Source organism: Lentimicrobiaceae bacterium (assembly GCA_028697555.1).
Taxonomy (GTDB): Bacteria; Bacteroidota; Bacteroidia; order Bacteroidales; family UBA4417; genus UBA4417.
Map to the genome: position 1 here is coordinate 1 of JAQVEX010000007.1, position 57,671 is coordinate 57,671.

At 37.4% G+C, this 57,671-nt stretch carries 43 protein-coding genes and 1 riboswitch (1 of these 44 running past the window's edge); of the genes, 15 read left to right on the forward strand and 28 right to left on the reverse strand.

Annotated elements, in window-relative coordinates; all coding sequences use genetic code 11:
• From PHP31_01795 to rsfS, 9 genes are all read right to left on the reverse strand, one after another.
• Positions 1-4,939 (reverse strand): carboxypeptidase regulatory-like domain-containing protein (locus PHP31_01795; GenBank protein MDD3738013.1); only part of this gene is annotated, 4,939 nt, incomplete at its 3' end.
• Between the two features lie 853 nt (positions 4,940-5,792).
• A complete protein-coding gene (locus PHP31_01800; GenBank protein ID MDD3738014.1) occupies positions 5,793-7,376 on the reverse strand; it encodes a C69 family dipeptidase in 1,584 nt (527 codons plus the stop codon).
• 24 nt (positions 7,377-7,400) lie between these two features.
• The gene (locus PHP31_01805; protein ID MDD3738015.1) at positions 7,401-7,784 is read right to left on the reverse strand and encodes a DUF3127 domain-containing protein; all 384 of its coding nucleotides are present in this window, start codon (positions 7,782-7,784) and stop codon (positions 7,401-7,403) included.
• A 14-nt stretch (positions 7,785-7,798) separates the two neighbouring features.
• The gene (locus PHP31_01810; protein MDD3738016.1) at positions 7,799-8,482 is read right to left on the reverse strand and encodes a phosphatidylserine decarboxylase family protein; all 684 of its coding nucleotides are present in this window, start codon (positions 8,480-8,482) and stop codon (positions 7,799-7,801) included.
• A 477-nt stretch (positions 8,483-8,959) separates the two neighbouring features.
• Positions 8,960-9,787, reverse strand: coding sequence for a CDP-archaeol synthase (locus tag PHP31_01815; GenBank protein MDD3738017.1), 828 nt, complete (start codon positions 9,785-9,787; stop codon positions 8,960-8,962).
• On the reverse strand, positions 9,780-9,989 hold the full coding sequence (locus PHP31_01820) for a DUF2007 domain-containing protein (GenBank protein MDD3738018.1): 210 nt from the start codon (positions 9,987-9,989) through the stop codon (positions 9,780-9,782). Before PHP31_01820 ends, PHP31_01815 begins: the two co-directional genes overlap by 8 nt.
• 11 nt (positions 9,990-10,000) lie before the next feature.
• Positions 10,001-10,636, reverse strand: a complete 636-nt coding sequence (locus PHP31_01825) for an LUD domain-containing protein (protein ID MDD3738019.1) — start codon at positions 10,634-10,636, stop codon at positions 10,001-10,003.
• Positions 10,637-10,654: 18 nt separating this feature from the next.
• Positions 10,655-12,727, reverse strand: coding sequence for an ATP-dependent zinc metalloprotease FtsH (ftsH, locus tag PHP31_01830; GenBank protein ID MDD3738020.1), 2,073 nt, complete (start codon positions 12,725-12,727; stop codon positions 10,655-10,657).
• Between the two features lie 25 nt (positions 12,728-12,752).
• Positions 12,753-13,106: a ribosome silencing factor gene (gene rsfS, locus PHP31_01835; protein MDD3738021.1), complete on the reverse strand. Its 354-nt coding sequence runs from the start codon at positions 13,104-13,106 to the stop codon at positions 12,753-12,755.
• Positions 13,107-13,280: 174 nt separating this feature from the next.
• Here rsfS and PHP31_01840 point away from each other — a divergent pair, with 174 nt between their 5' ends.
• Positions 13,281-14,027: a biotin--[acetyl-CoA-carboxylase] ligase gene (locus PHP31_01840; protein ID MDD3738022.1), complete on the forward strand. Its 747-nt coding sequence runs from the start codon at positions 13,281-13,283 to the stop codon at positions 14,025-14,027.
• Positions 14,028-14,676: 649 nt separating this feature from the next.
• Here the strand turns inward: PHP31_01840 and PHP31_01845 are convergent.
• The 3 genes from PHP31_01845 to PHP31_01855 form a co-directional block, all read right to left on the reverse strand.
• The gene (locus PHP31_01845) at positions 14,677-16,200 is read right to left on the reverse strand and encodes a peptide MFS transporter (GenBank protein ID MDD3738023.1); all 1,524 of its coding nucleotides are present in this window, start codon (positions 16,198-16,200) and stop codon (positions 14,677-14,679) included.
• Positions 16,201-16,282: 82 nt separating this feature from the next.
• Positions 16,283-18,391, reverse strand: coding sequence for a helix-hairpin-helix domain-containing protein (locus PHP31_01850; GenBank protein MDD3738024.1), 2,109 nt, complete (start codon positions 18,389-18,391; stop codon positions 16,283-16,285).
• Between the two features lie 43 nt (positions 18,392-18,434).
• On the reverse strand, positions 18,435-19,253 hold the full coding sequence (locus PHP31_01855) for a hypothetical protein (GenBank protein ID MDD3738025.1): 819 nt from the start codon (positions 19,251-19,253) through the stop codon (positions 18,435-18,437).
• A gap of 429 nt (positions 19,254-19,682) precedes the next feature.
• Between PHP31_01855 and PHP31_01860 the strand changes: the two genes are divergently transcribed.
• Genes PHP31_01860 through PHP31_01870 form a run of 3 tightly spaced genes read left to right on the forward strand, consistent with a single transcriptional unit; the run spans position 19,683 to position 22,302 of the window.
• Positions 19,683-20,840, forward strand: a complete 1,158-nt coding sequence (locus tag PHP31_01860) for a serine hydrolase (GenBank protein MDD3738026.1) — start codon at positions 19,683-19,685, stop codon at positions 20,838-20,840.
• Positions 20,837-21,379 carry a hypothetical protein gene (locus tag PHP31_01865; protein ID MDD3738027.1) on the forward strand — a complete coding sequence of 181 codons (543 nt, stop codon included), beginning with the start codon at positions 20,837-20,839 and terminating at the stop codon, positions 21,377-21,379. The genes PHP31_01860 and PHP31_01865 overlap by 4 nt, the downstream gene beginning before the upstream one ends.
• Positions 21,376-22,302: a DMT family transporter gene (locus PHP31_01870; GenBank protein MDD3738028.1), complete on the forward strand. Its 927-nt coding sequence runs from the start codon at positions 21,376-21,378 to the stop codon at positions 22,300-22,302. Before PHP31_01865 ends, PHP31_01870 begins: the two co-directional genes overlap by 4 nt.
• A 30-nt stretch (positions 22,303-22,332) precedes the next feature.
• Here the strand turns inward: PHP31_01870 and PHP31_01875 are convergent, their stop codons facing one another.
• From PHP31_01875 to PHP31_01895, 5 genes are all read right to left on the reverse strand, one after another.
• Positions 22,333-26,592, reverse strand: coding sequence for a BadF/BadG/BcrA/BcrD ATPase family protein (locus tag PHP31_01875; protein MDD3738029.1), 4,260 nt, complete (start codon positions 26,590-26,592; stop codon positions 22,333-22,335).
• A gap of 113 nt (positions 26,593-26,705) precedes the next feature.
• Positions 26,706-27,794 (reverse strand): hypothetical protein, encoded by a 1,089-nt coding sequence (locus tag PHP31_01880; GenBank protein ID MDD3738030.1) that lies wholly within the window; start codon positions 27,792-27,794, stop codon positions 26,706-26,708.
• A 17-nt stretch (positions 27,795-27,811) separates the two neighbouring features.
• Positions 27,812-29,791: a TonB-dependent receptor plug domain-containing protein gene (locus PHP31_01885; protein ID MDD3738031.1), complete on the reverse strand. Its 1,980-nt coding sequence runs from the start codon at positions 29,789-29,791 to the stop codon at positions 27,812-27,814.
• Between the two features lie 6 nt (positions 29,792-29,797).
• Positions 29,798-31,519, reverse strand: coding sequence for a DUF4465 domain-containing protein (locus PHP31_01890; GenBank protein ID MDD3738032.1), 1,722 nt, complete (start codon positions 31,517-31,519; stop codon positions 29,798-29,800).
• A 124-nt stretch (positions 31,520-31,643) separates the two neighbouring features.
• A riboswitch (cobalamin riboswitch) is annotated at positions 31,644-31,831 on the reverse strand.
• Positions 31,832-31,936: 105 nt separating this feature from the next.
• Complete coding sequence (locus PHP31_01895) at positions 31,937-33,013, reverse strand: TerC/Alx family metal homeostasis membrane protein (GenBank protein ID MDD3738033.1); 1,077 nt, start codon at positions 33,011-33,013, stop codon at positions 31,937-31,939.
• A 447-nt stretch (positions 33,014-33,460) separates the two neighbouring features.
• Here PHP31_01895 and PHP31_01900 point away from each other — a divergent pair, with 447 nt between their 5' ends.
• Positions 33,461-33,916 carry an Hsp20/alpha crystallin family protein gene (locus PHP31_01900; GenBank protein ID MDD3738034.1) on the forward strand — a complete coding sequence of 152 codons (456 nt, stop codon included), beginning with the start codon at positions 33,461-33,463 and terminating at the stop codon, positions 33,914-33,916.
• 141 nt (positions 33,917-34,057) lie between these two features.
• Here PHP31_01900 and PHP31_01905 read toward each other — a convergent pair whose 3' ends face one another.
• Positions 34,058-34,627 carry a hypothetical protein gene (locus tag PHP31_01905; protein MDD3738035.1) on the reverse strand — a complete coding sequence of 190 codons (570 nt, stop codon included), beginning with the start codon at positions 34,625-34,627 and terminating at the stop codon, positions 34,058-34,060.
• Between the two features lie 230 nt (positions 34,628-34,857).
• A complete protein-coding gene (locus PHP31_01910) occupies positions 34,858-36,678 on the reverse strand; it encodes an alpha-L-fucosidase (protein ID MDD3738036.1) in 1,821 nt (606 codons plus the stop codon).
• A 115-nt stretch (positions 36,679-36,793) separates the two neighbouring features.
• On the opposite strand from PHP31_01910, the gene PHP31_01915 reads away from it, so the two are divergent.
• Positions 36,794-37,819, forward strand: coding sequence for an SDR family NAD(P)-dependent oxidoreductase (locus tag PHP31_01915; GenBank protein MDD3738037.1), 1,026 nt, complete (start codon positions 36,794-36,796; stop codon positions 37,817-37,819).
• 135 nt (positions 37,820-37,954) lie between these two features.
• The gene (locus PHP31_01920) at positions 37,955-38,131 is read left to right on the forward strand and encodes a hypothetical protein (GenBank protein ID MDD3738038.1); all 177 of its coding nucleotides are present in this window, start codon (positions 37,955-37,957) and stop codon (positions 38,129-38,131) included.
• Between the two features lie 2 nt (positions 38,132-38,133).
• On the opposite strand, the gene PHP31_01925 is transcribed toward PHP31_01920, so the two are convergent.
• Genes PHP31_01925 through PHP31_01935 form a run of 3 tightly spaced genes read right to left on the reverse strand, consistent with a single transcriptional unit; the run spans position 38,134 to position 41,493 of the window.
• Positions 38,134-38,766 (reverse strand): ribonuclease H family protein, encoded by a 633-nt coding sequence (locus tag PHP31_01925; protein MDD3738039.1) that lies wholly within the window; start codon positions 38,764-38,766, stop codon positions 38,134-38,136.
• A gap of 15 nt (positions 38,767-38,781) precedes the next feature.
• Positions 38,782-40,251, reverse strand: a complete 1,470-nt coding sequence (gene cysS, locus PHP31_01930) for a cysteine--tRNA ligase (protein ID MDD3738040.1) — start codon at positions 40,249-40,251, stop codon at positions 38,782-38,784.
• Between the two features lie 27 nt (positions 40,252-40,278).
• Positions 40,279-41,493 carry a 6-phosphofructokinase gene (locus PHP31_01935; GenBank protein ID MDD3738041.1) on the reverse strand — a complete coding sequence of 405 codons (1,215 nt, stop codon included), beginning with the start codon at positions 41,491-41,493 and terminating at the stop codon, positions 40,279-40,281.
• A 252-nt stretch (positions 41,494-41,745) separates the two neighbouring features.
• Here PHP31_01935 and PHP31_01940 point away from each other — a divergent pair, with 252 nt between their 5' ends.
• A complete protein-coding gene (locus tag PHP31_01940) occupies positions 41,746-42,675 on the forward strand; it encodes a TIGR01212 family radical SAM protein (protein ID MDD3738042.1) in 930 nt (309 codons plus the stop codon).
• Positions 42,676-42,691: 16 nt separating this feature from the next.
• Complete coding sequence (locus tag PHP31_01945; protein MDD3738043.1) at positions 42,692-42,835, forward strand: hypothetical protein; 144 nt, start codon at positions 42,692-42,694, stop codon at positions 42,833-42,835.
• A 56-nt stretch (positions 42,836-42,891) separates the two neighbouring features.
• On the opposite strand, the gene PHP31_01950 is transcribed toward PHP31_01945, so the two are convergent.
• Both PHP31_01950 and PHP31_01955 read right to left on the reverse strand, forming a co-directional pair.
• Entirely contained in the window at positions 42,892-43,584 is a 693-nt protein-coding gene (locus PHP31_01950; protein MDD3738044.1) for a response regulator transcription factor, read from the reverse strand.
• Positions 43,547-44,845 carry a HAMP domain-containing sensor histidine kinase gene (locus PHP31_01955; protein ID MDD3738045.1) on the reverse strand — a complete coding sequence of 433 codons (1,299 nt, stop codon included), beginning with the start codon at positions 44,843-44,845 and terminating at the stop codon, positions 43,547-43,549. Before PHP31_01955 ends, PHP31_01950 begins: the two co-directional genes overlap by 38 nt.
• A 397-nt stretch (positions 44,846-45,242) precedes the next feature.
• Here PHP31_01955 and PHP31_01960 point away from each other — a divergent pair, with 397 nt between their 5' ends.
• Complete coding sequence (locus tag PHP31_01960) at positions 45,243-45,671, forward strand: DUF1573 domain-containing protein (protein MDD3738046.1); 429 nt, start codon at positions 45,243-45,245, stop codon at positions 45,669-45,671.
• 243 nt (positions 45,672-45,914) lie between these two features.
• Here PHP31_01960 and PHP31_01965 read toward each other — a convergent pair whose 3' ends face one another.
• The 4 genes from PHP31_01965 to PHP31_01980 all read right to left on the reverse strand — a co-directional run bounded on the left by PHP31_01965 (position 45,915) and on the right by PHP31_01980 (position 49,552).
• Entirely contained in the window at positions 45,915-46,364 is a 450-nt protein-coding gene (locus PHP31_01965; protein ID MDD3738047.1) for a 6-carboxytetrahydropterin synthase, read from the reverse strand.
• A 17-nt stretch (positions 46,365-46,381) separates the two neighbouring features.
• Positions 46,382-47,467, reverse strand: coding sequence for an endonuclease (locus tag PHP31_01970; protein MDD3738048.1), 1,086 nt, complete (start codon positions 47,465-47,467; stop codon positions 46,382-46,384).
• 14 nt (positions 47,468-47,481) lie between these two features.
• Positions 47,482-48,039 carry a hypothetical protein gene (locus tag PHP31_01975; protein ID MDD3738049.1) on the reverse strand — a complete coding sequence of 186 codons (558 nt, stop codon included), beginning with the start codon at positions 48,037-48,039 and terminating at the stop codon, positions 47,482-47,484.
• Between the two features lie 133 nt (positions 48,040-48,172).
• Complete coding sequence (locus tag PHP31_01980; GenBank protein MDD3738050.1) at positions 48,173-49,552, reverse strand: tryptophanase; 1,380 nt, start codon at positions 49,550-49,552, stop codon at positions 48,173-48,175.
• Positions 49,553-49,761: 209 nt separating this feature from the next.
• Between PHP31_01980 and PHP31_01985 the strand changes: the two genes are divergently transcribed.
• The 5 genes from PHP31_01985 to galE all read left to right on the forward strand — a co-directional run.
• Positions 49,762-52,092, forward strand: coding sequence for a T9SS type A sorting domain-containing protein (locus PHP31_01985; protein ID MDD3738051.1), 2,331 nt, complete (start codon positions 49,762-49,764; stop codon positions 52,090-52,092).
• A 45-nt stretch (positions 52,093-52,137) separates the two neighbouring features.
• Positions 52,138-53,442, forward strand: a complete 1,305-nt coding sequence (locus PHP31_01990; GenBank protein ID MDD3738052.1) for a T9SS type A sorting domain-containing protein — start codon at positions 52,138-52,140, stop codon at positions 53,440-53,442.
• A gap of 328 nt (positions 53,443-53,770) precedes the next feature.
• Entirely contained in the window at positions 53,771-55,585 is a 1,815-nt protein-coding gene (gene mrdA, locus PHP31_01995) for a penicillin-binding protein 2 (GenBank protein MDD3738053.1), read from the forward strand.
• On the forward strand, positions 55,578-56,840 hold the full coding sequence (rodA, locus tag PHP31_02000; GenBank protein ID MDD3738054.1) for a rod shape-determining protein RodA: 1,263 nt from the start codon (positions 55,578-55,580) through the stop codon (positions 56,838-56,840). The genes mrdA and rodA overlap by 8 nt, the downstream gene beginning before the upstream one ends.
• A 4-nt stretch (positions 56,841-56,844) precedes the next feature.
• Positions 56,845-57,671: the 5' portion of a UDP-glucose 4-epimerase GalE gene (gene galE / locus PHP31_02005; GenBank protein ID MDD3738055.1), read on the forward strand. Its footprint extends 214 nt past the window's final position; only the first 827 of its 1,041 coding nucleotides appear in the window; the start codon lies at positions 56,845-56,847; its stop codon lies off the right edge, out of view.

Genomic DNA, 57,671 nt, shown 5'->3' on the forward strand with positions numbered 1-57,671 from the left:
CAGTCCAATTAGAAGGAATTGTTGTTCCGTCGAAGTTTTCAGTAAATGCATTACCAGGAGTTGGTCCACTGCCACCAGGAGCTTCCCACATTAACTTAGCAGACAGAAGAATTTCGTTAGAATAATCTTCAGCAGTAAGATTAATAGGAGGTTCAAGGAATCTGCTAGTGAATGTATAGGTAGCTTGTTCAGAATAACCCGAGCAATACACACCTGCAACACCTGCAACGTATGTTTGTCCGTATACTACGTGTGCCGGAGGAATATCATATTCAAGTTGATCGTTAGGTAGTTGAGGACCTTCAATAGTATTATCTAAGAAGAATTGATAACCTTGGTTTTCAACACCGCCTGATTCAACCAATACATCGTCTATAGCCCAACCTGATGACCATTGTCCGCCGTCATCAAAGTGGAAGCGTATCATAACATTGTCGTATCCTGTAGCACCCGAGAATGCTGATAAGTCAAGTTCAACTTTAGTCCAAGCCGAAACAGGAGTAGCACTGTAAATAGCAGTAAAGTTAGCACCACCGTCGGTACTCATTTTAACAGTTCCTGAAGCACTGTATGCGCCGGTAAAGAAGTGTTCGAAAGTTAATACATAGCTAGGACCTGATGTTAGGTCTATAACCGGAGTATCTAAGTAGTCTTCCGAGCTATCACCGTTGTTAAGGTCGTCGTTAGAAATAGCATAAGTTGTGTGCGGCGGTACATCAAAGTAGTCGCTAGAACCATCGTCAGTAGCATACCAACCACAAGTAGCGTTCAAAGTATGTTCTGTCCAACCTGCTGGTGGGAATATAGGTCCTTCGAAGTCTTCATCAACAAGCGCAGCTTTACTTTCTTCCCAAGTAGCGTGAAGTGTTAGCTCATCAACAAATAGGTTTTTCGGAGCCCATCTTCTATCTTCAAGTATGATAGTGTGTGTAGCGTTTCCGTTAACATCTATTGTAGCATAGTAGGTGTAATACCCTGTGTATGAGATAGTAACATCGTATCTACCTTTAATTAGGTTATCAAATACAACCGAACCACCAGTAGGTATAGTTTGTGTAGCACTCATGTACGGATACTCTTGTCCTTCAACAGTAACAATAGCACCTTCAGCAGGAACAAAACCGCAAATTAGTTGTACGTTAAATGTAATGTCGGCAAATAGTTTATGAGGTACAACGTTGGTGTATGTACATTCTGAAAGGTCACCGCTTGGGTAAGCAGCTTTTACGCAGTATGCATACCAACCAGCCGGTAAAGCAGCCCAAGTAGAGCCACCGTCGGTGTATGTAGTACCTGAAATATTTGTAACTTCAGCACCTGAAGCAGGAGCAACACCTTGCCAAGCAACAGTAGGATCAGCAACGCTGAGTCTTTGTAGTCTGTAGCTTGATACAGCATCGCTTACGCTGAAATCGTTAGCCGGTTTAACAGTAGCGGCAACATTTTGTACTCCAGATGTAGCTTGAGTAGGATACAATGAAATTTGTCCGTCCACTTTTTGTGGATGTACAGTTTGGTTGCTAAGAACAGCACCTCTTGTTAAAGGACCGTTAACTATAGCTTGAATCATAAAGTCTTGGTAAGGACTAAGTACCCAGCTTCCACCATTAGTTTCGTTAATTGAGTAGCTCTTGAAAGCTTTAGGAAGCGTTTCGTCTACACCCAAAGGTACGCAGTTAGGAGCAGCAGTCATTTGACGCATTCCAAGGTAGAAGTCACCCTCAGTAATGGTAGCATCTAGACCGCCAACAGTAACCCAACCGAAGTTATCTGCAGTAGCCATAGCCACGCCAAGTTCAGTACCGGGCATTCCGTTAGCACCGTCGGCAGCGTAAACAATCACGTCGAAAGGTTGACCGATAATGTTTCCGTTAACTGGGAAGCTACCGTCTCCAACGTAGAAACGACCACCAACTATAGTAGCAGGATAACCTCTTGGGGTAAATTTCACAGCGTTAACGTTACCAGCTTCAGCCCAAGCCGTGTAGTTTTCAGCAGTACCGTCGTCATATCCTAGTTGGTAAGGACCGTGAGGTACACACCATTCAACAAGAGCTCTGGTATCTTCAGGGTTAACTTCAGCGCTAGCACAGTTAGGAGCGTTAGCAAGTTCTTTCAAGCTAACGTTAAGAGTTGTAGTAACGTTTTCTGTAATATTGAATGCTCTTGTTTCTTGTTGATATCCTAACAAGTCGTACGTAGCTGTGTGAGGACCTGCAGCAAGAAGCATGCTGTAATTTCCGTTTTGGTCGGTGTAAGTGGTAGTACCGCTAACAGTAACAGCAACGTTTTGTAGAGGTTGGTTAGAACCAAATTCGGTAACTGTACCTTCAAGCGTTCCGGGAGTAATAACAGTCATTATAGCCGGAATATTAACGCTTGGGTTATTAACGTCGTTGGTTACGAGTGTAATAGCATCGTTGTACACACCTGGTGCAGAATAGATGCCGGTAGCACCAAACCAAACATCAACGGTTTGATTTCCTTCTGAAGGAACAGTTCCTTGTTTTGGCTGAACGTCAGTAATGAAAGATAAATCTCCAACAAGTAGTGAATAATCTTCCACTTCACCATACGAATATGTGCCGCATGGGTTTATACTACTGCTGTAGCGTAATCTGATACGCATCATAACATATCCGTCTTCTATTGTAGCCGGGATAGTAATGTTAGCAGTTCCAGGGTTATAACCACTAATAGTTTGCCCTTCCGATGCTTCGAAAACTCCGTTTCTGTTCCAGTCGAAGTGAACGTCAATTCTGTCGGAACTCCAAGCATTTCCATTGTGTACTGTTAGAGGATAAGTTTGTCCTTGTTGAACTTGAGCAACCAAATGTGTATAATCTGCATATTGTGTACAAGCCGAGCTGTTATCTATACCTGCGAATACTACTCTTGAGATATATTCGTCGCAGCCACCTTTCGCAGCACAATAGCTTGAAGCTGGGATACCTGCAGCGACACCGTAGCTAATATTGTATGCCAAAGTTCCTAATCCGGTATTTCCTAAATTCAATCTAACAGGACCAATAGGTCTATTTTCTCCTGAGAACAATGTGTCTTTAAGAGTTGTAGGAGCGTATACCAATTCAGGTGATGACCATTCAACTTCAGCACAAGCTGGAGCTGTAGCACCTTCGGCATAAACAGCGCTTACGCAGTACTCGTAGATACCATAGTCTGGTAATATGTCCCCGTTCCATACGTTACCTGATGTAGCAACGTGAACTTGTACGCCGTTTCTGCTAATTGAATAGAATTGGAAACCGCTACCTGCTTCAGGGCGGTGGCTCCACGATACTATGGTAGCCCCAGTAAGCTGATCTGTAATGGCAGCTGTCGTCCAGCTAACAGGAGTCAATGGTGTACCCATAACTATCATGCTAACAGGAACATTAATGGTTTTGTTAACCGAAGTAAATGTAATAACAGCCGATTCTGATTGTCCTGCTTCGTAGTCTGTAGCATTGAAGTTAACAGGAATGTTGCGGTTGTTACCCGGAGCAACAGTTCCGTTAAGTACAGGAACATCTAACCAGTCATGGTTAGCTGAACTCCATCCGCCAACAGTAGCAGTCCATTCCAAAGCACCTGTTCCTGAGTTATCAATATTCAATTGACCTGTAAATACTTCGTTAGGATTAAGTACTTGGTTGTATGGGTTTGGAGTAATAGCCATATCCGGCTGTTGTAGTGTTATACTAATGCTGGTAAGAGTATTAGATGCTATTACTACGTTTTGTACCGTTGTAATAGTATATCCTGTAGCTTCAGCACCAACAGTATATGAACCTGTAGGTAAGGTGTTAAGACCAAAGTTAAATTTACCGTCAGCACCTGTAGTTTGTGGTAATACGCCGGCTACTGCAGGTGTGAAATATACTGTTGCTCCTTCTACAGGAGTAACGCCGTCAACATCGTAAACAGTACCTGCAAGAGAACCGTAGGTTGCTGTGGTAAACGACCAAATAGGGTTACTAACTGCAGCACCGTAAGGGTTAGAAGGTACTATTTGCCAGAAATACTGTGTACCGGTATTTAAACCTGTTAAATTGAACCATCTATTAGTTGTAATAGTACCATTATGTAAGTTGGTTGGAGGATTATCTGTTCCAACATAAACACGGTATTGTGTAGGGAATCCGCCGTTCATATCAACATCCCATTGTAGTTGGGTATCGACATGTACTCCTGTTGCTAAGTTTTCAGGATATTCCATAATAACCGGCAATGGAGGAATAGGTGGAGTTTTAATAAATTGATATGTTAGCCCGTCTGTGGGAGCATTTGAAGAGTTAAAGGGTATTGTGTTAGAATAAGATGTCCCAGGTTGAGAAGCAACCCAAGAGACACGTCTGTTGTTGTAATCGTTTCTAGTTGTACCTCTTAAACCTACTTGCGCGCCATTGGTACCTGTATAGCCTGTTGAACAGTCGCCGTACACAAATTCAGCTATATTCGATGTTTCGTACAAGCGAATTTGGAAGTTTAGGTTATCGCCAGTGTATGAGGAACCCCATCTTTTGACATTCTTCCATTGAGCAACAAATACTCTGTTAGGTGCGGTTCCGATGGTTTCGTATCTTACTTCAGACCCCATCGATGATAATCCTTGAAGGTCTCTACCAAATCCTGAAATAATGAAAGCTCCGGTAGTTGTGCTTGATATAGGAGAGTACGATGAATTATATGATTCAGATACAAATCCATCAAGACTGAGGTAAACTTGTGTAAGGGTTACACCGTTAAACTCAAATGAGAAGCCCAATGGGACTTGCTCACGCTTACCGTCCCAGTTTCCGGTAGCAAACACAGTACCACCTGTAATTTCGGTGTACGTTCCGTTGCTCTGGGTGAATATGTAGTCATCTGACACACCTGCTTTTGCAGTCCATGAGAACGCTAGAAGAACAAACAATAATGTTAAAATTTTTTTCATTGTGTGTAAGTTTTTGTTAATAATTTATTTAATTTACGTATTGGCATTAATTTTTGTCCTGGCGCCAATGCCGCACATTTTATTTGTTATACGTTGTTGGAGGAAGGCGCTCTTCTTTTTTTCTGTTTTTTGTTTTTAGGTTTTTTTGTTAATAATTAATTTAATAGAACGTTTTATATTTAATATTTAATAGTTTTCAAATTTAATAATAATAAAAAAACCAACCCATAAAGCTTACTTTAAAAGCTTGTAAGTTGGTTTATATTTTTTGTTTTATATTTAATGATACTACGCCTAACGGAACAAGAAAGCTGGAAAAATTATGGCATAATATAGATAAGCCAGTTTGGTTGAATCCATGTGCAAAACTAAAGTTGCATCCAATGGTTCTTGCCATAAAACTATATCCAATAAGTCTAGTCATAATATCAAATATAAAACACCTTCTATAATTAAGACACTTTAAAGTCAAAATACCCCTACAAGTGTCTTAAAAATTTTTTGTTTTTTTATTAACTTCGCTTATAACCAAATGAAACAGAAGGCGTTACAAAATGTTAAATTTTAAAAAATAATGTACCCTATTTTCGTTTTTAGCTATAAACAATACAATTGTTTTAAAAAAAACACCACAAAGATAAACATATTATATAAATAAAAAAATTTTTCATTGTTTTTCATAACTGTGATTATCATAATATTAAGATACTAAAACTTTATAACGAACTTATTAATGGGTGGTGAGTGGTGAGTGGTGAGTGATGAGTGGGTTAGTCTTGAGTTTTGAGTCTATAGTTTGGAAACTCATAACTCAAAACTCAGAAATTCGTACCACCGACCACTCATCACCCAGTTAAAATCCATTTCCAAATCTGCTCCAGAATCTGTATTCCATTTCTTTCCATCGTTGTGCAGTGGCGGCGGCAAAGTCGGAACTGTAGTTGTTTAGCAAGGTTTGAGCTTCTTTAAGTTTGTCGTTTTTCAGTAGTTCTTCTACTTTTTTCTCTAATTCCGGTGTTTCAAACAGGGCTTTTTCTTCATATTCTAAGATGTTTTTATTCATAACATCTTTTGTAAGTCCCCAAGCAACTGTAGCTAATCTGTTGGCTCTACGATAGTTCCAAATGGCTGCATTTTCGTCGTAAACTCTATAACCGCACACATCAAATCCGGCTGGCAATTTAGTTGCTCCCATATAGATAGGTATTCTGGGACTTTGTCCCGGATTATCGAAAGAAAACCAGCTAACAGCACCTATTTCATCGGGTAGCCAATCGCGGAGTTGCATTATATGCGAGTACGAACACCACGATACGGAAACCGTACGCTGAAAGTCTATAGTATTGGGTGCAATTTGGTTTATCAAACTGCGTTCGTAGTGCATTACCCACGGGTTTGCAACGGGATTTATTATGGTATCGTAGGTGGTGATAGAATCGGTTTTAACTGTTTTGATGTAGATTTGATTCTTGGTCATGTCGTATTCGGTTCCTTCATAGGTAGAGCGATAAAATTCGCTAAGTTGTTGAATTGTAACTTTCTTTTCGGGTTTAACCGAAAAAGGCAGTTCGTCCATATCCATACTTAAATTTAGCGAAGGAGCGAGTTGGCTCAGCACCCAGTATTCTCTAATTTTGAAAGGTTTATCTGTATTGCCGTATGCTTTCCAAAATTTAAAAGGTTCTTTTCCGTCCCACAAACCAAATTCTTTCGCAACAGATTTAACATTCTTGCTAGCCATAAAGTAGTCGGGATTATTAAAATCTACTTCGCCAATACGTGAAATATTAGCCGAAATACCCACGTGGTCGTCAGGGATACGCTGTGCAGCCCATACTCCACCGATTTTATCGGGACCTTCGCCCAAAATTTCCATTTGCCAAACTTCATTTTTGTCGGCAATTGTGAGGCATTCGCCTTTATCGGCGTAGCCGTATTTTTCAATCATTTCGCCTATTGTTCTGATAGCATCTCTGGCATTGTCGCATCTTTGAAGTGCAACTTTTTGCAGTTCTTCTATCATAAACATCGCATTTTTATTAACCAAAGTATCGGGTCCCGAAAAAGTTGTTTCGCCTATAGCAAGTTGTTTTTCGTTCATGCTAGGATAGGCGGTGTTAAAATACTTGTACGTATGTTTAACCTGAGGTATATAGCCGGCAACGGTTCTAGTCGATTGGTCTTTAAAACTTCTAGTATGCATGTTACCTTTATATATAGCTTGCATTGCCGTATCGGGATGATCGGCGGCGGGCTCCATGTTTAGCCAAGAACGATAGTAACTATCGCAAGAATGGCAAGTGATGACCGAACCATCGAAAGAAGCCTTTTTGCCAACCATTATGCTGGTACAACTTTCGTTTTGCGGTATTATTTGTGCCGATAAACTAAAACTGATTAATAAAAAAATAGCTGCAATTATGTGGTTGTGTTTCATTGTTTGATTTTTTTAATTCAAAAATTAGAATGGTAGGTCGTCTTCTTCAATAAATTCCTGTTCCGGTTCTATGCTTGTAGGTTGCGATGCCGGGTCGGTGGGAATTTGCGATTGCATTTCACTTGCAGTCGGCGTGTTTTGAACCTTATCGACGCGCCATGCACGGCAATCGGTGTACCAGCGTTCGTTGTATTCGCGACTTTCTATATCGAAAAATACTTTTACATTTTCGTTTTCATTTAACGGCGATTGGTCAATTCTATCTCCCCACATTGAGAAACATATTTTCTTTGGGTATTGACTTTCAAGGTTTGTTTCGACAACAAATTCTTGTTTTTTCCAAGGTCCGTTTTTGCCTTCGCCTGTAAGTAATGGTAGTATTTTTACTATTCTTCCTGTAATTTCCATTTTGTTAATTTTTATTAGATGTTAATTATTATTTGATTTCTATTTATAACGGCAATAGGAGTAATGCCGGCTTTTACTTTTTGTTTAAGATGTACTTTTAGTGAAGTGTTTTCGGGTAAAAACAAATCGACTCTGCTACCGAATTTGATAAATCCAATTTGTTCGCCTTGTTTGACTTCGGTATTTATTTCAGAATAATTTACAATTCGTCTGGCAACAGCACCGGCTATTTGTTTTACAAGTATTTCGCCTGCGGCGGGACTTTTAACAACAACCGAATGATGTTCATTAAGTTGAGACGATTTAGGATATCTTGCAATAATGTATTTTCCCTTATGATATTTTGAATAAACAATTTTTCCGCTTACGGGGTACAGATTGGCGTGTACATCGTAAATGGACATAAAAATTGATATTTGTAGTCGAGTGTCGTTGAAAAATTCTTTTTCAAAAACTTTTTCAATCGCGACTATTGTCCCATCAGCTGGACTCATTATAAGATTATCGTCGTGTACTAAAATTCTATTCGGGATTCGAAAGAATCTGATTATTAAAAATTCTGTTATTACCAAAAAAGCAATAATTAAGATTTTCGATAGAGCCGACAAAAAAGGAGCATAAAGTGTGGCTATTACAAGTATTATGGTAATAGCACACGAAATTAATATTATGTTTTTCCCTTCTTTGTGTATTCTCATTTCTGTCGAAAAAATTAAAAATGCACAAACAAAATTACAAAAATTGTGATTATTTCAAAGGCTAATTTTTGTTATTAGCTGTTTGATCTTCAAAATAGGTGCTGTAGCACGTACAAATATCACCATTGAAATGTGTTTTAATAAAATGAGTTAAATTTACTTCTACTGTGATTGTCGTGCCACAAAAAAGAGTAAAACTTTCTTTATAAAGGTATCACTTTTGACAATTAAGTCGACTTTTTTTAGATATAAATTTTTGCAAAAATGGTTTAATGGTTCGGTGCTACGCACCTGACTTAAGATTTTTATTATTTTGTTACAAATGGGACGCCGTTATACGGCTTTTGTAAGTTGCTTTTAGCTTTTAGCTCTTGGCTATTAGCTATACTTAGCCAACAGCTAACAGCCAATAGCCAATGGCTAAAAACTAAAGACATTTTTCTTTTAAAAAAAGCGCTACTTTTGGATTAAGCCTAATCAGTAATAAAGTACAAAAAACAGATAGCAGAAAACGAAAGGCATAGACATAATCATCGAGTCGAAACGGTCGAGTACACCGCCGTGTCCTGGTAGGAGTTTGCCGGAGTCTTTAACGTTTACACTTCTTTTAAATAATGATTCCAAAAAATCGCCCATAACGGCAGTAATTGAAATTATTACTGATAATATTACCCACTGACAAGTGTTTAAAATACTGAAGTATTTGGATAATATGAGAGCCGTAATTATAGCAAAAAACGCACCACCAAGGCAACCTTCCCAGGTTTTTAGAGGCGATATTTCTACATCGACTTTATTTTTGCCGAATATCGAGCCGATAATGTAAGCGCCGGAATCGTAAACCCATATAATAAAAAAGTAACCTAATATTAGAATTCTTTTTTCAAATACGGTTTCGCCGTTGTCTGTAAATAAAAACAAACTCAAAGCCAATGGTATTGCGGTGTATATTATGCTAAACAATGCCGTAGATACATTTAGTATAGGATCTGTTTTTTTACGAAACAATTCTATTAAAATGGCTGAAAAAGCTATAACAACTAATAATACTAATGCAGAATGCGAAAGTATTTTAAAAGCAACTAAGGCAATGAGTAGGTAGGTAATGCTTCCGAGTGTTAAAGATGATACAAGGCTGAAGTTAGGGTCTTTTACTTTTATGAGTTTTGAAAGTTCATATATCGCCGCAATCAAAACAAAGTACATAACTATGGCGTAGTATATTCTGCCTAACATTATGGAACCAACCATAATAACTACGAAGCATATAGCTGTAATTGTGCGTATTAAAAAATTCTTACTCACTAAAATCGGGTATTAAAGATTTTGCTTTTTCTTCAAATTCAGGCTGCACGTACAGTTCAATTTCACCAAATAGGTATGCCGAGTCCATTTTGTTAATATCGACACAGATAATACCATTTTCATCCAAAATGTTTTTAATAATTTCTACTTCAACAATTTGGTTTGTGCAATATATCATTTTCCAGTCGTTTACATCGGTCATATGCTATTATTTTAATGATTTGCTTCAACAAGTATTAAAAACAGATTGTTAGGAGCAACCCCTTGATTTATAAACGTGTTACCTGTAGGATTTATAGAGCCTGTTCCGGTTATAATTGTTAGTTGCGAATTGTCGAAACTTTTGTTTTGAGAAATTTCGGAAAACATTTGTGTCAGACTTTCGGCAAGCTGATTTGTATATGCCACAACCACCAACGTATCGGGAATGGAAAATATTTTTGTTCCGTATTCTGATGATAGAACAATGCTTCCGGTTTGCGAGAGCAGGTATTTGCAATTTGTAATAGCGACAAAACTACTATCGATTATTGAGTCGTCGTCGGTGTAGGTTGCCGAAATGCTGTTTAAAATGAACTGTATAGCCGGATGTTTGCATATCATTTTATCCCAATTACATTCTTTAATAAGTCCTGCAAGAGCGGCTGTAAGTTCAACTTCCGACTCGCAATAAATAAAAACTCCTCCTAAGCTGTTGAATACTTCGGCAAAGTTAACGTCAATTATTTCGTGGCTCTTAGTATATACAGGAGTATCAATATCGAAGTGTTTAAACGGGTTGTCCGTCTTGTGTAGTAGCGCTTCTCTAATTTTTTTCAGAACTTTTTCTCTTGATGTACTTTCTTCCATATTGATTATTTTAGAAAATTAGCTGTCGATGTTATTTGTATCGGATACATCTACTTTGGAAACATCTTCAGAAGAATTTTGTTCCTTTTCGGAGATGTTATCGTCATCTTTTGCAACTGTGTCTTCAACTTTTGAATTTTCTTGTTCTTCTACTACTTCTGCTTCCTGTACTATATCTTCATCTTCATCAAAAGGTCTTTTTCCAAAAATTTCTTCCAAGTCGTCTCTGAAAATTACTTCTTTTTCCAAGAGTTTATTAGCGAGCATATCCAACTTTTCTCTGTTATCTGCTAAAATTTGTTTAGCTCTTTGATATGCTTCTTCAACCAATTTACTGATTTCTTGGTCGATGATTTTAGCGGTTTCTTCACTAAATGGTTTGTTAAAGCTATACTCTTGTTGCCCAGACGAGTCGTAGAAGCTCAAGTTGCCGATTTTTTCATTTAAACCGAAGTAAGCCACCATAGCGTATGCTTGTTTGGTAACTTTCTCAAGGTCGTTAAGTGCACCCGTAGAAATTTCGCCAAATACCACTTCTTCGGCAGCTCTACCGCCAAGGGTAGCGGTAATTTCGTCGTACATTTGGTTGTAAGTTGTAAGCTGTCGTTCTTCGGGCAAGTACCAAGCTGCACCCAAAGCTTTTCCACGAGGTACAATGGTAACTTTAATGAGCGGATGAGCGTGTTCGCAAAGCCAGCTAACCGTAGCGTGTCCCGATTCGTGATATGCAATAACTCTTTTTTCCTTAGGCGAAATAATTTTACTTCTTTTTTCAAGTCCGCCCACAATTCTATCGACTGCGTCAAGGAAGTCTTGCTTGCCTACGAAGTCTTTATTGGCTCTAGCGGCAATAAGAGCTGCTTCGTTGCACACATTTGCAATATCGGCACCTGAAAAGCCAGGGGTTTGTTTAGCCAAAAAGTTAATATCGACTGTATCGTCGGTTTTAATGCCTTTTGTATGAACTTTAAAAATAGCTTTTCTTTCTTCAAGTTCGGGCAGTTCAATGTAGATTTGTCTGTCGAATCGTCCGGCACGTAGCAATGCCCTGTCTAGTACGTCGGCGCGGTTTGTGGCGGCAAGTATAATAACGCCTGTGTTGGTTTGAAAGCCGTCCATTTCGGTCAGCAATTGGTTCAGGGTGCTTTCTCTTTCATCGTTAGCTCCTGTCAACGAACTTCTGCCTCTGGCTCTGCCAACGGCATCAATCTCATCTATAAAAATGATGCTAGGAGCTTTTTCTTTTGCTTGTTTAAATAGGTCTCTAACCCTTGATGCACCGACTCCTACAAACATTTCAACAAAGTCGGAACCCGAAAGCGAAAAGAAAGGCACTTGTGCTTCGCCGGCAACTGCTTTGGCTAACAAAGTCTTTCCCGTGCCCGGAGGTCCAACTAACAACGCACCTTTGGGTATTTTACCACCCAATCGTGTATATTTTTTCGGATTTTTCAGAAAATCCACAATTTCCATAACTTCTATTTTTGCCTCTTCTAAGCCCGCAACATCGTTGAAGTTGATTTTTACACTTGTATCTTTATCAAATAGTTGAGCCTTTGATTTGCCGACGTTGAATATTGCACCTCCTCCGCCTCCGGCACCTCTGCTCATGTATCGCATAATAACTATCCATAGCACAATAATTATAACAAAGGGTAAAACAATTGGAAGGAAGTCGCTGCCCCAACTCTTACGTGTTACGGCTATGGGATATATTACGGTTTCAAAACCTTCTTGTGCTTCTCTTACGTCTTTTTCAAAGTTTTCTACAGATGCAATTTGAATTTTGTACTGCGGGTTGCTTGTACTGTATTTCTTTTGCTTGCCATCTTCGCTGTATCTGCTTTTAGAAATACTATCTTTTTTTATAAATATTTCGGCGTATTCTTTGTTTACAAGAATTATTTTTTCAACATCCTTATCCTCGATAATACTTTTAAGTTCACCCCAACCAATATTTTCGGGGGCGTTGCCACCGGTATTTGTAAAAAAGAACGACAGAAAAACTGCAATCAGTACAAGGTATATCCAGTTTAAACTGAAATTGAATTTCTTTTTATTATTAGGTTTAAATTTATTGTCTTTTTTCATATAGTAAGATGTATTAGTTTAAGTATTAATGTTGTTTTTGGGGAACATCAGCCCAAAGTTTTTCAATTTGATAGTATTGGCGTGAGCTTGGTTGAAAAACATGTACAACAACATCAAAGTAGTCGATTAGCACCCATTCCTTATTATCAAGACCTTCGGTATGAATGGCGTTTTCGTTTAAAAGTTTTTTAGCATTAATTTTAATTTCATCAACAATAGCATCAACTTGTGCTTTTGAATTTGCCGAGCAAATAACAAAGTATTTTGCAACTGAATTAGGTGTCTTTGAAAAATCTATGCTAACAATGTCGTCACCTTTTTTATTCTCAATACTTTGCACAATGTTGGTTAGTAATAATTCTGTTTTATCTTTATTCATTAACAATAATTAAGTTTTACATTTTTATTCGAGTACAAAGGTAGTATTTAATTCAGAACTATAAAATATTGGTTTTTTATTATTTTTATTTAACAATTATTTATTAATCATTTATTTGTGAGAAAGGACGAAACTTTAAATGCAAATACTGATTACTTTTGTAAAAAAATATTTATGTCTGATTTTGATTACAATATAATAAGGTACGATACAATTGATTCCACAAATAATGAAGCCTGTCGTTTGATTGAGAGCGGAGGTATTGAAAAAACTACTGTTTTGATTTCCGATTTTCAAACGTCGGGAAAAGGTGCAGGAAGCAACAAGTGGGAAAGTGAAGAAGGTAAAAATTTAACGTTTACAGTTATTTTAAAACCCGATATTGCCATAGAAAAGCAGTTTTACATGAATAAGCTTCTTTCTGTTGCTTTGTGCGATTTCATTTCGGATAACGTTGAAGACGAAATAGTTACAATAAAGTGGCCCAACGATATTTATGTTGGCAACAATAAGATTATAGGCATTTTGATAAAAAACTATATTTCCGACAACAAAATAAAATACTCGGTGTGGGGTGTTGGAATAAATATAAATCAGGAAGTTTTTTTGAGCGATGCTCCAAACCCTATTTCGCTTAAGCAGATCACTCATAAAACCTACGACCTGAACGTGATGTTGCAGGAAGTTATGAAACATATTTTAAGCAATTATTCGCTTTTGTTTGCAGATAGATATGTTTACATAAACAACTTGTATCACGAAAACTTATACAAAACAAACTGTTTGCAAAAATTTAAAATTCAGGGGTCTGAGGTTATTGCCAGAGTAATGCGTGTAAACGAGTACGGACAATTGGAAATAGAATACGGCAGCAAGCTGCATCAATTTGATTTTAAAGAGATTGAGTGGGTTGTGGGTTAGTGTTGCGTGTTGCGTGGTGGTGATGAGAGATGAGTGATGAGAGATGAGTGACGACATTTTCGGTCATTGAGTGCCGATATTGAGCGAAGCGAGATATCGGTGTATCGAAATGCCGAAAATAGTGGATTGATATTAGTGTCATTATTAATAGCCTGTCTTTAAAGGCACAGCAATTAAATCTAATAATTTAGTCTAAGTGGTGAAAATGTTGGGACTTTTAGTCTTCGCCGCTCGCTTTGCAAAAGCGAGCGAGCATCGGTTAGTGTTGCGTGTTGTATGGTTACGAGTTGCGTGGTTCGTGTTACGTGGTGGGTGATGGCTTGTCCCGAGTATTCGGGAGTGATGAGTGACGACATTTTCGGTCATTGAGTGCCGATATTGAGCGAAGCGAGATATCGTTGTATCGAAATGCCGAAAATAGTGGATTGATAGGAGTGTCATTATTAATAGCCTGTCTTTAGAGGCACAGCAGTTAAATCTAATAATTTAGTCTAAGTGGTGAAAATGTTGGGACTTTTAGTCTTCGCCGCTCGCTTTGCAAAAGCGAGCGAGCGTCGATGAGATTCCCGACTCATAACTAGCCCCCGCAACTCGTAACAAAAAAAAGACTGCTTTTGGCAGTCTTTTTTTTATGATGAAACTTATTGCATTACTTAGCAACTCGTTCTAACCATTTGAGCATTACTAACATTGTAGTCATAGAGATTAGACATGCTACAACGAAAATCATCCATGTTGCCCATACCGGAATGCTATTGTAGAAAATAACACCGATAAATAGAAGTTGATTTCCTAAAGCAGTAGCACTTAGCCATCCGCCTTGCATAATTCCTTGATATTTTGGAGGAGCAACTTTCGAAACGAAAGCAATGCCCAAAGGAGAAATAAACAGTTCGGCAACGGTTAAAACAAAATAAGTAATAATCAACAAGAATGGCGAAACACGTTCAGCTTCGGTTAGTCCGCCCTTTGCAATTCTTTCTGCAGCATCCGGCAATCCTATTGAACCTATTGTCATTATTCCAAATGCTAAAGCGGCAATTCCCATACCTATTGCAATTTTCTTAGGAGTAGATACTTCCCATCCTCTATTACGCATCCAACCGAATAGCCCGATGATTATAGGAGTAAGCGTAACAACAAAAATAGGATTAAATGCTTGGAACACTTCCGCCCCTTGTAAGGTAGTAAAGCCTAAGTTGATATTTATCATTTTTGTGTAGTCGCTGGCAAATAGTGTAAGTGTTTGTCCGTTTTGGTGGAACGAGAACCAGAAGAAAATAACAACGCCAAAAACAGCAAATAGAGCGTACATACGTTGTCTGATTTCTTTTACATCCATTTCAACTACGTTAGCATCTTGTTTTGTATCAGCAGATTTTAGTGAAGGATCTGGTAATTTCTTTTTGTTTGATACAAAAATTGCTAGAGAAATTAACATTGCAAATATTGCAATACCAAAAGAGTAGTGGTAGCCTTCCATAAAAACATTTAAATACTGGTTGGCAAAGACAGTTAAGTCGCCCGTTTTATCTCCTACTTGTACAGCCAATTCCGACAAACGCATTTGTGCGTCCGGTGCAATAGTGCCATTTAAATATTGGTTACAAAGTGCGGGTAAGTCAGCATCGAATTTAAATCCGTTGAATTGCACCCACCAGTTTCTTAAACCAACTGCCATGATAGGAGCAAACATAGCACCCAAGTTGATAAACATGTAGAAGATTTGGAAACCTGTCTCACGTTTTTCGGCGTACTGAGGATTGTCGTAAAGCTGACCCACAACTGCTTGCAAGTTTCCTTTAAACAAACCGTTACCAAAAGCAATGGCAAACAGTCCGAAACAAGTATAAGCAAGAATTAAGGGGAAGTTTTTTACAGGCGTTTCAGTAGGAATTGCAATGAGGATATATCCAATCGTCATTAGCAACAAACCTGCCATAATTGTGTTTTTGTACTTTTTCGTTTTATCTGCGATTAATCCGCCAACTAATGCTAAGATGTAGATTAAAGCGTAGAAAACCGAATAAATAATAGCTCCTTCAGAGCCGGAAAATCCGAACTTATTGTTCAGAAACAGTAGCAAAATAGCCATCATTACGTAGAATCCAAAGCGTTCTCCCATGTTGGCTAAAGCTGCTGGAATTAGTCCTTTTGGTTGTCCTTTAAACATATGAATTAAATTTAATTAGTAAATGATTGATTTCTTTTTTATCGGGCAAAGATAACACAAATTTGATTGGTAGCGCAAAAGATTAAAATTTTAATCGTAATACAGCTTTAAAATCCGATTTGTTATTACCTTGAATTTCGGATAAGTCAGAACTTATTGTATGCCTGTCGTTGTAATGAGTTATAGCATATCTGAGCATGACGGTTACGTTGCGGTTTAGGTCTGTTCTGAACATAGCGTAAAATCTGCTGCCATTGCCGTAAAATGAGGGTATTGAAAACGAATACGGAACATCGTTTTCGTAGGTATAAATTCTGGTGTCGTAAGAATCGGTATCAAATAAAACGTAACGCATATCTAAACGCCAATTTTTATTTGCAGGTTTTATTTGTATTCCCTGATAAATCAGATGTCCAACTTCTTTACCCTTAGTTACCGAGTTTCGGTTTATAAATTCAAAACGATTTTGGACTTTCAGCCACGAAAGTAGTTGATAGTTGAACTGAATACGGTAATAGTCGCGGGAGATGGTGCCTATTTTGTTTAGTTTAAATTCGCTGCTGATGAAATTTTGTGGATTTATCATTTTTCTGTAGCTTCCGATAATTTCTCCACGTCTGGAAAACTCGTAAGTCAGCTGTGTAGCATATTCACTTCCTTTTGAAGGAGCATCAACGCGGTATTTCAGCCATTTGTACTCAAACATATCGGCGTAGGCACTAATTGTAACCTTATTTAGCGGAGTAGTTATAACTCCCAAGTACAAGCCGCTTTCGTTGGTGTTGTTGCCATTTTCGCCGAAGGCATTGCTTTTGGGATTAAAGTAATTTTTTTGGTAGTTTCGGAACACAGCCGACAGAGATATTTTTGGGTCGGGCGAAAACGAAGCACCTTGCAGAAAAGCCGTTCCTGCATCTAATTGATATGCAAATTCACCGTAGAGCGTAAGTTTTTTATATATCGTGCTATAATCAACGCCAAAGTATGTATTGTTTTCCAACGATGGATAAAACTTTTTGTACAAAGCGGTGTTTTCAACAAAAGGCATGTTGTAGCTTAGGTTTAGTGCAGAGGCTCCAATATTCAAAGAATTAAATCTGTAAGTAACTCTTCCGCCTATGGCTTGCTCTTTTACAGAGTTTTTCTTGTTTATTTCGCCCAAAGTCCTGTGATATCCGGTTTCTTGAATAGACGAAATTCTTTGTTCTATATCTGCTAAGGAATCGGAAGTGATTATGCCTGCATCTTTTGGAGTATTACCATAAAAAACCGTAAACTCAAAATTCCCAAAACCCAATGTTGTTGCAGCACCACGCATAAATGTATATTCATTTGACGAGCTGTGCGGTTTTATTGGGTCGCCGTACCTGCGAGAAACCAAGCTGCCGTTCATTTTGCCCATAGTAAAACCATTCCACATAACTAAGCCCTGTCCCAATTGCACTCTGTAATCGCCAATGGCAAGTTGTTTCACAAAGCCAACATCTTTAAGCATAAAATGGAGTGAATAAAAGTCGAAGCCTTTTTTCAGAGTATCGTACTTGTGGAAGAGCGGTTCGCCCGCATCTTTTTCGGCAACAAAGCCGAAACGCAAATAGTTTTTGTAGTTGTATTGAGCCCTTATCAGAAGAGCATCGGGACTGCCTAAATAATATCTGTTTGGGTTTAAGGCAAATGTTGAATCGTTGAATTGTCGGTAGCCCTTTTGTTCTTGCAAAACACGTTGATAACGCATCAATATATTGGTTTTGCCGTATTTAAAAGCCCTTTTCAGACTAAATTTTTCGGGGACATATTCGGAAAGTGTAACGTAAGGACTGATTAGCATTATAAAATCATCGCTAAACCCTTCGATAGTTATAAGTTCAAAAAGTGAAGTGATATCGCCGTAATTTTGCTTGTATTCCTGTAAGTTTTTAATCTGCTGTTCGTTGAGCAGCGGTAGTCGGCGAAGTTCGCTTTCGTCTTTGGCGTTGAGGTTTACGGGATTATATTTTAAATATTCGATATCCGTAACAAATTCGCTGAGGTCAACTTCGCTATCCAAACGTTCAATAATATTTTCCATTTGTTGTTCAATAGCGTCGTTTATAGGTGCCGACTGAATTGTGTCGATTTCTTGCGAAAAAACCTTAGTTCCTGCCAACAGCAAAACAAACATCAATGAGAACAAGGGTATTATATTTTTCATACGTCTTAAATATTTTTGATGTAAGGACATACTAAAAGCTTTTTCATTTACCAAACTTATATTGTAACGAAATTTGAGGCGAATATCCTAATATTTGATGAACATTAGAGGAAAGGTCGATAAAGAAATTGCTTAGCTGAAGTCCAACGCCGAACGTGTACCTGTACGGTTGAGTTGCAATGCCTATTCTTGCAAAAGCGAAATCTACAAACTTGTATTCCAATCCAGACCTAAACTCCATGTTTCTGTCTGATTGCTTAAATGCTTCGGCAGCGATAACGAGTTTGTCGTTGAATATGTAAGACAAACCGGCGTTAATGGTAGAAGGAATCCTTTCGTCGTTGTAGTCGCTTAGTTTAGCTTGAATAGGATTGAAAGTGTGAGCTCCGAAAATTATATTTTCGGTAATTTTAGCCATAATTCCTATTTCGAAGGTTACGTTTGTCTTTTTTCCGTAGTTTTCGGGAAGAGAGGTGTTGAGCACGTCAATTTGTACGCCCGCTGCAATATTTTTTCCAAGCATCATGGAGTAGGCAATTCCGCCCATAGCAGTGTTGTAATTGGCGTCGCCGCTATACGATGCCGAAACTCCAAAAGAGCCGTATTGAGTTTTGAGTGCAAAAGCTGCTTGCTGAAATCCCATTTCTTTAAGCAAAAATCTGTTTTCGTAATACAGACCAACGCCGCTTTGGTTGTAAAAGGCAAGTCCTGCCTGGTTATTGGTTACACTCCAAAAATCGGTTGATGTTACCGAAGTGTAGCCCATAGACGCCTGCCTGCCACCCGACGTGTATTTGTAGTTGTCGGCTCGAACGTTTATTATTAACAGCAATAATATCAATGTGTACAGAACGTTTTTCATATCTAAATTTTACAATTTATAATCTGCTATTTTGCAAAGTAAACCAATTTTACTTGATTATTTGAGGTCATAAAATTACTTATTTTTCTTAAAGCCGTACTTTTTTGATGTATTATTTTTACGTTAAGAGATTTTTCAGGATGAAAAATTAAGAGATTTCTTTTTGCATATAGTTGTCTATTGTTCGTTATAATGGATAATTATCATCAGCAGCCAAATCTAGCTATTCTTAATAAATCAGTTTTACAATAATAGTTTTGACAACTAAAATAGGTATATACTGTGCGTAGAATAACAATGATATTCTTCGCAAAATTTGCGTAGAATAAATGGTTTATTTCTGCATCAACTGATTTTTTCAGGATAAAAAATCCTATTTCCCCATATTTAGTACATTTGTAACGAACTTGTTTTGTGCAGATTATTTTTATGAAAAAAATTAAAAAAGTATTCTTTACAATATTTATTTTCGGAATAAGTATCAGCTTTTTTATTGCTTGCAGTGAAGACAGAGACTACAAGTGCGAAGATTACGACAATCTCCCGACTACAGATTTTGTATCGTACGAAAAAGCTGCTTCCATCAGCGATATTGTGTGCAATTTCATAAACAAAAACGATGTTCCTTGCGTTCAAATTTCAATTGTCGATAGTTTAGGCGAAATTTGGACAAAATCCTTTGGAAATACCGATATCGACAGAGCCGTTGAGCTTAGCAATGCCAATACTTTCAGAGTAGCAAGCATAACAAAAAGTATTGTGGCTACTGTAATTTTTAAATTAAGCGAGGAGGGAAAACTTAATTTGAACGATAAAATTTCAAAATATTTTGATGTTTTGGAAAGATTTGATGATATAAACATCTACAACTTGCTGAACCATAGCAGCGGATTAAGGGAATTATATACTTACCCGAATTTGTTATTTGTGTCGGCATCAAATCCTGCGAAAATCTGGAATCCGTACGAACTAGCCGATATGGTTTTAAATTCCATTACGATGTTTGACGTTAACGCAAAGCACGAATATTGTAACTCCAATTATTTATTGCTTGGCATAATAGCCGAAAAGGCGAGCAATAAAAGGTTTGATGAGCTTTTGAGCGAAATGCTGTCGGAACACAATATTAATAACACATTTTTTGCACCTATTCAAACAAGTAACACATTAATTTGCGGTTACGACAGACAGTTTTTCTTCGATAGAGAAAAATACACTCACTTTCCCGAATACACATCCCTTGCTTCTGCGGCTTATTGTTCGGGAAATATAGTTTCAAACAGCGGCGATATTGCAAAATTTTTTCATTTATTGTTCAACAATAAAATTCTGAGCGAACAATCGCTTGATATTATGAAAACTTGTTATTCTGCTGATTCTGACAACGAACATATTTCGTCTTTTTGTAACGGGGTTATTTCGTTTGAATTTGACGATGATGATTATTTCGGTCACGACGGAAATATTGTAGGATTTGAAAGTATTGTGCTTTATTCGCCCAAAGACAAGTTTACACTAACAATATTGATTAATAAATCCGACAAATTAATTGAGGAAATAACCGAACAGATTCTTGATGTTTTATGAAACAAAATTGCAGAGCATTTATATTAACGTTAGTTTTATTGTGGGTTAGCATTGTTTCGTACTCGCAAGATGAAAACTATTTGCATACTGTATATGTTTCGTTGCCTACTCAATATCCCTACACTATTGTCAGCTACGAAGCAAATGTTTTAAACGTCAAGAAATTTACTTTTAAGCCGCGTGCCGGCATTGGCACAAGTGTATTACGACCTTCGAGAGGAAAAGATTTTAACCTGAACACTTCGTTGGTAGCACTTTTTGGAAATTCAAAACACAAGTTAGAGTTTGGCATGGGTTTGATACATAATTTTTATTCAAACTACAATTATGATTTACGCGAAGATAAATTGAAATACAAGCCCTATATATATTACCAATTGGGCTATAGACTGATTTTAAACGATAAATTTATGTTCAAATTCTGTTATTACCCGATAACAGGCATGAGTTTTAATAAATTTACAAGTTTTCGGTATTTAGATTTAGGCATTGGTTATAATTTTGGCGTCTCAAAAATTACAAAAAGAAATAATCAATGAAATCGCAGACAAAGGGAATATTGTCGGTTTGTGTAACGGCTTTGCTATGGGGATTTTTGGCTATTGTAGTCGAGGTTGCACTTCGTTTTATAGATGCACAAACAATGGTATGGTTTAGATTTGCTTTTGCAGCCACAGTTTTGTTGCTGTATTTTGTTTTTCGCAAGCCAAACGATTTAAAAAACATACTCAAAAAGTTTCCGCCGGCTCTATTGTTGGCAGGTATTTGTTTGGGATTTAACTATTACGGTTATGCCAAAGGTTTGGACTATACGTCGCCATCAACAACACAGGTATTTATCCAGATGGGACCTATTATGTTGGCAATTGTAGGAGTTGTTTTTTATAAGGAGAAGTTTAATACAAAACAGTTGGTAGGGATAATTATAGCCTTTTGCGGGCTCGTGCTTTTTTATTTCAATCAATTGAAAGTAATGGTTGACGAAAGCTTTAACTTAGGCTTTTTGTTAATCGTTTTTGCGGCAGTTTCGTGGGTGGTTTACGCAATAAATCAGAAAAAATTGGTAAAACAGTACAATACTCAGTTGTTGAATCTTTTTATATATCTGATTCCGGCTTTGTTTTACATACCTGTAGCCAATTTCTCAGTATTTGGCAACCTAAACATAAATCAGTGGCTTATAATGATTTTTTTGGGAGCTAATACTTTGTTGGCTTACGGCTTTTTGGCTGTGGCTTTAAAGCATATAGAAGCGTATAAAGTCAGCATCATTATTACGCTTAACCCTATTATTACCGTTGTAGTAATGAGTATTTTATACCGAATGCAAGTAAGCTGGATACAAGGCGAACAACTTGAACCGCTTTCGGCATTAGGAGCTATATTGCTTTTGGGCGGAGCGGTAATGTCTATATATTATTCGAGATTGAATTTTAAAGACAAAAAATTACCCAAACATTAATTTTGGAGACGTGATGTGCGTTTGTAAGTGTTATGAATACTGATAATGCATTTCCTTTTGAGCGTTTTTAATCATAAAGTGCAGTCTGTTGAAAATGTTTGCTTCGCTCATACCGCTGTCGAAATCTAAAAACAGCAAGTTCATATTAGGATACACTTCTTTGGTTCTTTTTTCAATTCCTTTTGAGATAACGTGATTTGCAATGCATCCAAACGGTTGTAAGCTAACGACATTATTTATACCGTTGTGAGCAAATTCGGCAAACTCGGCGGGTATTTGCCAACCTTCGCCAAACTGAGCGTTAAGGTTTATTATATCCGATGCCATTTTAGCGTCGTCGTGAATATTGGTTATGGGAACGTAGTAGGGATAGTCGTGCAAGTTTTTTTCCATCTTGTGGATAACCTTATATATCAGTTTCAAGGCAAAATCGGAAGCAAATTTTGGGATTTGTCTGTTCATAACATTTCCTTCAATTCTTGCTTCTTTGTTTGCAAAAGAAGAGATAAAGAATTTGACAATAGGAGGCAAAACCGGCTCAACACCTTGTTCCATAAGCCAATTTACAACATTTTTGTGTCCGAAGTTGTTGTACTTGACGTAAATTTCGCCTACAACGCCAATTCGGGGAATATCTGCGAAGCTGTTAACTGAAGCAAATTCATTTTTTGCATCAACTACCAACTTGTAAAAAATCTTGTCATTGTTGTCTCTCAATGCATCGGCACCTAATTCGATATATTTATTTTTTATTTTTTCCGATGCACCTTTAACTGTTTCGCGAGGAACGGTAGAGTAGTAAAACTGAGACAGACAGTCGGCGTAAACCAAGCAAGTTAAGATGCTTTTTATACCCTTAAACCAATTGATTTTAAATCCGGGTTGCTCGTTCAATCCTGCGGTAAACGAAACCGTAACTATTGGTATATCGCCGTGTCCGGAGGCAATCATTGCTTTTTTAATCAGAGCTACGTAATTGGTTGCACGGCATTGTCCACCTGTTTGAGTAATACCCAAAGCGATTTCATCTCGCTTGTACTTGCCTGTATCAAGGGCTTTTATAAGGTCGCCTACAACCAAAGTTGCCGGATAGCAAATCTCGTTGTTGGAATATCTTAGTCCGTACTTGACCGTATTTATGTCGCTTGGAGGCAAGTTTTCCAACTTATAGCCCATCATTTCGAAAGCCGAAGGTATAAACGGAGAATAAAAATCGCCGAACCAAGGTGCTAATATTGTACGTTGTCGGTCTTTTTTAGTAAACGGAGGCGTTTGTATTTGAATTTTCTTTGGCTTGATTTCAGAAGTGTTTTTAAATCTCAAACTCTCAATCAGAGAACGGAATCGGAGTTTTACAGAGCCAACATTATTGATATCGTCAACTTTAATAACGGTTGCATTTTTACCGCCACGTCTTAATATATCGTTTACTTCGTCCAATATAAATGCGTCGGGACCGCAGCCAAACGAAGTTATTTGCACGTAATGAACCAAGTTGCTTTTTTCATTTGCAACCCACAATGCCGATTTAAAAATTCTGTTGGTGTACGCCCATTGCATAACGCTTTGCACTTTTTTGGCGTCGGTTTCAAGGTTTCTGACTATATTTTCGGTAATAACATCAACGCCAAAATCAGAAATAAGGTCGGATATTTTGTGCTGAATTAACGGGTCTATGTGGTAAGGTCTGGCGGCAAGCAAAATAACTATTCTGTTTTCTTCAACGGCTTTGTTATAAATTTCGTTTGCTCTATTGCATAATGTGCGTTCGTAGCGCTCTTGCTCGGCTATTGCCTTATCGAAAGCAGCATTGAAATTTTTCAAATCAACGTCGGGTAAAATTTGTTTCAAGTACTGCTTGCAAGACTTCTTCATCAAATTTTTATTGTTGAAGTTAAATGTAGGAGCATCGACAGGGATATTATAATTTTTTTCGGGGTCTATGGAACTTATAATAACATCGGAATAACCCGTTACAATAGGACAGTTGTAGCTGTTGTTAGTCGATTCATCTTCCTTTTTCTCGTAAACAACGTAAGGAAAAAATATTCTGTCAACTTTTTTCTCTATCAAGTCGTAAACATGTCCGTGTACTAATTTTGCAGGAAAACAAATATTGTCAGCCATAACGGTTGCTATGCCTTTTTCGTACAGATCCATTGTTGATTTATCTGACAAAACAATGTTTATATCAAAACTATTGAAAAAGCTGTTCCAAAAAGGATAATTCTCGTAAATGCCTAAACCTCTGAATATTCCCAAATTTAATTTTCCCGAAGTCTTAACCTCGCGGTTGAAAAGCAAGTCGTATTTTTCGGCGTGCATGTTGATACCTTTTTTCCGTCTCTCACCTTGATTTGTGAATATTTTTTCACACTTATTGCCCGAATAATACTTGTTGCCGTTTTCGAATACGAATTGCGTAACCAAACAGTTGTTTTCGCAGCCCTTACAGTTTAATTTCTTTTCGCTCTTAATAATCGGCTTAACAAATTGCGACAACTTGCGTTCGGTATTTTTACCCGATTGGTGCATTTTTTTTGCGTACAAGGCAGCTCCGTAAGCTCCCATGTGTTCGGGTTGGTCGGTAACCATTACCTCTTTGTTTAGCTCAATTTCCAAAGCCCTTAAAACCGACAAGTTTCTGAAAGTGCCGCCCTGCACCATAATATGGTCGCCAAGTTCTTTCTTGTCTTTTATTTTAAGAACTTTGTTCAAACAGTTTTTGATGACCGAATAACCCAATCCTGCTGAAATGTCGGCTACGTCTGCACCTTCGCGCTGCGATTGCTTGACTTTGGAGTTCATAAACACAGTGCAACGTGTTCCCAAATCGCATGGCGATTTAGATTGAAGAGCTATTTCAGAAAAACTTTTCACATCGTAATTGAGCGAGTTGGCAAATGTTTCTATAAACGAGCCGCAACCCGACGAGCATGCCTCATTTATTTCCAACCTTTTAATAATTTCGTTTTGTATAAATGTGGCTTTCATATCCTGACCGCCGATATCAAGAATAAACGAGACATCTTTTTGAAAATGGCAGGCAGCCAAGTAGTGAGCAATGGTTTCGACCATTCCGTGGTCAAGTTGGTATGCGGTTTTTATTAAATCTTCGCCGTAGCCTGTGGCACAAGTTCCAATAACGTTAAGGTCTTTGTTGTGTTTCTTAGCTTCCGACATCAATAAATTCAAGCCCTCGGTAAAAGTGTTTAAGGATGTACCTTTATTTTTCGAGTAGTATTTAAAAAATACATTATCGTCTTCGTCGATTGCTACAATTTTTGTCGTAGTTGAGCCGCTATCAACGCCTATGTAGCAGTTGTCGGTTTTTAAATTGCTAATTTCGATAGTTGGTATTTTGTATTTTTCTTTAGATTTTTTCCAATCATTAAATTCCGCCTCGCTCTCGAATAGCGGTCTGAGATTAGATTTAGCAGCTGTAATATTCGATACGGGATTTTTGATAATATCAATAAATTCCTTCAAGGTTTTTACCTCCGACTTTTCTTCGGCTAATATAGCAGCACCCCAAGCCGGTATAACTTCCGAATGCTCCGAAATAGTAACATCGGAGTCGCTGAAATTTATTTCGTTTATAAATGCCTTACGTAGTTCGGGAATAAAAGTCAAAGGACCTCCGCACAAAAACACCTTAGGTTTGGGTTTGTAACCTCTTGCAAGAGCCGTTATAACTTGCATACTGACAGCTTTAAAAACCGATGCGGCAATATCTTCTCTGCACACATTTCTGGCAAGCAAGTTTTGTACGTCTGTCTTTGAAAACACACCACAGCGAGAAGCTATTGGATAAGTATTTTTTGCATTTTCAGCTAAACTGTTAAATTCATCAATACTGACGTTCAGCAAAGATGCCATTTGGTCGATGAAAGAGCCGGTGCCGCCTGCACAACTTCCGTTCATTCTCATGTCCGGCGATTTCCCTTTACTAAAAAATATCATCTTCGAGTCTTCGCCGCCAATATCAACAAATACGGAAGTATCAGGGTACATGTCTTCAATAAGTTCGCACGAAGCAACAACCTCTTGAATAAAACTAAGATTAGACCTTTCGGCTATTCCCATTCCGGCAGAGCCGGTAATTGCCATACGCACTTTAATATTGCCGAATTTAACGATTATTTCGTCAAAAATATTAATCAAACTGCCCAATACATCAGCGTAGTGCCTGCCGTAAGTCTTATATACTATGTTTTTATTACTATCGGTAAGTACAACTTTTATGGTAGTTGAACCCGCATCTAATCCTATGTTTAAAATTTCACCCACTCAAATTCTAATTTACTTTTTTAGCTTTCCTAGTCCATGCCAATTCTGACAATGGTGTTTTACACCACTGTCAAAATTAGTATAATTACACAAAGTGTGGGTAGAATTTAATATTAATTTTTCATAAACACCATTTTCGACGGGTTAAGTCCGGCTGGGAAATTAAATTTTTGTTTGCCGTCTTTGTCGAAGCAATAAACAAAGCCGGTATTTGTGAAATCATTGGCGTCGGATATGTAAACGTCGCCGGTTTCCTTGTCGATAGCTATGCCGTATAGCGTTTTAATTTTGGTGTTATCGCTTATAAAGTTGTTAGAAACAAGCCGTTCGGTTCTGACATTAAAAGTAATAACGTTGCCTTTACCTGTATTAAAGTCGTAGCTGTACGCATAAGCTATATCGTTGTCGTCATTAATGCACATGTTTAAAATCGAAATATCGGAAAAAGTGTGTGTACGTTCGAGAGTAGCCGAATTAATGATATGCAATTGGTAAGGAATATTTCCGTAGTTGCCTCTTGTTACTACGTACAAGTCGCCATACTTATCGGGTACAATAATATATGGATTTATAGCAACAGTAATTTTTTTAACTTCCTGATAGTTTTGCAGGTTAATGACCGAAACCGTACTGTCGTATTTTGGGTGGTTCAATCCGCCAGAGTTGGCAACAAATAGGTAGTCGTTTACAGCAACTAATCCATCGGGATTAGCTCCAACTTTGATGTATTGTTCTACTTGCAAAGTTAGGGTATCAATAACGGCAACATTTCCGTCGAAGCAACTTACAAATGCTTTGTCTTTGTAACAACAAACATATCGTGGTTGGCGTGGCTTAGTATCGTCGAACATTGGTATTTGTCTGAGACTTACGCCTGTTTTCGCGTCCATAATTTCAACCAAACTTGATGTTGTAACAGCAATGTATATTTTGCCTCCGTGCAGTTTCATATCGTTGCCGGTATCGCCGAGACCTCGTGAGTTTTTTTCGGCAAAATAATCGGTTACTGCGGTAGAATCGTCGTAGTTGAAGTACGTAATTGTAGAATTATTCATATTAAATAAGCCCTCGTTCAGCACTAATAACACTTTTTTCCCTTCGGTGATAGGATTGTCATCGGGGTTAGTGGGTTCCTGAACGCAGGAATAATATGTAAATGTCATTAAAGACAGTAAAACGATTTTTAAAAGATGTTTTTTCATATTTGTAAATTTTAAGTTTAAATGTCTATTCCAATTGTTAGGTAAAACGCTCTCCCGGGCATTGGGTAGCATTTCACAATTTCGTATTGCTTGTTGGTTATATTGCTGATTTCAAATTTAAAGTTTGCCGAAAACGAATTAAAATCGTGTTTATATAAAAACGACAAATCGTGTTGCCACCACGAAGGAAGCATGTTTGCGTAAATATTTTGGTTTAAAATATATCTGTGTCCGTTAAATATCGACGAGAAAGACAAGTACATATTTTTGTATCCGATTATGGTGTTGGCAGAAAATATTTGAAACGGCACGTACGGTATTTGATGCTTGTACGTTGGAGATTCCGGTGTGATGTCTATAGATTTTTGGTACGTGTAATTTAAGTGTTCGGAAATTGAAAAACTTCCAAATTTAACGTCTTCGGCTTTAAGTTGTAATTCCAAGCCCCTAATGTCAACAATACCAATATTTTGCATACTCCATTCAAACAGATTTTGCGTAGGAACAGCCACAATTTTATCGGTAACTTTATTATAAAAGAAGTCGGTTTTGACTGAAATGTAAGCCGGAGCGTCGATATATGCAGTAACACCCAAGTTGAACTGGTCGGCAATTTCGGGTCTTAATTCGGTATTGCCTATCAAGTGATAGTATAAATCGTTGAAAGTAGGCATGCGGAAGTTTTTCTTGTACATGGCTCTGGCTTTAACGTTTGGCTTATTCGACAAGCTGTAGCCCAACGATACGGCGGGAGTCAGTTTGTTTCTGTCGGGAGCCGGTTCGCCAATTTTGGTGGTTTCTCTAACAAAAGTACCGACCAATTGTGCGTTGGCGTTAAATCTGTTTTTGTTAAAGTCTATCATGCCGAAAAGCAAACCTGTATATCTCGTGGGAGTCGCATGTTGATACTGATTAGCTTTTAAAGTATTTATAAAAAAATCGCCTGCGGCTGATAAATTTAAGGAGTTGAAAATCCTGTAAGAAATCGCCTGCGAAACGTAGTATTCATTCTGCTTGTAATAATTTTCCAAAAAGCCCTCTTCGTTCAAGTAGTTGCCATCGGTGTATCGCAAATAATTATCAGCCCATTTTAAAATAGTTTTCGAGTTAAATCTATTGTTTCCGGTGGTTTTGTGAGTTACGCTTGCTGTTATATCTTGGTTTACCATACGTTGTTTTGAAAAAACATTGTACAATATAACCGCTCCGGGCAAACCTCTATCGGAGTAAAAATATGATATGTACGATGATAACTCGTTATTGTCGTTTATCTTGTATATAGTTTTGGTGTTGACCGAAATTGAGTTTACATCGGTGTTTTGCCTTTTTAAAAGGGTGTCTTTTTGTACGTTTTTTAGCTTAAATAAGAAGTCGCCTTTTGTGTGCATATAGTTTGCGTATGCAGAAAAGCTTAGTTTTTCCGAGAACTTTTGTTGCCAAGCTATGTTAGGATTAATAGTAGAAAAAGACCCCGATTTTAAACCGAATGAGATTTTGGTATCTTTTTTCGAAAAATCGGGGTTTTCAGTATGAATAGTAATAACATTAGCCGATGTATAAGCTCTGGCAGGTTGGCAGAATCTCTCGTTAAATCCAACTTGCAAAGACACCTCTTCGGCGTTGGTAAGGTTAATTTTCCCAAGATCTATTTGTCCTGTGGAAGTTTCGGAAATTTGCACCCCATCAACGATAACGCCTGTGTGTTGCGAGCCAAGACTTCTAATCATGACAGTTTTAAGTCCGCCAACACCGCCATAATCTTTCAAAACCACACCCGAAAACATTTTCACGGCATCGGCAACGGTATTACCTGTTATGCTTTTGAGTTCAATTTGGCTCATGCTTTGTAGCGGATGAATAGCTACGTCGGCACGTTTCACGTGTTTGGCTTTTACCTCAACACCCGAAAGATTTATGGTATCCGAAATTGTGTTCTGCGAAAAAGCTATCAATGCCTTTACGCAAAGCATAACAAGTAATACGTTTTTTTTGAACATATAAAATTATCGTTTTATAACTTTAACATGTTTTGCAAAATTATCTTTTTCGGCTACAACTATGTACGTACCTGTTTTAAGGTCTGACATATTTATTTCCGATACTTCTTCGTAGGATTTGAAGCTCTTGATAACTCTACCGTTAAGGTCTATTAATTTAATATTGCTATTTTCAGGAGCAACTACAAAAATGCGGTCGGTAGTTGGGTTAGGGTACGCTTCAACATTGATATGCGACAATAAATTTTTACCGTCCGATTGTGGGTCTTTAACATCGGTAACAACTAAATTATCCATACAGAAGTATGCGGGCGTGTTCATTCCGAAAGCTCCCACATCAGTGGAGGATAATATAAAGTTCAAACTTTTAACGTATCCTAAATCGTATAAATCTAACCATCTCCAATTATCAACTATATAGTCATCTTCGTTATTTTCAAATCTGTAATCGGCAAGATAAAAATTGATGGTATCGGTGTTTTCGTTATCGGCATTTATGCCCCAAACCGAAAGTTTGAACCAGTCGGGGTCATTTCCTGTTTCGCCACCAAATTTTTTGGAATATGAATCGCCATCTCTCATGGAAAGGTAAGCATAAGTAGCATTTGTAACGTACATGCCTGAAACTTTGCCGATTTTGTTATTGTTAAAGGAAACAACAGAAGGAATAGGAGCGTATCCGTTAGCCCAATCGCTGGCAACGTGCGAAATAGCGTAATTTGTTCCTTGTTCCGGAGTTGCATCCATTCCACCGGCGGTAATTGCACTAAATTGATTAAGATGTCCGGCTGTTGAATCGTCTCTCATATTAGAGTACGCAAATCCACTCCAACTGCCGTATGAAGCTTCATATTCGTTTTTGTAATAAAAAAGTTCGGCATCGGTAAATCCGCCGCTATTATCGGAGCCGTTCCAGAATGAGTCGTGTTCAAGGTTTAGGTTGTTGAAATTAGACACCACAAAAGGTTTTGTGCCAATATTTATAGCACCCACAGCATCTAAATCAAAACCGCCGGATGCAAAGTTAGTAGGATAAGGGTCGTTAATGATATTGCCTTGCGAGTCGTAGCTACAATATTGAGGGTCAATGCTTCCGACGACGTCGATTAATCTAATAAAACGAATATTGTTCAGGTCAATACCGGTGCTATCTTTAAGGTCTTCAAGGTCGAATGGAGTTCCATAACCTTGTCTGTATTTACCTGCAAGGTTGTGAATATTGGTAGGGTCAATAGTCCCGAAACCGTCTATTTGCGTGTCGGTTTGTGTAAGCGAGACCGAAGGAAATCTGACAAAGCGTTTTCCGTCGGAGCTTACTTCAACAAAAGCTAATTCAAGGAAACCGTCGCTAAAACCGTTTTCAAAAACTGCAAAGTCGTATCCTTCGCCGTTTACAATTGGCACGTCGAAAGTTAGCAACGCCACGCCGGCATCACCGAAACTAACCACATCCATTGAGTTGCCTTCGGCAATTCCCAACGCTTTTGAAGGATAGCCGAAAGAGGCTTTGTTGGTGCTATCCGGTCCCAATACCGTGGGGTCGGAAATCATAATATAGCCTCTGGTAAGTTCTATGCCTGTAGCCCAAGCCTTAAAACAAGGATCGGTGCAGCTAATGGCTGTGCTGCCTGGTTGTCCGGCTGCAGGAGGGAAAGGACCCTGAGCTTTTAATATGTTTGTTTGAAATACTAATAATAGTACTGATAAGAAAAGTAAAGTTTTTTTCATAGTGCGATATATTTGAGATTAAACAATTTTCCACAAGTTGCTAATAGCAATTAATAATAAATACTTCTTCGGAAAATCTGACTGCAAATATATCTCCTAACACAGCTTTTCACCCGAAGCTATTTAGTATTTCTGATAAGCAGGCAGGTCTTCTGACTCGTTCTCTTTCTGCTTTCCTTCCCATTTTTTATTAAAACAGTGGTTATTTAAGCAGAATTTTGATAGCGGAACTCACAGCTACGGGGATAGTTTCGGATTTTCACCGAATTCCCTTTTAATCTACAGTGTAGAACCATTTTATCGATGCAAATATACAATAATTATATTAATTGCAAATGTTTGATAAAATATTTGTTAACATGTTGTTAAGCAGATTGTTATAGCTAAACAAATCGTTTTTGTTAGTAGAAAATTCTGTTATTTGTTTTTAACTTCCGATGTCTTTTTTTCGGGGAAAAGTAACGAAAGTGCTATGCTAATTCCAATAATGCCCAGAATGACATACAGCGAGTGTATGGTTTCAAATCCTATTTCGCTCAACCAGTTGTGGAAAAGCATTTTTAGTCCTATAAAGACTAATAGGAACGATAGTCCGTGCTTTAGGAACCTGAACATTGTAATTACGTTCGACAATACAAAGAACAAGGAGCGTAATCCTAAAATTGCAAATATGTTGGAAAAGAAAACTATATACGGGTCTTGTGTTATGGAAAAAATAGCCGGAACAGAGTCGATAGCAAAAATAACATCGCTAAACTCAATAACCAAAAGCACTAAGAATAAAGGTGTAAAGTATATTCGGTGGTTATCGTGTTTGTTTCGGAACCAAAAGTGCTGGCTAAAATAAACAGGATAAATTCTGAAGTATTTTGAAGCAAATTTAACGACAGGATGTTTTTTGGTATCAATTTTTTGTTCTTTGTTTCTGTCCAAAAACATCTTAATACCGGTAAATACTAAGAAAGCTCCAAATATAAGCAGTATCCATTCAAAACGTTGTATAAGAGCCGAGCTAAGGAAAATAAATATAAATCGAAGTATAACGGCTCCTATAATTCCCCACATTAAAACTAATTTGTAGTATTTTTTGGGAGTTCCGAACGAAATGAAAATCATTATCATAACAAATACGTTATCGACAGATAACATATATTCGACAAGGTAACCTGTAATATATTCCAAACCAAGGTTTTTCCTATATATTTTTATTGCAGTATCGAAGTCGGCATCGACCGGTATAACAATATTGTGTCGGTATTGTTTAACTTTTTCTTGTATGTCGGCAACGGTTTCCAATCCGTGAATTTTATCTCCGAAAAACAAAAGTAGAACGTAAAAACCCATCGCTAAACTAACCCACACTATTGTCCAGGTAAGAGCTTCTTTAAATTTTATTTCGTGGCTGTGGCGGTCGAATATACCTAAATCAATAGCCAACATAGCAGCAATAAAAACTATGAATAAGCTAAAGAAAATTGCTTCTGATGAAATCATGTTTTGCTTAATTTTCTGCAAAAGTAATTTATTTCTAAAAAAACTGCATTTATTTGGTAAAATATCATTGTTTTTTGCTTTGGCTTTTTGTGATGAGTGATGAGTGGTGAGTGGTGAGTGGTGGGTTGCAATATTTTCGCTCACTGAGCTAGTGCCCACCGAGCGTAGCCGAGGTGTCGAAGTGCCGAAAATGAAGGGTTGAGTAGTGTATTTTTATCAATTGCCGTGCCTTTAAAGACACGGCAATTGAAGCTAATGGAATTCGGAACTCAAAACTCCACTGCAACCCGCACCAACCAAAAAAACAGCAATCAAGACAAATTGACAGCCAATTTTCGCTACACATTGACATTTTGTCGCAATTTTCAATGTTTTTCGCTTTGGAATATCTTTTGAGTATATGGTAGTTGATAACAAAATTTAAAAACAATTTAAAACAATATTACTATGAATACAATTAGATTTGGATTACGTCCGTTTTTTAACGAAGCTTTAAACGATTTTTTTGAAACCAGAACCATCGACACAGCAAATGTTTATAAACCTGCTGCCAATATCAGCGAAGATGATAAGAAATATGTGATTGAATTGGCTATACCAGGTTTTACTAAAGAAGAAATTCAGATTAGCTACGAAAAAGGAAATTTGGTAGTGCAAGCATGTAAAGAGGAAAAAGTTTCTGATGCAGATGACAAGAAGAAAGACAAACAAAAGGAAAATGCCGAAAGAGTTTATTCTTGCAACGAGTTTGCATACAAAATGAAATACGAGAGAGCTTTTATGTTACCCGAAATTGTTAACGAAGAAAAAATTTCCGCAAAATACAACAACGGAATTTTAGAGTTAACCTTACCGAAACACGAAGTAAAAGCTTTAGAAGCTAAGCAAATAGCGATTGAATAGAGTGGTTGGTTTGAGGGAAGTTTTGAGTTCTGAGTTTCGAGTATAGAGTTCCAGACTCCAAACTCCTGACTCGGAACTCATAACTAACTCCACCAATCACCGACCACCATTCACTATTCACCATTCACCAATTGTTCATTGCTAATTGTTAACTGCTCTCAATGCTGGGAAACGATTTTGCAACAATTCAAAAATACCGAACATTGCTGAGGTATAGACTAAATCACCTAAAATTGTGTTTTTAAAGAATGGAATACCGGCAATGTAGCAAGTTTGAAGTCCTACAAAATTATGTGGGTACATACCCGACGATAACCAAACGCCAAAATTGGAGACTACAAAAAATATAATCGATGCCGAAAGTGCTGAAATTAAAACGTTGCTTACCTTAATTTTCTTTAAGGTAAAAGTGCCTACAAGCACAATAAGGATAAATGCTGCGTAAGTAAAAAACGAGCCACTGTAGAACCAAACAAAGTGGTCGAAGTAGCTTGCATATATTATGTTATTTATTAGCAAATCGCTTATCCACATTGAAACAACGGGAATAATATATGCTAAATATCTTTTTGAAAAGTACGCAGCACCCATTAACGCCATTCCACCAATTGGAGCGAAGTTGGCTGGATGAGGTATTAAACGACTGATAGCAGCTGCTAAAATTATTAGCGTTACAACGCCAAACCGAAGATTTATTTTTTGTGTTGACATATGTGTAGTTTTTTTAATTATTAATTATTGCCAGTTTGCAAATGTAATCTTTTTTGGAAATAAAAAGTTGTTAGTGGTTGGTGATTAGTAATTGGTGGTCAGTGGTAGGTGGTTAGTGATTGAGGGAAGTTTCGAGTTCTGAGTTTCGAGTGTTGAGTTCTGAATTTCAGACTCCTGACTCGGAACTCATAACTCAGAACTATCCCCGCAACCCGTACCCCGCAACACGTCTATTCCCCAACCCTAAGCGTCCATGCGTAAAATGAAGGTATTTCCGATATATTTATAGAGCTTAAATCAACGGTTGTAACGCCATTTTTACTAGTCCATGGTAATTCTTTATCGCAACCGAGCATCTTTATTTTAGTTCCGGGTTTTAAATTACCTACACTAATGTTGATAAGGTTGTTATTCGGGTATCGTAGAAGTATTGCGTATTTGGCATTATCAGTTTGAGTGTAGCAAACCGTCGTCATTTCGGAAGTGTATTTTGCTTTAAATCCGTTAGCAGATTTAATATTATTTTCTGTAAAAACAGCCGAATTAGGTATAATGCACTTTGGCGTAGATTTCGACTCCCAATACACGTGAGCTTCGGCTTCGTGAGTGTTTTCGGTAAACATAGCCGTAAGTTTAACCAATTTGTCTTTTTGTAATAACACGCTACTTTTTTGCAGTTCGTTTTTGTACGACTCGGTGTCTTTTTCAAGTTTGCCTAATTTTTCGGAGTCGTAAATGCAAACATCATCAATATAAAGTTTTATAAAGTCGTCGGCTATGGCTGAAAAGTTATAGGTTTCGCTGTGTTCGGGTTTAATATAACCAACCCATTCGGCATTAAATCTGTCTTCTTCTATAGGTTTTCCGGGCGAACTTCTTTTCCAGTAGAAATCAATTTCGGGGTCAATTCTGTTTAGCTCAACGTTTTCGACTTCGATATTTTTTATATCCGAAGGATACGATGCATATATCGCTTCGCCGTTGATGTTAAGCCACTCGCCAAGTTGCAGAAGTCTTTCCTGCTGAAGTAACGGAATTTGTCCGTCGGCAGCGGGACCAACATTTATAGTAATGCCACCACCCAGAGCCACTGCTTTTGCTAAAAAGTGAATAAGGTCGGTTGTGGTCATGTAGTCTTCAAGGGGTTCGTTGCGGTTAAGTCCGAAACTCCTTCCCAAGCCTCTGACTTCCGTCCACGGCACTTCGCTATTGAGCAATCCGGCGCTGTATTCCGGAGTTTTGTAGCCAATATTTTTTGGAGCATTATTTCCCCAACGGTCGTTAACAACGGCATCTTCGCCGACAAGGTTGTAATACCAAGTAATAAGCTCATCCGATTTCCAATCGCTGAAGTTATGATCCCAATCGCCATCGCTAAAAATAAGTGAAGGCTTGTAGGTAGAAACAAGCTCTTTAAACTGTGGTATCATGTACGTTTCGACGTAGTTGTGCACTTTTTCGGGTGGGTCGCTTACCCAACGATAAATTTGGTTATTCCACTCAGGCAAAGAGTAGTACAAGCCCATTTTAAGTCCGTTGCCTCTGACGGCTGTAGTAACTTCGCCTACAATATCTCGCTTTAATCCTACTTCAACAGAGTTCCAATTGGGAGCATATTTACTTTGCCACATACAAAATCCGTCGTGGTGTTTTGAAACCAAAATCACGTACTTGGCTCCGGCTTTTTTAAAGAGAGTAGCCCATTCGTTGGCATCAAAAAGTTCGCCTTTAAGGTACGGAGCGTAGTTTTTATAATCCCAATTTTCGCCGTAATATTTATCTTCAAAGTTTTTGTTAAACTTGCTACCCCTTATACTTCCTAGCAAATACCATTCGGCGTATTTATCTCTCCCTGCATACGACGGGACGGAATAAACTCCCCAATGAATAAAAATTCCGACTTTGGCATCGGTGAACCATTTAGGGTAGCCGTGTTCTCTTATGTTTTTTATATTTTCGTCGAAAGACGGCTTAGTTTCCTGACAGTAGGCTGTTGAGTTCAGAATAAAAATTCCAAAAAATAATAAAGCAGCGATTTTAAAAGTTTTCATGTGTCTGTATTTTTGTTGAATTAACTATGGCTTTTACATTGCATAGCTAAATTATTGTACAAAGGTAACAACTTTTTATATTGTAAATAAATGTATCTTTGAACAAAAAATAACGATGATGAAAAATAGCGGAAAAATACTTGTAACCGGAGGCAGCGGATTGTTAGGTTCTAACGTTGTTCGCAAACTTATTGTCAATGGCTTTGATGTGGTTGTGCTGATGCGTTCGGGTAACATTGAAAAAGAAAAATCATTTTTCTTCGGATGTTTCAAAGATGTTACCGATGAGCATTTGGCACGTATTGAATATGCCGAAGGCGATGTTAGCGATTATTTTTCGGTATATAATGCTTTGCAAGGTGTTGAGACTGTTATTCACTGTGCCGGAAAAATTTCTTTTGCCAAATCCGACTTCGACGAAATGTACAGAACAAATGTTTTGGGAGTAACCAATGTTGTTAATGCTTGTTTGGAAAAAGGAGTGAAAAAGCTGATACATGTCAGCAGTATAGCGGTTTACAGTACTGATGAAACCAACAAAGAATGTTTAATTACCGAAGAAACGGAGTTTAAAACTGCGAGCAAGAAACACACTTATGCGGTAACTAAGATGCTTGGCGAGCGTGAAGTATGGAGAGGTATTGCCGAAGGCTTAAATTCGGTAATATTCAATCCGGGAGTAATTACCGGAGCAGGTTGCGGTCCTAAAGCTGTAAATAGTATGTTCCCAAATGTAGAAAAATTATTAGGTTTTTATTCAAAAGGTTCTACCGGTTATGTTGATGTTGAAGATGTTGCCGATGCCATTTATTGGGCTTTGAGTGAAGATGTGAACAACGATAATTTTATTTTGGTCGCCGAAAATATCACAGTAAAAGAACTTCTTACAAGCTTTGCCGATATTTTAAAAATTAAAAAACGAAAAGTTTACGTAAGCAAATTTGTTTTGTACTTATCGAGCTATATTGAGAGCTTTGTGAGTAAATTGCTGAATAAAAAACCGTTAATGCCTAAAAACTTTGTAAAATCCCTTACCGAAGGAACCGCTTTTTCGTCGGAAAAATATTTAAAAGCCAGCGGTAAAAGTTTTAAGAGCATAAGTCAGAGTATTGATGAGACTTTTGTTGCGATTAGCCGTTAGCTATTGGCTTTTAGCCATTGGCTAATGAAGCTGATTGCCAACAGCCAACAGCTAAGAGCCAAACGCCATTCATCAATCACAAATCGAAAAATTTTCCCCAATCGTATTTTTTATATTACTTTTGTAAAAAAAGTCATGAAATATATAAGGCAGTTAATTATACCTATATTTATTTTCTTGTTTGCTTTGGTTATGTACTTTATATACATGAAGCAAGACGAGGACAATATGATGTTGATAATACTTGGCGTATCAGCCTTGTATTTATTAGTTAGGTTTTTATTAGTACAAAGGAATTTGCGTAAAAAGTAGCGTTATTTTCGTCCGTAGTCAGCAGGAATTTCGCCCCAAAGCTCGGTTTCCCATTTTATTATAGGGTTTTCGACTTCGTTATTGTGTAGCCATTCTATAGCTAAATCAGCTTTTTCGAAGAGTTCTTTATTTAGTTCGGTTCTTTCTAATTTGGTATTTATTTTCTTCTTTTTCACCCACGACATCGCAGTCCTTGAGTCGCTGTAAAGCGGGAAATCCAACTTGTTTTTCTTTAGCCATGTAAGTCCGGTAACAATAGCCAAAAACTCGCCCATATTAACTGTTCCCTGTTGAAAAGGACCTCTTCTAAATATTTCGATATTTTCGGGTATTAAAACTCCCCTGTATTCCACAGGACCAATAGCACTTGAGCAGGCAGCATCAACGCAAAGAGCTTTATTGTTTTTATTGCCAAGTACTTTTTGTATTATATCTGCCGAAGGCTTACCTTTTTTACCGTAGTAATTTTCGTAGCCTTCGCTGTAAGCTTTCTCAGCTTCTTGTAGTGTAACAAAGCCCATATATTTTGCATCGGCGAAGCCCTTGATGTGTTTTTGGCATTCGTCCCACGAACTATATATGCCCGGTTTTATACCTTCCCAAACTACGTAGTAATTATTCTTTTTTTTAGCCATTTTGTATTGTGGTTTCTATGCTTTATCCCACGTAGTACCTTCTTTGGAGTCTTTTATAGAAATGCCTATTTTCTGGAGTTCATCTCTTATTTCGTCACTCAAAGTCCAATTTTTATCTTTTCTGGCTTGCTCTCTAATGCTGATAATAATATCCATGAGGTCGTTTGTAAGTTTAGGACTTTCGGCTTCTTGCACGGTTTCAAGTCCCAAAATGTCAAAAACCAAGGAGTTGAGCAATTTTTTCAGTTCGCTGAGGTCGTTTGCCGATATGGTTTCGTTGCCTGTATTTATATTGTTTATCAGTTTACAAGTATCGAAAATATTTGCAATTAGAATTGGTGTGTTAAGGTCGTCGTCTAATGCTGCAAACAACTTGCTTTTTAGTTCGTTAAAATCAAACGATGACTTTTCTGAAGCTTGTAATTGCTCAAGAATTTTAAGAGTATCCATTAATCGGGCAAGTCCTTTTTCGGCGGCAAGCAGAGCTTCGTTGCTAAAATCGAGGGTGCTTCTGTAATGTGCTTGCAGGATAAAGAAACGTATTGTCATAGGCGAATACTCTTTGTGCAGTAGTTCATGCGAACCGCTAAACATTTCGTTAAGCGTAATGAAATTGCCCAAAGATTTACCCATTTTTTGCCCGTTGATGGTGATTAAGTTGTTGTGCACCCAAAATTTAGCCGGACTGCAACCGTTAGCGGCTATACTTTGAGCTATTTCGCTTTCGTGGTGAGGGAATAGCAAGTCTAAACCGCCACCGTGAATATCAAATTCTTCGCCTAAATATTTTGCACTCATAGCCGAGCATTCTAAGTGCCAGCCCGGGAATCCGTCGCTCCATTCCGATTTCCATCGCATTATATGTTCGGGATTAGCTTTTTTCCACAATGCAAAGTCGAAGCTGTTACGTTTTTCGTCCTGACCTTGCAAGTCGCGGGTATTGGAAATAAGGTCTTCTAATCTTCTGCCCGACAGTACGCCGTAGTTATGTTTGGTGTTATATTTTTCTACGTCGAAGTAAACAGAGCCGTTACTTTTGTACGCCATTCCATTTTCCAATATTTTTTCAATCAATTCGATTTGTTCGGGTATATGTCCCGAAGCTCTCGGCTCGATGCTTGGTTTGAGTACATTTAGCTTGTGCATAGCTTCATGGTAGCTATCGGTGTAGAATTGAGCAATTTCCATGGGTTCCAACTGTTCCAAGCGAGCTTTTTTGCCGATTTTATCTTCGCCGTCGTCCATGTCGTTTTCAAGGTGTCCGACATCGGTAATGTTTCTAACGTATCTGACCTTATAACCTTTATATTTTAAATATCTGAATAAAATATCGAAGGTAATTGCCGGACGAGCGTGTCCTAAGTGCGGTTCGCCGTAGACGGTAGGACCACAAACGTACATGCCCACATGAGGCGGATTTATAGGTGTGAATATTTGTTTTTTTCGTGTAAGCGTGTTGTATAAAACCAAATCTGTATTTTCCATGTAAAAATTGTTTTTATGAGGTAAAACTTACCAATTCAAGATGTTTGAAATCAAGTAATGTTCCGGATTTTTCAAAAATTTTGAAGCTTTTTTCAAATCCTTTTTTTCTAAATAATGCTGTGCTTTAAAAACCATTTGAAAGCGTTGGCTTTCGATGTTAACCGAGCGTGGAAGTATTTTTCCGTTTTTATCTTCAAGGTCTTTTAAAAATATAGGTGCAATGTCGCCCAATGCGTTGCTTGTAACAATACATGCATTATGACCTTGGTCGAATAGGGTTTTAACTCCCAAACCTAAGAGACTACAATACAACAAATCGGCTGCAGTAGGCGAGGCACACCTGATTTCGTAACCTATTTCAACGGGACGACTTTTTACGACTAAGTCTAACTGTTTGAGTTTAACTTGCAGTAAAATATTATATATATGCGCCTTGCTGACCGCTCCTAATTCGGGGTGTCCGTGTTCGTCGTAGGTAAATTGTATTCCCGATGATTCCAAATCGCTTTCGTCTAACAAATTAAAAATACCTTCGCTAATTATGGCTACACCATAATTGATGTTTAAAATTTTTCGTTTAACTATAGATGAAACTATGAGGTCGGTAATCTTGTCTAATGTTAGTTGGGTTTTGTTAAACATTTCGGGGATAATGATAAGCGGGTAATGGCAGGCTGCACCAATGCCAAAAGCTAAGTGTCCGGCTTCTCTACCCATTGCCGAAACAACAAACCAGTTGCCCGACGAGCGTGCATCTTCGTAAACGGTTGTTCCAATTCTAACGCCTTCTGCTTTGGCGCTGGCATATCCGAAAGTCGACTGTCCTTCGGGTAAGGGAAGGTCGTTGTCTATAGTTTTAGGAACGTGTATGTTAAGAACATTTAAGTCGTTTTTTAACAAAAACTTTGAAATTCTATTTGCTGTGGAGGCTGTATCGTCGCCGCCAATAGTTACCAAAAGTTTTATATTGTTTTCGACAAAAAAGTCGGTTTTAAATTCTATGTCCGAAGGTTTGTAGCGGCTCATAACAAGTACCGATCCACCCAAATTGATTATACGGTCGGCGTACGAAAAGTCAATATCAATGGTTTCGGCTTTGCCGTTGAACAAGTTTTTGTAGCCTTCGTGTAAGCCAATAACTCTGTAACCGTCGCGTAAAAACACTTTAGAAATTGTACTTATTACGGTGTTAATTCCGGGAGCTGGTCCACCGCCGGCTAGTATTAAAATTGATTTCTTCATAGTTTATACTTATGCTTTGCGTAAATGTATTTATCGCTGCAAAAATAATAAAAATATGTGCAACTCTTAAACAATTAATAAAGTTGCGTGGTGCGGGTTGCGTGTTACGTGGTGGCTTTTAGCCATTAGCTCTTGGCTATTAGCCAAAGTTAGCCAACGGCTAAGAGCCAAAAGCTAATAGCTTAATGATACGAATAACATGAAATATGACGAAAAATGAGCAATTTTCAGTCAAAATATTATTTTTGTTCTATGAGTAAAACCGAAAGATATTACAGCTTTACCAAATTTTTGAGAGAAAGATTTGGAGCCAGAGTTCAGAAATTGGCTATAGATGCCGGTTTTACCTGTCCCAATCGTGATGGGAGTAAATCGTATGGAGGTTGTACTTATTGCAATAATTCGGCTTTTAATCCTTCGTATTGCACACCCGAAAAATCAATTGCTCAGCAAATAGAGGAAGGGATTGAGTTTCATAAAAGAAGATACAGGCGAGCCGTAGGGTATTTGGCTTATTTTCAGGCTTTTTCCAATACATACGCACCTCTAAACGAGTTGAAACAAAAATATGCTCAGGCATTGCAAAACGAGCAGGTTTTAGGTATTGTTATCGGCACACGCCCCGATTGTGTTGATGATGAAAAGTTGGACTACTTATCGGAGTTGAACAAAACACATTTCGTATCAATTGAATACGGCATAGAATCGTGTTACAATCAGACATTAGAAAAAATAAACAGATGCCATAGTTTTGAAGATACGCAGTTGGCAATAGTAAAAACTGCCGAAAGAGGTATTCATGTTGGAGGTCATATTATTTTTGGCTTGCCGGGCGAAACTGAAGAGATGATGATGCAAGAAGCGGAAATTTTGTCGCAATTACCTTTAAATTCAATAAAATTTCATCAGTTACAAATTTTTAAAAATACGCCGATGGCTCAAATGTTTAAGGATAATCCTTCGGAATTTAAGTTGTTTGAGCTGCAGCAATATATTAGTTTTATAGTCGGTTTTTGCGAGAAATTACGACCCGATATTGCCATAGAGCGTTTTAGTAGCGAGGCTCCGCCATCGTTTTTGGTTAATTCTCCGTGGAGCAACCTACGCACCGACCAGATTTTAAACTTGATAAAGAAGGAGTTTGTTGTTCGGGATACTTACCAAGGGGTTTACTTCAATTAGCAATTAACAATTAACAATGAGTTCTGAAGTTTCGGGATTACGTGGTGCGGGTTACGTGGTACGTGTTGCGTGTTGCGTATATTTCTTAGAACTTCTAACTTCGGTTTTCCGACTTCAGTCTTCCGACTTCACCAGCCAACAGCTAACAGCTAACGGCTAAAAGCCAACAGCCAACGGCACGTGAACGTAAGCGAATTTACCACAATTAGTTCTACATCAATTTTCACTAATAAAAAGTCTATAACCTATACCGTGAACACTTTCAATTTTAATATTTTCGTCTTCAACAAGCAATTTTCTGAGTTTAGATATAAACACATCTAATCTGCGGCTGGAAAAGAAAGTGTCGTTTTCCCAAACGTATTCTTGTATATCTTCACGTTTGCATATTTGATTTATATTTAAACAAAGATATTCAAGCACTTTGGCTTCGCGGTGTGTAAGTTTATTTTTGCTATCGGCGTAGCTGAGTACGCGAGCAGAAGGACAAAAAGAATATTCGCCGATTATAAATTCATTTTTGGATTGTTTAGGGCTGCTTATATTGCTTCGTTTCAAAAATATTTTAATTTTCAGAACGAGTTCGTCAATACTGTACGGCTTAGTAATGTAGTCGTCGGCACCTATTGTCAATCCTTTAAGCTTGCTGTCTAAGGTTGTTTTAGCCGACAAAAATATAATCGGTACCGATTTATTTTTCTTTCTGATGATAGATGCTATCTCGTACCCGTCGATGTCGGGTAGCATGATATCGAGAATGACTATGTCGTACTCGTTTTGCTTTATATTTTTTATAGCCGAATTGCCGTCGGCGCAGTGAGTAACGTCAAAGCCTTGGTTTCTCAATTGGTCTGATGTCAGAAAAGCCAAACTATGGTCGTCTTCTACGTATAATATTTTTTTTGTCATTTTTTAGGTAAATTTCTATTGTAAAACAAGTTCCCTCGTGGAGTTTACTGTCGAGTTTTATTTTCCAGCCATGTGCTGCACACATTGTTTTAACGTAAAACAAGCCCAATCCGTAACCTTTAACTTTATCGGTTTTGCTTGGGATACGGAAAAACTTATCGAAGATTAATTTCTTGTATTCTTCCGGAATGCCTTCGCCGTTGTCGGTAATTTTAATTTCAACTTTTTTGTCGGTACGTGCACAAGAAATCTCAACAATTGCATTTTCGCCCGAATATTTTGCAGCGTTGTCTATCAGATTATAAAAAATATTTTTGGCATGAACTAAATCGGCTCTTATTGGCGGAATATTTTCGCATAAATTAAGTTTAATATCAACAGTGTAAACAGCTTGAATGGTTTCTGAAAGTTCTCTTAGTATTCTATTTATGTTAACTTTTTGCAGATTAAGTTGTATGTTTTTTTTATCGATAGTAGCTATTTGCAGTATTTTGTTGACCTGTTCGCTAAGTCTGCTGGCTTCTTGCTTTATTATATTAGTGTATGTTGAAACTTTTTCGGTCGACATTTTTGAATACTTATTATGGTCGGATAAAACATCAGAAGCTATTAAAACAGCCGAAATAGGAGTTTTAAATTCGTGTGTCATGTTGTTGATGAAGTCTTTTTGTAGTTCCGACATTTTTTTTTGTTTTAAAATAACCCATAGGGAATATAAGAAAAACCAAATAGCCGTAAGAATTACAACTAACAGAAAAAACCACAGGTACATATTTGAAAATACGTAGTTTTTATGTTTTGGGAAGTAAACACCGAAGTACAACTCGTAGTCATCGTACAGTGGCATTATGTAGCTTTTTTTACTGATTTTTTTTGTACCGTCGGCATCAAAATAGGCTCCGTATTCCATGGTTTTGGTTACGCAGTTGTATATAGCGTACTCGTAGTCGGAATTAACGTTGTTTTTCGAAAATTCTATTTTCAGAAGTTGTTCAATTATGCTTTTGTCGATATTGCTATTCAAATCAATAACATAGTAGTTTGAATTTACTTTATGCACAGGATTATGCGTAGTAGGTTGCGAGTTGTTGATTTTATATATCTGATTGGCAACATTCTGTAAAGAAACCGTAACTTTATCAACAAATTGATGTTCTTGATTTCTCCACTCTTTGCTAATAAAAAGGGCTTGCATTACTATTACACCTACTATAAAAACAGCACCTAAGGTTATTATTATTCGTATTTTTTTGTTTTTCATATTTCATTGCTGCTTTGGTGAGAAATTATTTTCGTTTCTCGATAATTGCAAGAGCATAAAGATAAATAATTTACATAAATCAAAAATTTCTCAATCGTAGAATTTAAAAAAAGAGCTTTAATTATTTAAATATCAAGGATATGAAAGGATAAAAGGTTATTTATAAAAAATGTTCCATATGAATCAATCAATAAAAAATAAAAAAATAATAAGTGGTAATTTTTCGCTCAATCTCAATAGTATCAGTAGAAACCGAAAGGTAATAATTAAATTACAAGCTCTCGCTTTACAAAATTTTACAAAATAATTTGAGTATTTGTGCGTTTTGCACGAATTTTGCAACAAAATGTATAATAAAATATATAAATTAACACAGAATATTAAAAGATACCATACAATGAAAAAATTTATCTTAACATCGTTAATCATATTATTTGTAGTAAGTTATTCATTTGCTCAAGAGGTTAGACCCGGAGTTGGAACTTCGGCACAAGTTGAAAACGTAAATTTACCTATAGCCGAATACAATACTCTAACTTATGATTATGGCAATATCGAGCAAGGTACACCCAAAGAGGCAACCTTCGTTTTGACAAATAAAGGCAGAGAGCCGCTTATAATTACAAGTGCACGAGCCAGTTGCGGATGTACCAACTTAAAATACTCACGCGAACCCATTTTGTCGGGCAAAGAAACTGTAATTTCGGTTACCTACAACGCCGCAGCTATGGGCAATTTCCTCAAAACCGTAACAGTAACAACAAATGCCGATGATAAACCTGTAGTTTTGAAAATTAAAGGACAGGTTGTTGCGAAGAAAGAATAGTTCGGGGTGCGTGTTGCGTGTTGCGTGGTTCGGGGCAATTAGCAATTAATAATTAACAATTAGCAATTAATTTTTGGCTTTTAGCAAGGTCTAGCCCCGAAGTTTCGAGACTAACAGCTAACAACAAAAGGCACTTCTGATTTCTAACTTCTAATTTTATTCAGCTAAAGGCGACTTCTGATTTCTAACTTCTAACTTCTAATTTTATTCAGCCAACGGCTAACAGCCAATAGCTAAAGGCTATCAAAGATTATCCTCCGCCCACCATTCAGCATACGAGGTAGCGGTTTCGCTCAGTTTTAGATGATGAAGTTTTACGTTATCGGGTAATTTTTGAGAAATAATTTTTGTAAAATCTATCAAAAGGTTTTCGCTTGTGGGTTGATACGGGACGTAAATTACTTTAAATTCTTCCGTTGATATTTGTAATGAAGTATCGTTTTTATAATCGTGTGATAAAACTAATGCATGATTGAATTTATCGACAATAGCTGTGTTTACTATTCGCTTTAGGTCGGAAAAATCTATAACCATTCCGTATTTCGGATTATTTTTGTCGGATATGGGAGTTCCAATAACGGTAACTTCTAATTTATACGAGTGCCCGTGAATGTTTTTACACAAACCGTCGTAGCCTTTTAGTGCGTGCGCTGTTTCAAAGCTGAAAATTTTTGTTACTCTGATTTTGTCCATATTTTATTATTTAATGCCTACAAAGATGAGGTTCTGATAATTTTTGTTTGGTAAATTGAACCCTTAACCTTATCGATTAGTTGTATCAAATACACGCCTTCGGGAATTGAACTCAAGTTGATACTACCTTTGTTTAATTCAAAATCAACATTAAAAGACATTTTCTTTCCATCTACCGAAAACAAAAATATCTCAATATTATCTCCTTTTATATTTATATCGAAAGGCAGATTTATGTTCACTACGTCGCAAGTTGGGTTTGGGTAAACGGTAAGGCTGTTTATTCTTGCATAATATTTACCGAAGCCTAAATCTTCTCTCCAAATCATTTCAACAAATTCGGGGTGGTCGATAAAGGGATTTCTGTTGCCTTGTATAGCGTAAACGGCATTATTTCTATCGATTTCTTTTTGCGAAACCGGATCGTCTTTTGCCCAATCTCTCATCATTTGCAGTGCCCAAGGTTTTAGCTGAGAACCGTTTACCATAGGACTCCCGCTCCAGCCGCCATCTTCCTTATAGTATCTGGTAGCCATGTAAAAGTAGGTTCTTGCCAAATCGCCTTTGTACTCGTCTATAGGTTCAAACACCGTACCGTTGTAGCCATTTATACAGCTGTTACCAACTTTGGAACCGTTGGTCGATGTCCACGTTGCACTGCTGACTTCGCCGTAAGGATAATTACTTCTTCTACCGTTTACGTAGCCATCGGTAGGGTATAGGTGAAACAAATCGGTGTACATTGGATAACCTTCGTTGAACCAACTTTTAGGGAACGAGTGCTCGCGGTTGTAACAATCGCCTTCGCCGGAATAATTGCCGCATTGGTCGTTACCGAAAGTGTATTCATATTGCGGAGTGCCGTTGGGTCTGTCGGAATACATATCCCAAACCTTACCGTTTACCTTTTTGTCGGTAGTTCTAAAATGTGTCCATAGCGATTGATACGATTGCACTTCATGATTTTTGATAATATCGTGAAGAGCTTGTTGCAGTTGCACTCCGTACTTTCCCATAGCATTATTGTAGTATCCTGCAGGAGCCTGAGCAAATGAAACAAAGCCGGCAATTATGAGTGCAATCAGTAATAAATTTGTTTTCATAATATATTAAGCGTTTATAAAAAGAAAATAACAGTTTGTACAATAGCCAAGATTATAAGTATGAGTCCGGCAATAGGACCAAAGCGAAGTTTGCTTGCAATTTCGGGTAACCTATTACCAATTAGAAAAAACAATATTATGCCCACAGTTAAAACACTTCCGAGGATAATGGCGGTTTTGTATATATTAAAAATTAAAACCCCAACTGCAATGGCAATTACAAAAGTAGTAATCCCGTCGAAAGCAGCCAATAGTGCGGTAGTCTTGGCTTTTGAAAAATCGTATTTAGGCAAACCTTTAGATGTATTTATTGACGAAATAAACATTTTTAGTCCGAAAATAATCGTAATCACCAAAAATGTTATGATATTAAAAACTTCGTTTGTTCCGCTAAGTCTGTTTCCAATATTAATTCCCAACAACAGTAAAATCCATTGAATTAATATGTACAATACCAATGCTTTGCCAATTGCCCCAAAAGATTTTTTCATATGACTTCCTGCAATTGCAAGGCTATGTCCGAAGTAGAGAACTAACGCTAAAGCCACTAAAACAATACTAAAATTATTCATTATTTTTACGTTTTACCAATTGACTACTGTACCGCGAGTAATAAAAACATCTCAATCGGAGTGGAAATATTATACATTCCGACTGAGATGCTACTTGTTTATGCTGTTCGACATTATTAAAAAATGTTCTATTTTAAATTTTTTCCAATTTAATGGTAAAGTGTCTCAAAACAGGAGCTTCGTAAGTTATAGCGTATCCTGTTTTAATGCTGTTTCTGCGTTCAAACACGTTAGCCATAGCTACAGCAACGTAGTTTAGATGGTCGTTGGTGTATGTACGGCGTGGTATCGCAAGTCGTAGAAGTTCAAGCTCGGGATATCTATTTTCGCGAGTAACAGGGTCTCTATCGGCGAGAAGCGCTCCAATTTCAACAGCCCTAACTCCTGCTTCTATATACAGTTCTATACCTAGAGTTTGAGCTTTAAATTGCTCTTTCGGAACTTGAGTTAATATTTTGCTGGCATCGACGAAAATAGCGTGTCCGCCGTATGGAAGTTGAACCGGAACACCAAAGTCGGTGAGGCGTTTACCAAGCAAGCCTACTTGTTTAATTCTGGAATCTAAGTATTCAAATTCGGTTCCTTCGTACAAGCCTTGAGCAATGGCGTTTAGGTCTCTACCGGCAAGTCCGCCGTAGGTAATATAACCTTCGTTCAAAATACTGAATACCGATACTTTTTGGAACAAATCCGGATCGCGCATAGCAACAAAACCACCAATATTAACTATAGCGTCTTTTTTGCTACTCATGGTCATGGCGTCGCAGTAAGAGTACATTTCTTTAACAATTTCTCTAATGGATTTGTTTTGCTGACCTTCTTCTCTCATTTTAATGAAGTAAGCATTTTCGGCAAAGCGAGCCGAGTCGTAAAAAACTGGTACACCATATTTTGTAGCCAAAGCTTTTACTTCTTTCAGGTTTTTAAGCGAAACAGGTTGTCCGCCCGACGAGTTACAAGTAACTGTCATAACAATAAACGGTATGCGCTGTTTATCGCTTTTCTTTTTCAAAACATCTTCCAATTTATTTAAATCGACGTTACCTTTAAAAGGGTGAGTGTTGGTTGTGTCGAAAGCTTCGTCGATGGTGCAATCGACGGCAAAAGCTTTTCTAAACTCAATATGTCCTTTTGTGGTATCAAAGTGTGAGTTTCCGGGAATAAGGTCGTTTTCTTTTACTAGCGTACTAAAAAGAATATTTTCGGCAGCTCTTCCTTGGTGTGTAGGAATAAAATGATCGAAACCTAAAATATCTTTAATTGCATTTTTCAGGTTGAAATACGATGATGCACCGGCATAGCTTTCGTCGCCCAACATCATGGCACTCCATTGCTTGTCGCTCATAGCACCCGTGCCCGAATCGGTAAGCAAGTCGATGTAAACTTGTTCGCTGCTTAGGGCAAACAAATTGTAATGAGCATCTTTTATCCATTTTTCGCGTTGTTCGCGTGTGCTGGGATGTATGGCTTCAACCATTTTTATTCTATAAGGTTCTGTGAAAGGTAATTGCATAATATATTATTTTTAAAAAATTATTATTGTAAATGTTGTTTTATTATTCAGTCGCAAAGGTAAACATAATTAAATTAAAACAACTAACTAAAAGTTTATTTTTTTATGCAACACTTGACTTTTGTTCTAAGCTGCTGTATCTTTGCAAGATAATAATTAAGTCGGAAACCGCAAAATTATTCTACAGAAACCTTTAAAACAATACGATTATGAAAAAATTAATTTTTAGATTTTTATTAATCTTGGCTACATTTTTATTGTATGCCGAATACTCATCTAAAGCTCATGCTTCAAATATTTTTACCGAAGTAGAAAACCCTTTCGGATTTGAAGGCGAATGGACACATCTCAACGGACCTTATGGAATATCACCGAGAGAAATAGTTGTTGATAGCAATAATAATTTGTACATGATTGGAGGTCGTGGATTACGTAAATCAGTTAATAATGGTGAAAGCTGGACTTTAATTAACGGAGATGTGTTTGGTAATTCATTGACACTTGTAGATGACCATACAATGTTGATTGGAGACTGGGGAGGTGCTTTTCGTTCTACAGACTGCGGAAATACTTGGGATACAATTCTTAATATCAATATTAATTATTGGATTACAGATGTTAAGTCTTTCGGAAATGATATGATATTTGCGTCTTTAGTTAATTTTTTTGGAGCTGGAGGAGTATATAAGTCGGTTGATGGTGGTGAAAATTGGCGGCTTATCAGTTTTGAATCGGTGTTTTGCTTGGAAATTGACCAGAATGGTACGTTGTATGCAGGAACTTCAGATAATTTGTACAAATCTGATGACTTTGGTGAAACATGGACACCTTTGCTCAATGATTATGCAAGTATAGCAGCAATATCAACTGACAACAACGGAAGTGTTATTGCCGTTTCCAATAATGATTATGGGGCAAGTAGGATGTACATTTCAAAAGATTATGGTGAAACTTGGAGACGTGGCGAATTGATAAAAAAATACATGTATGTAATTCACGATTTTGAAGGAAATGTTTTAGCTGCCACTCAGCATGGCGAACTATTTAAATTTGATGCTAATTGCGAGAATTGGACTCTTGAGTTAAAAATATCCACACCACTTCTTTGCATAGCCGAAAATAGCAATCACGACTTATTTGTCGGTGCTGGCAATAGCTTTGGTATATATAGGAGATTGTATAATAACTCTAGTTGGGAAATTGTTAATGACAGCTTGCCATATCTTGAAATTAGAACAATAGGTCAATTTAGTACGGGAGAGATAATTGTTGGAACAAATGGCGGAGCTAGAATAAGCGAAGATGAAGGAGAAAGCTGGCATCAATTCAGTGAAAAATTAGGCAGAAAAAATATTGTTTCAATGACCATAACTCCCGACGATTACGTGTTTGTGGGAACGTCGGCTACAGGAGGCGGAGGTATTTACAAAAGACATGTTTACGATACTGCTTGGACTGTAAGCCATCCTCCATACGACTTAGTTTATGCGTTAGCAAATGACAGTCAGGGGGTCTTGTACGCAGGTGCACAATCGAGTGTTAAGAGATCACTAGATAATGGTGTTACATGGGAAAACGCCAGTAATGGCATGGCTGGCTGGCATGCGTTTGACTTTGAGTGTGACAATAATGGCAATGTTTATGCTGCAACTAGTAGTGGTATATATATATCAGAAAATCATGGTGAATTGTGGAGTATATTTGGTTTGCAAAATAAAAATGTTTTACTAATCAAAATTATTGACAATTATTTTTATGCTGCCGGCGAAGGAGGAGTGTATCGTAAAGCTTTAGACAGTAATAAATGGATTTCGATAAACAACGGTCTAACTGAATTTCATGTTTTAGACATAGAAATTGACGATAAACAAACTCTTTATATGGCAACAATGGGATGTAAAGTATATTATTCCGATGACTATGGTGATAATTGGCAGGAGGCACAACCTGATATAGCTTGTAATGTTCAAGCCATTAAGTTTTTAAATAATTCAGTTTTTTTTGGGTCTAATTTTGATGGTATTTTTAAACTTTGCAGAAATCTTGATAAGTTTAATGTATTTGCCTACGTAAAGCCACCAAATACAGGAACTGTGAGCGGAACAGGTTGCTACAATAAGGGCGAAACTGTTGTTTTATCGGCTCAAGCAAACGAAGGCTACATTTTTTCCAATTGGACGGAAAACGGTCAAATTGTTTCAACTCAAGAAAATTATACTTTTACTATAAATGAAAACAGATATTTGCACGCCAACTTCAAGCCCGCTACCGGAATAGATAATTCTTTACTAATCTCAGCAGATGTTTATCCAAATCCTTTTAATGATAAGATTAGTATAAAAATAAACGAAGTTAATCCTCAAAATGTTGAAATTCAACTTATAAATAGTTTAGGACAAACAGTTTATAGTAAAAACCACAAAGTTGCAGATAACGAGATTATTGTAAACACTCAATCGCTGCCTGCAGGAATTTACATTTGCCGAGTGTTGTCAAATAATAAACCAATTTCATCAAATAAAATTATAAAAACGAAATAAGCATAAAAATTCACCTTGTTAGTAACCCTTTAAAACCACACAATTATGAAAAAATTACTACTCCTATTAGCTTTTGCATTAATTTGCATAAGTGCAAAAGCCCAAACAATAACGTGGGAAAAGATAAATCTTCCTTATAAGACATGTGTGTACGACATGGTTGTGAACAATAAGGGAGATATATTTATTGTTGCTAAATCGGAAAATTCTCATGCAGATACTGCTGTAATCCTTCGTTCTACTGACAATGCGACAACTTGGCATGAAGTGTCAAGAATTTGGAATTCTTCAGTGATAAGCATGACCATAAATAATAGGCAAGAAGTTTTTTTGTCCAACGGAGGACTTTGGAAATCAGACTCAACCGGTACTATTTGGAACAAATTTGTGGTAGGCGGCATTGATAATCTTTCGTATTCTAAAATTAAATGTTTGGGAAGCGATTCGCTACTTGTTCTTGGAGTAACATTAGGAGAAGGCGGTAATAATGATATATTACTAAAGACACCTGATTTAGGCTTATCTGTTGACACACTGTATTATGAGCCTCATTGTGCTATGACAATAACAACAGGTGTTGAATTTTATCCACCAAATGATATATTTATTGCCATAACTGATTTTCCCATGATGGGAATGTGTGGTGGTGTTTTCCGTACTCAAAATGATGGATTAAGCTGGACTGAAATAGGTTTAAGTGATCAGCAAATTTCCGGTGTTACCATGACAGAACAAGGTAACTTATTTATCTCTTCGTGGCAATCGCTCACACCCAATACCAGCACATCAGGTGTATTTATTCTCTACAGCGGGACTGATACTTTTGTACAATGCTTTGACTACGCTTTCATAACCGATGTAGCGGTTAACTCAAGCAGTTATATTTTCGCATCATTTAATACTTACCATGGTACTTTTCCTATATACCTATCAACAGACAACGGTAGTACATTTGCACCTTGTTCTGACGAAATGGATGGCATTTTTAGGTTATATTGCGATAAATTTGATTACGTATATGCTTTCCCCGAACGTAGCGAAAATTTCATTTACAGAACCGCTAGTCCGACAACGAATAACGACGAGAAAATGCTAAACGCATGTAAACCAAACGTATATCCAAACCCTTTTAATGATAAGATTAGTATAAAAATAAACGAAGTTAATCCTCAAAATATTGAAATTCAACTTATAAATAGTTTAGGACAAATAGTTTATAGTAAAAACCACGAAGTTACGGATAACGAGATTATTGTAAACACCCAATCGCTTCCTGCAGGAATTTACATTTGCCGAGTTTTGTCAAATAATAAACCAATTTCATCAAATAAAATCATAAAAACGAAATAAGCGTAAAACACAAAACTTATTTCATACACACTCAAAAAAAACTACAGCACTAAAATGTGTTATATTTTGAGGTATTATTACCTTTGTACAATTATAAAAAAGACGAAATGAATATGGCAGAGATAAGGGTTACGTGTTGTCCCGAAATTTCGGGATGTTGCGAGGCGAACGGTGGATAGTGAATGGTGATGGATGAATAGTGTACGGTGCAAAACACCAAGCACAGACCACCAACAACCAACCACTGTAGCCCACCAATCACCAACCACCAATCACTGACCACTATGCCAATTGTTCATTGTTCATTGCTAATTGCTAATTGCCAAATATGACACAAGATAAATTCTCCGACCGAAAGAATCATATTATTGCTGCGGTAGTAATAATAGGGGTTCTTTATGTGGCTCGGTTATTTTACTTGCAAGTTATTGATACAAGTTATAAGGTATCGGCAAATCGCAATGTTTTGAGGTACGAAACTCAATATCCGCAACGTGGCTTAATCTACGACCGCAATGGGAATTTGCTTGTTTACAACGAAATTGTTTACGATCTGATGGTAATTCCGGTTCAAGTCGAAGACCCCGATACAACAGAGTTGTGTTTGGTATTAGGAATAGATAAAACCGGCTTTGAACAAAGAATATTGAATGCCAAAAAGTATTCGAGCATGCTTCCTTCTGTTTTCGAAAAACAAATTTCAAAGGAGACTTTTGCCTACATCGAAGAAAAACTTTATAAGTACAAGGGTTTTTTCATTCAGCCACGTACTTTACGGAAGTACCCCAAAGCGGTAGGAGCTCACTTGCTCGGATACGTGGGCGAGGTAACCCATAGCGATATTGACAAAGACTCGTACTACAAACAAGGAGACTATATCGGTGTTAGCGGATTAGAAAACACTTACGAGGTTGAATTGCGAGGCATAAAAGGACTTAAAATTAAAATGGTTGATGTGCACAATCGTTACGTGGGCATGTTTGAAGACGGCAAATACGATACTCCTGCAATAGGCGGGTCAAATTTGTACACAGGCATTGATATTGAGCTTCAAGAGTACGGCGAAAGGCTTATGCGAAACAAGTTAGGAAGTATTGTCGCTATTGAACCGCAAACGGGTGCTATTTTGTGTTTTGTGTCAAGTCCTACGTACGACCCAAACCTTTTAGTAGGTAGAGTTAGAGGTAAAAACTTTAAAGAGCTGAGTACCAACAAATACAAACCTTTGTTAAATAGAGTAACTCAGGGACAATACCCGCCCGGGTCAACGTTTAAAATGGCAAACTCGTCGGTGGCATTGCAGCTAAACGTTATCAATTCCAATACCATGTTCAGTTGTCAGGGTGTTGCTTCGTCCCCAATACGTTGTACACACTCGCATGCAACGCCTTTAAATATTTATACTGCAATTCAGCAGTCGTGTAATCCGTTTCAGTATCAGGCATTTAGGGCTGTTTTGAACAATAAAGATTATAAAACCGTAAAAGAGCGTTACGATGTTTGGCGATTTCATATTATGAGTTTGGGATTTGGCAAAGCTTTTAATACGGATATTGCCTACGAAAAAAGCGGAAATGTTCCTACTTCGGATTATTTCGATAAAATGTACGGTAAAGACCGTTGGAACTCTCTAACAATAAGGTCTTTGTCTATTGGTCAGGGAGAAATATTGGCTACTCCTTTGCAGTTGGTAAATTATGCCGCAATAGTTGCAAACAACGGCTTTTACTATCCACCGCACATTGTTGAAGCGGTTGGCAACAGATATAATAAAACTCGGTTTACATCGCAAAAAACATATACAAGCATATCGGCAGATAATACCATGACAATGAAAGAGTGTATGACTGAGGTATTTGAAGCAGGTACAGCGCGAGCTTATGCAACAAGCAAATTTACTCAAGCCGGCAAAACCGGTACAGCCGATAATCCCCACGGAAAACCGCATTCTACATTTATCGCTTTTGCTCCGGTAGAAGAACCGAAAATAGCAATATGTGTTGTTGTGGAAAATTCGGGCTATGGCTCAACTTGGGCGGCTCCTATAGCTTCGCTTATGATGGAAAAGTATATTACAAAAGAAATTTCGCGTCCTGAAATTGAGGAACGTATGTTAAACTCTAATCTTATAGGTAATGATTAAGGACAGAAGCATAATAAAGCAAATAGATAAAACCATAGTGTACCTGTACTTGGCTTTGGTATTAATAGGATGGTTTAATATTTATGCTTCTGCGTATAATTCCGACCATTTCAGCATTTTTGATATATCGCAAGTATACGGCAAACAGCTGTTATGGATAGGCGGAGCTATAGTAATTGCATTTGTGATTTTACTATTAGACCATAAAGTTTTCAACTCTTTTGCCATTCTCATTTACGCACTGAGTATATTGATGCTGATATTGGTATTATTGACGGGAAAAACCATTTCGGGATCAAAATCGTGGTTTCAAATTGGGAGTTTTGCGTTACAGCCGTCGGAATTGTCGAAATTTTGTACCAATCTGGCTTTAGCTCACCTATTATCATCGCCAAATTTCAGCGTAAAAAACACAAAGCACAAACTTTTGGCGTTATTTATAATTCTGTTGCCCACAGCATTTATTTTATTGCAAAACGATACAGGTTCGGCTCTTGTTTACAGTGCATTTATTATTGTTTTGTACCGAAAGGGACTTCCAAGTCGTTATATAATAATGGGTTTGGTAGCTATTTTTCTTAGCATCATGGCATTGCTTTTCGACCAATATATTATAATAGCAGCAATTGCAGCTATAACTTTAATACTGTTTTTGTTTGTTTTCAAACTAAAAAGAAATACCATTCTACCGTTATTGGCAGCGTTTATAGTTTCTGCGGGAATTGTTTTAAGCGTCGATTTTGTATTCGATAATGTTTTGGAACCGCATCAGAAAACACGTATAAATGTGTTGCTTGGCAAAGAATTGGATCTTTACGGTGCCGGATACAACGTCAATCAATCAAAAATAGCAATAGGTTCGGGCGGATTTTTTGGGAAAGGCTTTTTGAAAGGAACTCAAACAAAATTCGACTTTGTTCCCGAGCAAAGCACCGACTTCATTTTTTGCACTATAGGCGAGGAATGGGGCTTTGTAGGGTCGATAATTGTGCTGGCGATGTTTTTGGGCTTAATTATCAGAATAATACAAGTTGCCGAAAGACAGAGGTCTGAATTTAGTCTGCTGTACGGTTATGGCGTTGCAGCCATACTTTTATTTCACGTTGCTATAAATATTGGCATGACTTTAGGATTGCTGCCCGTAATAGGAATACCCTTACCTTTTTTTAGTTACGGAGGCTCTTCTCTTTGGTCGTTTACTATATTATTATTTATTTTTGCAAAATTAGATTCAAGTAGATTAAAATTATTTTAAACATATGAAAGTAAACACAAATAAACCAAAAATTTTAGTTACCGGTGGAATGGGATACATTGGTTCGCATACTGTTGTTAAATTAGCAGAAAACGATTTTTATCCGATTATTATTGACAATTTATCCAATTCGTCGGAAAAAGTGTTGGGAAATATTGCAAAAATTCTTGGCTATACGCCACCGTTTGTCAAATTAGACCTTTGCGACCAAAATAAAGTTGCCGAATTTTTCGACAACAACAAAGATATAAAAGGAGTAATACATTTTGCTGCTCTTAAAGCAGTTGGAGAATCGATGGAAATACCTATAAAATATTATCAGAATAATATTATTTCCTTGCTAAATGTGTTGGAGAACATGAAAACCCACAATATCGAAAATATTGTGTTCAGTTCGTCATGCACGGTTTACGGTCAGCCAGATAAATTACCTGTTACTGAAAGTAGTCCTATAAAAGAAGCTGTTTCGGCTTACGGAAATACAAAGCAGATGTCGGAAGATATTTTAAAATTCACCTGCGATGCTCATAATATAAAATGTATTTCTCTCAGATACTTCAATCCTATTGGAGCACATGAGTCGGCGTTAATCGGCGAGTTGCCTATAGGCGTGCCAAACAACCTAATGCCTTTTATTACTCAAACTGCTGCAGGCATCAGAGAGCAACTCAAAGTATTCGGCGGCGATTACAACACTCCCGACGGAACTGCTATAAGGGATTACATACATGTTGTAGATTTGGCACAAGCTCACGTTTCGGCGGTAAATCGTATGCTTAATAATCAAACCAAAAGCAAATTGGAGTTTTTCAATGTAGGTACGGGCAATGG

Bases quoted from the DNA above. Each gene is read 5' to 3' on its own strand.
- PHP31_01950 (MDD3738044.1), bottom strand. From the start codon at position 43,584: ATGACAAAAAAAATATTATACGTAGAAGACGACCATAGTTTGGCTTTT.
- PHP31_01890 (MDD3738032.1), bottom strand. From the start codon at position 31,519: ATGAAAAAAACTTTACTTTTCTTATCAGTACTATTATTAGTATTTCAA.
- PHP31_01870 (MDD3738028.1), top strand. From the start codon at position 21,376: ATGAAATCGCAGACAAAGGGAATATTGTCGGTTTGTGTAACGGCTTTG.
- PHP31_01895 (MDD3738033.1), bottom strand. From the start codon at position 33,013: ATGATTTCATCAGAAGCAATTTTCTTTAGCTTATTCATAGTTTTTATT.
- cysS (MDD3738040.1), bottom strand. From the start codon at position 40,251: ATGGAAAATACAGATTTGGTTTTATACAACACGCTTACACGAAAAAAA.
- rodA (MDD3738054.1), top strand. From the start codon at position 55,578: ATGATTAAGGACAGAAGCATAATAAAGCAAATAGATAAAACCATAGTG.
- rsfS (MDD3738021.1), bottom strand. From the start codon at position 13,106: ATGAATAAAGATAAAACAGAATTATTACTAACCAACATTGTGCAAAGT.
- PHP31_01860 (MDD3738026.1), top strand. From the start codon at position 19,683: ATGAAAAAAATTAAAAAAGTATTCTTTACAATATTTATTTTCGGAATA.
- PHP31_01940 (MDD3738042.1), top strand. From the start codon at position 41,746: ATGAGTAAAACCGAAAGATATTACAGCTTTACCAAATTTTTGAGAGAA.
- PHP31_01925 (MDD3738039.1), bottom strand. From the start codon at position 38,766: ATGGCTAAAAAAAAGAATAATTACTACGTAGTTTGGGAAGGTATAAAA.
- PHP31_01885 (MDD3738031.1), bottom strand. From the start codon at position 29,791: ATGTTCAAAAAAAACGTATTACTTGTTATGCTTTGCGTAAAGGCATTG.
- PHP31_01840 (MDD3738022.1), top strand. From the start codon at position 13,281: ATGTCTGATTTTGATTACAATATAATAAGGTACGATACAATTGATTCC.
- PHP31_01920 (MDD3738038.1), top strand. From the start codon at position 37,955: ATGAAATATATAAGGCAGTTAATTATACCTATATTTATTTTCTTGTTT.
- PHP31_01980 (MDD3738050.1), bottom strand. From the start codon at position 49,552: ATGCAATTACCTTTCACAGAACCTTATAGAATAAAAATGGTTGAAGCC.
- PHP31_01800 (MDD3738014.1), bottom strand. From the start codon at position 7,376: ATGAAACACAACCACATAATTGCAGCTATTTTTTTATTAATCAGTTTT.
- PHP31_01880 (MDD3738030.1), bottom strand. From the start codon at position 27,794: ATGAAAAAACATCTTTTAAAAATCGTTTTACTGTCTTTAATGACATTT.
- PHP31_01905 (MDD3738035.1), bottom strand. From the start codon at position 34,627: ATGTCAACACAAAAAATAAATCTTCGGTTTGGCGTTGTAACGCTAATA.
- mrdA (MDD3738053.1), top strand. From the start codon at position 53,771: ATGACACAAGATAAATTCTCCGACCGAAAGAATCATATTATTGCTGCG.
- PHP31_01820 (MDD3738018.1), bottom strand. From the start codon at position 9,989: ATGACCGATGTAAACGACTGGAAAATGATATATTGCACAAACCAAATT.
- PHP31_01910 (MDD3738036.1), bottom strand. From the start codon at position 36,678: ATGAAAACTTTTAAAATCGCTGCTTTATTATTTTTTGGAATTTTTATT.
- ftsH (MDD3738020.1), bottom strand. From the start codon at position 12,727: ATGAAAAAAGACAATAAATTTAAACCTAATAATAAAAAGAAATTCAAT.
- PHP31_01900 (MDD3738034.1), top strand. From the start codon at position 33,461: ATGAATACAATTAGATTTGGATTACGTCCGTTTTTTAACGAAGCTTTA.
- PHP31_01865 (MDD3738027.1), top strand. From the start codon at position 20,837: ATGAAACAAAATTGCAGAGCATTTATATTAACGTTAGTTTTATTGTGG.
- PHP31_01845 (MDD3738023.1), bottom strand. From the start codon at position 16,200: ATGTTTAAAGGACAACCAAAAGGACTAATTCCAGCAGCTTTAGCCAAC.
- PHP31_01945 (MDD3738043.1), top strand. From the start codon at position 42,692: ATGAGTTCTGAAGTTTCGGGATTACGTGGTGCGGGTTACGTGGTACGT.
- PHP31_01805 (MDD3738015.1), bottom strand. From the start codon at position 7,784: ATGGAAATTACAGGAAGAATAGTAAAAATACTACCATTACTTACAGGC.
- PHP31_01915 (MDD3738037.1), top strand. From the start codon at position 36,794: ATGATGAAAAATAGCGGAAAAATACTTGTAACCGGAGGCAGCGGATTG.
- PHP31_01850 (MDD3738024.1), bottom strand. From the start codon at position 18,391: ATGAAAAATATAATACCCTTGTTCTCATTGATGTTTGTTTTGCTGTTG.
- PHP31_01955 (MDD3738045.1), bottom strand. From the start codon at position 44,845: ATGAAAAACAAAAAAATACGAATAATAATAACCTTAGGTGCTGTTTTT.
- PHP31_01825 (MDD3738019.1), bottom strand. From the start codon at position 10,636: ATGGAAGAAAGTACATCAAGAGAAAAAGTTCTGAAAAAAATTAGAGAA.
- PHP31_01960 (MDD3738046.1), top strand. From the start codon at position 45,243: ATGAAAAAATTTATCTTAACATCGTTAATCATATTATTTGTAGTAAGT.
- PHP31_01975 (MDD3738049.1), bottom strand. From the start codon at position 48,039: ATGAATAATTTTAGTATTGTTTTAGTGGCTTTAGCGTTAGTTCTCTAC.
- PHP31_01810 (MDD3738016.1), bottom strand. From the start codon at position 8,482: ATGAGAATACACAAAGAAGGGAAAAACATAATATTAATTTCGTGTGCT.
- PHP31_01985 (MDD3738051.1), top strand. From the start codon at position 49,762: ATGAAAAAATTAATTTTTAGATTTTTATTAATCTTGGCTACATTTTTA.
- PHP31_01855 (MDD3738025.1), bottom strand. From the start codon at position 19,253: ATGAAAAACGTTCTGTACACATTGATATTATTGCTGTTAATAATAAAC.
- PHP31_01965 (MDD3738047.1), bottom strand. From the start codon at position 46,364: ATGGACAAAATCAGAGTAACAAAAATTTTCAGCTTTGAAACAGCGCAC.
- PHP31_01990 (MDD3738052.1), top strand. From the start codon at position 52,138: ATGAAAAAATTACTACTCCTATTAGCTTTTGCATTAATTTGCATAAGT.
- PHP31_01935 (MDD3738041.1), bottom strand. From the start codon at position 41,493: ATGAAGAAATCAATTTTAATACTAGCCGGCGGTGGACCAGCTCCCGGA.
- PHP31_01970 (MDD3738048.1), bottom strand. From the start codon at position 47,467: ATGAAAACAAATTTATTACTGATTGCACTCATAATTGCCGGCTTTGTT.